The organism is Bartonella sp. ML70XJBT (genome assembly GCF_028618425.1).
Classification (GTDB): Bacteria; Pseudomonadota; Alphaproteobacteria; order Rhizobiales; family Rhizobiaceae; genus Bartonella.
The window spans coordinates 173014-224570 of sequence record NZ_JAQISX010000003.1; the positions used below are offsets into that span (position 1 = coordinate 173014).

40 protein-coding genes (1 of these 40 running past the window's edge) are annotated in these 51557 nt (G+C 37.5%); 33 read left to right on the plus strand and 7 right to left on the minus strand.

All coding sequences use genetic code 11. From position 1 onward, the window contains the following. The 16 genes from PVV65_RS02565 to edd all read left to right on the plus strand — a co-directional run. A protein-coding gene (locus tag PVV65_RS02565; protein WP_273754840.1) for an MFS transporter crosses the window boundary here: on the plus strand, window positions 1-609 show its 3' portion. It extends 528 nt beyond the left edge of the window; 609 of the gene's 1137 nt are visible here — the last part of the coding sequence; its start codon lies beyond the left edge, outside the window; it ends in the stop codon at window positions 607-609. An 802-nt stretch (window positions 610-1411) separates the two neighbouring features. Beyond that, entirely contained in the window at window positions 1412-1759 is a 348-nt protein-coding gene (locus tag PVV65_RS02570; RefSeq protein WP_273789099.1) for a hypothetical protein, read from the plus strand. Further along, a complete protein-coding gene (locus tag PVV65_RS02575) occupies window positions 1747-3090 on the plus strand; it encodes an MATE family efflux transporter (protein WP_273754839.1) in 1344 nt (447 codons plus the stop codon). The genes PVV65_RS02570 and PVV65_RS02575 overlap by 13 nt, the downstream gene beginning before the upstream one ends. Before the next feature lie 639 nt (window positions 3091-3729). Continuing rightward, entirely contained in the window at window positions 3730-5598 is a 1869-nt protein-coding gene (locus PVV65_RS02580) for a site-specific DNA-methyltransferase (RefSeq protein WP_273789100.1), read from the plus strand. Between the two features lie 28 nt (window positions 5599-5626). Further along, window positions 5627-8824 carry a DEAD/DEAH box helicase family protein gene (locus tag PVV65_RS02585; protein ID WP_273789101.1) on the plus strand — a complete coding sequence of 1066 codons (3198 nt, stop codon included), beginning with the start codon at window positions 5627-5629 and terminating at the stop codon, window positions 8822-8824. A gap of 288 nt (window positions 8825-9112) precedes the next feature. Beyond that, window positions 9113-9235 (plus strand): hypothetical protein, encoded by a 123-nt coding sequence (locus PVV65_RS02590; protein WP_273789102.1) that lies wholly within the window; start codon window positions 9113-9115, stop codon window positions 9233-9235. Window positions 9236-9300: 65 nt separating this feature from the next. Further along, the gene (locus PVV65_RS02595) at window positions 9301-10551 is read left to right on the plus strand and encodes an MFS transporter (protein ID WP_273789103.1); all 1251 of its coding nucleotides are present in this window, start codon (window positions 9301-9303) and stop codon (window positions 10549-10551) included. Between the two features lie 523 nt (window positions 10552-11074). Then, the gene (locus PVV65_RS02600; RefSeq protein WP_273721516.1) at window positions 11075-11140 is read left to right on the plus strand and encodes a hypothetical protein; all 66 of its coding nucleotides are present in this window, start codon (window positions 11075-11077) and stop codon (window positions 11138-11140) included. Between the two features lie 115 nt (window positions 11141-11255). Continuing rightward, window positions 11256-11645 (plus strand): class I SAM-dependent methyltransferase, encoded by a 390-nt coding sequence (locus tag PVV65_RS02605; protein WP_273789104.1) that lies wholly within the window; start codon window positions 11256-11258, stop codon window positions 11643-11645. Window positions 11646-11704: 59 nt separating this feature from the next. Further along, entirely contained in the window at window positions 11705-11836 is a 132-nt protein-coding gene (locus PVV65_RS02610; RefSeq protein ID WP_273789105.1) for a hypothetical protein, read from the plus strand. Window positions 11837-12000: 164 nt separating this feature from the next. Beyond that, entirely contained in the window at window positions 12001-13770 is a 1770-nt protein-coding gene (rimL, locus tag PVV65_RS02615; RefSeq protein ID WP_273789106.1) for a 50S ribosomal protein L7/L12-serine acetyltransferase, read from the plus strand. Between the two features lie 650 nt (window positions 13771-14420). Continuing rightward, window positions 14421-15848 carry a glutamine synthetase family protein gene (locus tag PVV65_RS02620; RefSeq protein ID WP_273721504.1) on the plus strand — a complete coding sequence of 476 codons (1428 nt, stop codon included), beginning with the start codon at window positions 14421-14423 and terminating at the stop codon, window positions 15846-15848. An 11-nt stretch (window positions 15849-15859) separates the two neighbouring features. Beyond that, window positions 15860-17143, plus strand: coding sequence for an FAD-binding oxidoreductase (locus tag PVV65_RS02625; RefSeq protein ID WP_273789107.1), 1284 nt, complete (start codon window positions 15860-15862; stop codon window positions 17141-17143). Between the two features lie 136 nt (window positions 17144-17279). Further along, on the plus strand, window positions 17280-18752 hold the full coding sequence (zwf, locus tag PVV65_RS02630) for a glucose-6-phosphate dehydrogenase (protein WP_273789108.1): 1473 nt from the start codon (window positions 17280-17282) through the stop codon (window positions 18750-18752). A 17-nt stretch (window positions 18753-18769) separates the two neighbouring features. Then, window positions 18770-19522: a 6-phosphogluconolactonase gene (gene pgl, locus PVV65_RS02635; RefSeq protein ID WP_273789109.1), complete on the plus strand. Its 753-nt coding sequence runs from the start codon at window positions 18770-18772 to the stop codon at window positions 19520-19522. A gap of 58 nt (window positions 19523-19580) precedes the next feature. Continuing rightward, window positions 19581-21404: a phosphogluconate dehydratase gene (edd, locus tag PVV65_RS02640; protein ID WP_273789110.1), complete on the plus strand. Its 1824-nt coding sequence runs from the start codon at window positions 19581-19583 to the stop codon at window positions 21402-21404. A 64-nt stretch (window positions 21405-21468) separates the two neighbouring features. On the opposite strand, the gene folD is transcribed toward edd, so the two are convergent. Then, window positions 21469-22368: a bifunctional methylenetetrahydrofolate dehydrogenase/methenyltetrahydrofolate cyclohydrolase FolD gene (folD, locus tag PVV65_RS02645; RefSeq protein WP_273754824.1), complete on the minus strand. Its 900-nt coding sequence runs from the start codon at window positions 22366-22368 to the stop codon at window positions 21469-21471. Window positions 22369-22688: 320 nt separating this feature from the next. Between folD and PVV65_RS02650 the strand changes: the two genes are divergently transcribed. Continuing rightward, entirely contained in the window at window positions 22689-24572 is a 1884-nt protein-coding gene (locus tag PVV65_RS02650; RefSeq protein ID WP_273789111.1) for an AsmA family protein, read from the plus strand. A gap of 321 nt (window positions 24573-24893) precedes the next feature. Here the strand turns inward: PVV65_RS02650 and PVV65_RS02655 are convergent, their stop codons facing one another. Next, window positions 24894-25037 carry a hypothetical protein gene (locus PVV65_RS02655; RefSeq protein WP_273754822.1) on the minus strand — a complete coding sequence of 48 codons (144 nt, stop codon included), beginning with the start codon at window positions 25035-25037 and terminating at the stop codon, window positions 24894-24896. Between the two features lie 233 nt (window positions 25038-25270). Between PVV65_RS02655 and PVV65_RS02660 the strand changes: the two genes are divergently transcribed. The 3 genes from PVV65_RS02660 (at window position 25271) to PVV65_RS02670 (ending at window position 30630) form a co-directional block, all read left to right on the plus strand. Next, window positions 25271-26014 carry a 16S rRNA (uracil(1498)-N(3))-methyltransferase gene (locus PVV65_RS02660; RefSeq protein WP_273789112.1) on the plus strand — a complete coding sequence of 248 codons (744 nt, stop codon included), beginning with the start codon at window positions 25271-25273 and terminating at the stop codon, window positions 26012-26014. Window positions 26015-26082: 68 nt separating this feature from the next. Further along, window positions 26083-27456 carry a glutamate--cysteine ligase gene (locus PVV65_RS02665; protein ID WP_273789113.1) on the plus strand — a complete coding sequence of 458 codons (1374 nt, stop codon included), beginning with the start codon at window positions 26083-26085 and terminating at the stop codon, window positions 27454-27456. Window positions 27457-29274: 1818 nt separating this feature from the next. Continuing rightward, complete coding sequence (locus PVV65_RS02670) at window positions 29275-30630, plus strand: L-cystine transporter (protein WP_273754819.1); 1356 nt, start codon at window positions 29275-29277, stop codon at window positions 30628-30630. Window positions 30631-30637: 7 nt separating this feature from the next. Here PVV65_RS02670 and PVV65_RS02675 read toward each other — a convergent pair whose 3' ends face one another. Continuing rightward, a complete protein-coding gene (locus PVV65_RS02675) occupies window positions 30638-31516 on the minus strand; it encodes a methyltransferase domain-containing protein (protein WP_273754818.1) in 879 nt (292 codons plus the stop codon). Between the two features lie 197 nt (window positions 31517-31713). Between PVV65_RS02675 and PVV65_RS02680 the strand changes: the two genes are divergently transcribed. Both PVV65_RS02680 and grxC read left to right on the plus strand, forming a co-directional pair. Further along, window positions 31714-32502 carry a ComF family protein gene (locus tag PVV65_RS02680; RefSeq protein ID WP_273789114.1) on the plus strand — a complete coding sequence of 263 codons (789 nt, stop codon included), beginning with the start codon at window positions 31714-31716 and terminating at the stop codon, window positions 32500-32502. A gap of 45 nt (window positions 32503-32547) precedes the next feature. Further along, entirely contained in the window at window positions 32548-32802 is a 255-nt protein-coding gene (gene grxC / locus PVV65_RS02685; protein ID WP_273754816.1) for a glutaredoxin 3, read from the plus strand. A 38-nt stretch (window positions 32803-32840) separates the two neighbouring features. On the opposite strand, the gene ubiG is transcribed toward grxC, so the two are convergent. Then, the gene (gene ubiG, locus PVV65_RS02690) at window positions 32841-33584 is read right to left on the minus strand and encodes a bifunctional 2-polyprenyl-6-hydroxyphenol methylase/3-demethylubiquinol 3-O-methyltransferase UbiG (RefSeq protein ID WP_273754815.1); all 744 of its coding nucleotides are present in this window, start codon (window positions 33582-33584) and stop codon (window positions 32841-32843) included. Window positions 33585-33773: 189 nt separating this feature from the next. Here ubiG and PVV65_RS02695 point away from each other — a divergent pair, with 189 nt between their 5' ends. Beyond that, the gene (locus tag PVV65_RS02695) at window positions 33774-35030 is read left to right on the plus strand and encodes an aspartate kinase (protein ID WP_273754814.1); all 1257 of its coding nucleotides are present in this window, start codon (window positions 33774-33776) and stop codon (window positions 35028-35030) included. Window positions 35031-35579: 549 nt separating this feature from the next. After that, entirely contained in the window at window positions 35580-36239 is a 660-nt protein-coding gene (tmk, locus tag PVV65_RS02700) for a dTMP kinase (RefSeq protein ID WP_273789115.1), read from the plus strand. 577 nt (window positions 36240-36816) lie between these two features. Here the strand turns inward: tmk and nhaA are convergent. Both nhaA and PVV65_RS02710 read right to left on the minus strand, forming a co-directional pair. Continuing rightward, a complete protein-coding gene (gene nhaA / locus PVV65_RS02705) occupies window positions 36817-38178 on the minus strand; it encodes a Na+/H+ antiporter NhaA (RefSeq protein WP_273754812.1) in 1362 nt (453 codons plus the stop codon). 149 nt (window positions 38179-38327) lie between these two features. Continuing rightward, window positions 38328-40034 (minus strand): hypothetical protein, encoded by a 1707-nt coding sequence (locus PVV65_RS02710; RefSeq protein WP_273754811.1) that lies wholly within the window; start codon window positions 40032-40034, stop codon window positions 38328-38330. Window positions 40035-40390: 356 nt separating this feature from the next. Here PVV65_RS02710 and PVV65_RS02715 point away from each other — a divergent pair, with 356 nt between their 5' ends. The 8 genes from PVV65_RS02715 to PVV65_RS02750 all read left to right on the plus strand — a co-directional run bounded on the left by PVV65_RS02715 (window position 40391) and on the right by PVV65_RS02750 (window position 49208). Beyond that, entirely contained in the window at window positions 40391-42163 is a 1773-nt protein-coding gene (locus PVV65_RS02715) for an SLC13 family permease (RefSeq protein ID WP_273789116.1), read from the plus strand. A 571-nt stretch (window positions 42164-42734) separates the two neighbouring features. Then, complete coding sequence (locus PVV65_RS02720) at window positions 42735-43406, plus strand: tetratricopeptide repeat protein (protein WP_273789117.1); 672 nt, start codon at window positions 42735-42737, stop codon at window positions 43404-43406. 4 nt (window positions 43407-43410) lie between these two features. Beyond that, window positions 43411-44835 (plus strand): ribosome biogenesis GTPase Der, encoded by a 1425-nt coding sequence (gene der / locus PVV65_RS02725; RefSeq protein ID WP_273789118.1) that lies wholly within the window; start codon window positions 43411-43413, stop codon window positions 44833-44835. Window positions 44836-46522: 1687 nt separating this feature from the next. Next, window positions 46523-46957 (plus strand): AtpZ/AtpI family protein, encoded by a 435-nt coding sequence (locus PVV65_RS02730; RefSeq protein ID WP_273789119.1) that lies wholly within the window; start codon window positions 46523-46525, stop codon window positions 46955-46957. Window positions 46958-46964: 7 nt separating this feature from the next. After that, entirely contained in the window at window positions 46965-47723 is a 759-nt protein-coding gene (locus tag PVV65_RS02735) for a F0F1 ATP synthase subunit A (protein WP_273789126.1), read from the plus strand. Window positions 47724-47776: 53 nt separating this feature from the next. Further along, window positions 47777-48007: a F0F1 ATP synthase subunit C gene (locus tag PVV65_RS02740; RefSeq protein ID WP_005773968.1), complete on the plus strand. Its 231-nt coding sequence runs from the start codon at window positions 47777-47779 to the stop codon at window positions 48005-48007. A 128-nt stretch (window positions 48008-48135) separates the two neighbouring features. Further along, window positions 48136-48702, plus strand: coding sequence for a F0F1 ATP synthase subunit B (locus PVV65_RS02745; protein WP_273789120.1), 567 nt, complete (start codon window positions 48136-48138; stop codon window positions 48700-48702). Window positions 48703-48713: 11 nt separating this feature from the next. Continuing rightward, entirely contained in the window at window positions 48714-49208 is a 495-nt protein-coding gene (locus PVV65_RS02750; RefSeq protein ID WP_273789121.1) for a F0F1 ATP synthase subunit B, read from the plus strand. Between the two features lie 158 nt (window positions 49209-49366). Here the strand turns inward: PVV65_RS02750 and PVV65_RS02755 are convergent, their stop codons facing one another. Further along, window positions 49367-50425 (minus strand): tyrosine-type recombinase/integrase, encoded by a 1059-nt coding sequence (locus PVV65_RS02755; RefSeq protein WP_273789122.1) that lies wholly within the window; start codon window positions 50423-50425, stop codon window positions 49367-49369. A gap of 268 nt (window positions 50426-50693) precedes the next feature. On the opposite strand from PVV65_RS02755, the gene PVV65_RS02760 reads away from it, so the two are divergent. Beyond that, on the plus strand, window positions 50694-51557 hold an 864-nt coding region (locus PVV65_RS02760; RefSeq protein WP_273789123.1), incomplete at its 3' end, for an integrase arm-type DNA-binding domain-containing protein.

Sequence of the window (51557 nt, forward strand, 5' to 3'; positions counted from 1 at the left end):
TTGCCACGGCTTGCAATTGCTGCGCCAGCGTCTGTAAAAGAGAGAATACGGGTCTTAGCAGATAAAAGAGTTTTTATTACAGTTTTTATTACTCTTCTAACAGCGGTTGCGAGCTTAGGCGCATATACTTATATGATCCCTATTATTGCAAGATCTGTTCCTAATCTCGACATGGTTGCTGCTTTTTGGGTTTGGGGTGCGGGTGGCGTTATTGGGAGTTTTTCTATCGGTTATTTAATTGATAAAACGAAAGGTACACCTTTGTTATTATTAGCGCTTCTTTCACTCATGGCCATGGCGATTTTTTCGTTGTATTTCGCGCAATATTTGCACAGCATTTTATTTTTCCCGTTGTTTGTTTGGGGGATGACAGGGTGGGCTTCTTTGGCACCGCAACAGCATAGTTTGTTATCCTATCAACCACAACATAGTAATGCTGTATTAGCGCTTAATGGTTCTTGTAATTATCTTGGAAGTGCATTAGGCGCCTTACTGGGGGGGGTGGTTGGATCGTTTTTATCGTACAGCTATATACCTTTATTCGCTACCCTTATTCTTATTGTGGCTTTTTTACTAAAGATTATGTTAACAAGGTGCCTAGAGTTATGAGCCGCGGTGATGCTAAGCGTGTCTCGCTGTTTAGCTGTAATGGCTGACCAATTTAAGCGGCGCTTGGCGGGCCTTCAAAGTTAGCAGTGATCTCAGGGCGGTTTGCAGCACTTTCTGAGAACATTAATATTTCCTGTTGGTTTGCGCGCATTTTACTTCTGAAAAAATGAGAACGTTCGAACCGATGTAACGCATGCAGTACCATTTAGCTTTGTGCAACTATTCTCATTTCTCTTGTTTTTTCCTTAAGGAACCTGTGCTTCTCGGACTTTTTTTGCATATGAATGATAATAGAGCAAAGACCTTTCTTTCGTGATTTTTTGCTCAAAAGAGTCGAATTGTCTCAATGAGCAGAGTTCTTATCTAAAAAGGTCTTTTCTCGATTTATTATTTATTTTCAATGGGATAAAATTGTCCAGTTTTGCGTTACTAAACACATTCTATGGGTAGCATATTATGCTGTCCAATGGCATTTCTGTAGACATTGATTCTAATTTATCATTAAATGACGATGCTTTAGTAACTCATAATGCTCGTCAGCTAAAATCATAAGCTTTATGGAAAAATTTCATGTCCACCGCCACAGATCTCTTTGGGCTATTCGTTGAAGGAGGGGTATATGCTCTCTCCAGTTAAAAGACGGCGTTTGATATTCAGATCATTTCGAACTGCATCTTGATTTTGAAGTGATTGCGTTGTACAAAATCTCCAAACAGGATGACGAGTTTCTCGTTTATTTTTTATGTTTTTCAACAGTTCTTTATTGCCAAGAATTCGTTTTTAGGGGGGAGCATATCAAGTCTTGTACCAAGAAATTTTCCCCCAAATTTTATTGAAAATACTGCAAATGGATGTGCAAGATGAACAAATACTTGCTGAGGATATTTTATCAACGATTGTAGCTGTTTTGGCGCGTAATGTTGTACAAAAAAACGCATGGCATGAAGTCCAAAAAATCAATAAAGGCGCATTGCGTTTCTCCTTTAAGAACTGGGCATCTCCTCTTAGCTTAATGAGTTCTCATTATGCATCCTTTAGGCAAAACTTGCGATGGAAAGACTTTACGAAAAAAATCAATGTGTTTTGTTTAAAATATCTGAGCTTAATATGCCCTTCAATATGGAGGGGTGTTTCACAATGTTTGTTGTGATGAAGAAATTGCTCTCTCTTGGTATGCCAATGGCTATAGGGTTTATCTCTCAAATGATGATTTCTTTCACAGATGCAGCACTTGTGGCGCATTTAGGCGTTCAAGCCTTGAGTGGTACAATGTTGGCTCTGAGTATGTTTAGTTTTGTTATGTTGTTGGGGCTGGGAATTATTACCGCGGTTGCACCAAAACTTGCGGAAAGTTTTCGCAGACAAGATAGATATGCACTGAAGGCATGGTTTGATCAAGGAATATGGCTTTCCCTTTTGATTGGAATGATGAGTGTAATCATTTTATTCAATACGAGGAATATTTTATGTCTTCTTGGCCAAGATGAGGCAATTGCCAATATAGCGCAGGAATATAATAGTGGCGCTGCTATAGGGGTGGTGTTTTTTTATCTTTATGTCAATAGCCGTGGATTACTGTCAGCAATTGGTAATCCCAAGCCCTTAACTTGGATTATGCTTGCAGCTATCCCTATAAATTTTCTCATCTCTTGGCTGCTTATTTTTGGTATAGGTCCTGCAAGCGGATTTGGTGTCTTTGGTGCTGGAATTGCAAGTAGTTTGATCCGTATTTTGATTGTTATGGCAGTAGCAATAATTCTGTCCCGCAATTCTACTTTTAGTTCCTTTCACTTTAATTATTTAAGACCAAAGTTAGAAATTGCACGAATAATACAATTACTGTTCATAGGACTTCCCATTGGTATCCGTATTCTTATTGCGGAAGGCTTTCCTTCTGTCATTGCCTTCATGATTACAGCTTTTGGGGTCGAATCTTTGGCTGCGCATACGATTGGAATGCGTATCGATATGCTGATTTCTGTGGTCGCTTTGGGGATTTCCAGTGCAGCTACGACCATAGCAGCGTGGTATCAAGCTGATCGGAATCATATGGCTCTAAAACAGTTGCGTATGAGTATCACAGTTTTTGCTGTCTCTTATGTTTTGTTTTTATCAGGGTTTGTTTATTTCTCTTATGAATTCATTCTTACAACCATTTTTGATATTTCTTCACTCCACGTTGTTATTCTCTCTTGGGAGTTGCTTCCGTTTGTCTTATTGTCTTTTGCTTTTGGCATTTTAGGGGCTATGCTCAATGGCATACTTGTGGGTTTGCTTGATACGTTTTGGTCAACCATTGTTGTCACAATAAGCTATTGGGGGCTAGGCTTATTTGGGGGCGCGCTCATGGCACATTTTTTTGAATATGGCTTTATGGGTTATTGGTTTGGCATGATTGGCGCAAGCTTAATCGTTTCTGTCTTTAATTATATGCGCGTGGGTTATTTAATAAAACGCAATCCTCTGTTTGGTACGGGGTGAGTGTTATAAAGTGCTGTAAGCACTAGAGGTGAAGGCTAACCACTCACCGTCCATAGAGGCTATTTCCTTCTGTGGAGATAACAAGAGAGGTTATAAAACTTGCTTAATCTTGAAAAGAAGTACCTTTGATTGAGCCTCAATATGATCTGTTGAGTTTTGAAAATAATATGCGTTATGGTGACATCGTCAAATTGGCGATTCAGTGCTTTTATTTGTTAGAAATGTGAAAGGAACCAGAATATAGCCATATTTGGGATGGGCTTGTGCCAATTGATAAGCTTATTGATAATGTTTGTAAGTGCCATAATAACGCACAAGAAGAAAGAGAAAATCGCCGTCTTTAATTATGCGAAACAGCGCGCCAATTTAGAGCGCGAAATTATTGCTCTTGCAAAGCAAGGCAAAAAAAGCAAAATGTCAAAATGTGGTAATGCGAATTGATCTAGCTGATTTGCGTAAGCGAAAAGAGATAAAACAAGCACAAGAAACTTTGAAAGATAAAGAGAACAGCTTATACGATACTTTGCATGAAAGTAAATTTGCAGAGGATACAAAATAAATGAGATAAAAGGAATTGCGACATACAAAAGAAATATTCATAGACATATTTTATACTAAGCGTAACGGAGAAGCGCAAAGATGAGTATAATAGCGGGTGAAGATAAAATAGAGGGCATGAGTCAGAGCCCAGTTAATCCAGATATAGAAAAGTTAAAAGCAGCCTTTCCGCAATGTTTTGCTGAGGGAAAGTTGGATATAGACCTGCTTCTTAATCTATGCGGAGAATATATCGATAATGATTTTGAGAAATTTAAATTTGAATGGAAGGGTAAAGGAGCGAGTTTAAAGCTTGCGCAAAAGCCTTCACTTGGGACATTGCGTCCGAAGCGCGAGGAGAGCGTAAACTTTGATAATACGCATAATCTTTATATTAAGGGCGATAATCTTGAAGTGTTAAAACTTATCCAGCGGTCTTATTTTGGCCAAGTGAAGATGATCTATATAGATCCGCCCTATAATACGGGGAATGATTTTATCTATTGTGATGATTTTAAAGACCCGTTAGCGCGCTATAAGGAAGTGACGAGCCAAACGACAAAATCGAACCCTGAGACAATGGGGCGGTTTCACACTGCGTGGCTCAATATGATCTATCCGCGCTTGCGTTTGGCACAGACTTTATTGCGTGACGATGGGGTGGTTTTTATCTCAATAGATGATCATGAAGTGCATAATTTGCGCAAAGTATGTGATGAAGTGTTTGGCGAAGAGAATTTTGTTGCGCAGCTGGTGTGGAGGAAACGCACTGGTGCTAATGATGCGCAAAACAATGTAAGTACAGACCATGATTACATTTTGTGTTATAGTTGCAGGCACACTGTTTTTAGTGGAGTACAAAAGAGTTTTGCAAATTATACCAACCCCGATAATGACCCGCGCGGGCCTTGGATGGCTGATAATTTGACATGCAATAAAACAGCATCAGAGCGGCCAAATCTTAATTACCCGATTACTGATCCACAAACGGGTGTAGTTTACCAGTGTAATCCCAATCGTGTATGGGCTTATGAAAAAGGACGAATGGCAAACATCATCAAAGAAGGCAAGGTGATCTTCCCAAAAAACGGACAAGGTACGCCTACTTATAAACGTCATAAAACAGAAGTTAAATCTCAAACTAAACCATTTAGTACAATGCTTGAAGCAGATATGAATTTTATAGCGACCAAACAATTACGAGAACTTTTAGGCGGCCAATTTTTTGATCATCCCAAGGGTGTGAGTCTTGTAAAGCAATTGATTGAACAGACGACCAGTGACAACGACATCATTTTCGATTTTTTTGCTGGTTCTAGTACAACGGCGCATGCAGTGATGGCTTTGAATGCCGAAGATGGTGGTAATCGCAAATTCATTATGGTGCAATTGCCTGAATTGTGTGATGAGAAGAGTGAAGCTTACAAGGCAGGTTATAAGAATATATGCGACATAGGAATTGAACGTATTCGTCGCGCTGGTGCACAAATCAAGCAAAAGCATGAAGCAGAACTCATACGTGAGCAGCCTCTAGACACTGGATTTCGTGTGCTAGAGCTCGATAGTTCTAACTTTCCCATATGGGACGATAGTCCGATTGATCCGAATGCACTTGATATTAAAGAACAATTGCAAATACGCTTTGATCATATTCTGCGAGGGGTAAATCCCGAACGCTCTCATCAAGATATTATTTTCGAGATCATGCTTAAATATGGTTGGCCACTGGATTTAAAAATTTATCCTTTAGCAATCAATGGAAAGAGATTTTATTATATAGGCAAGAGCGAAGGCGATGTCTTGGTGATTATAGCCATAGATCCGCCTTTTGAACCTGAAGATGCAGAGGAGATGATAAAGTACTTGCCCGTAAAAATCGTAGCGCTTGATGCGGCTTTTGAAGGTGATGAGGCGCTTATTAATTGCGACTTTATCTTTAAAGACAATGAAGTAAGTTTTGATAAAATTTAAACTATAGAAAGACGATTGGGGCGTCTATATGAAACTTAAATTTAAACAACAAGAATTTCAAAATTATGTGGTTAAAAGCGTCATTGATTTATTTAAAGGACAACCGCAAAGAGCTTCTTCTTTTTCCTTGCGTTTAGAACAAGGACAATTAGCGTTAAATGAATTTGGTTATGGTAATCAATTATTGATTAGTGATGAAAGCATATTAGCAAATTTACGAGAGGTGCAACAGAACAATAAACTCTTGGCGAGTAAGACGCTAGAGCAAAAGCAATTTTCTATTGAGATGGAAACGGGGACAGGCAAAACCTATGTCTATAGCAAGACGATTTTTGAGTTAAATCAACGCTATGGCTTTACCAAATTTATTATTGTCGTACCAAGTGTTGCTATTCGTGAAGGGGTCTATAAATCACTGCAGGTAACGAGGGAGCATTTTCAAGCAGAGTTTGATAATCTGCCCTATCGTTATTTTATTTATAATTCAAAAGATCTTTCGCAAATTCGCCAATTTGCAAACTCGACCAATATTGAAATTATGATTATCAATATTGATGCATTTAAAAAAGCAGAAAATATTATCAATCTTCCGCAGGATAAATTGAATGGCGAAAGTGCTATGCGCTATATCCAAGACACAAATCCGATTGTGATCATAGATGAACCGCAATCGGTGGATAATACAGTAAAAGCGAAGGAGGCTATTGCGAGCCTTAACCCGCTTTGTGTTTTCCGCTATAGTGCCACGCATAAAGAGGAGATTAATCTTTTATATCGTCTAACACCTGTTGATGCTTATAAAAAAGGATTGGTGAAGCAAATTTGTGTCTCTTCTAATCAGATAGAGAAAGATTTTAATCGTCCCTATATTGCCTTGAAAGGCGTATCACACGAACATGGTTTTAAGGCGCGCTTAGAGTTGGATGTTGCGGGAAAGAATGGCACTGTTAGCCGCAAAATGGTTACAGTGAGGCAAGGAGATGATCTGTATCGCGTTACGGGTGGGCGTGAGCTTTATAGGGGTTATATTGTTTCGGGTATCAATTGCATGGCGGGGGATGAAGCCGTTGAGTTTTCTGATACTGAAATTGTTAAATTTGGCCATCCGCTTGGTGATGTGAATACAATAGAGCTTAGACGCGCGCAAATTTATCGCACTATAGAAACACATTTAGATAAGGAATTGCGGCTTGTGCCGTTAGGGATCAAAGTTTTATCGTTGTTTTTTATTGATGAGGTAGCTAAATATCGTAGCAATGATGAAGAGCCAGCGCTTTATGAGTGTATGTTTGAAGAATGTTATGAAGAGCTGTTGGCGAAAGAGAAGTATGCACCATTGCGAACTAAGTTTGCGCAAAATGTTCGAAACGTGCACGGCGGTTATTTCTCGCAAGACAAGAAGGGTGTGTATAAGGATACAAAAGGCGACAGCCAAGTCGATGATGACACTTATAACACGATTATGCGTGATAAGGAGTGGTTATTATCTTTTGCATGTCCCTTACGTTTTATCTTTTCGCATTCGGCATTGAGAGAAGGCTGGGATAATCCGAATGTGTTTCAAGTTTGCATGTTAATTGAGCAAAAATCGAATTTTACCACACGGCAAAAGATTGGTCGCGGTTTGCGCTTGTGCGTAAACCAACAAGGTGAGCAGGTGGAAGATAAAGATATAAATGTGCTGCATGTTATGGTGAATGAAAGCTTTTCTGAGTTTGTGAGTACATTGCAAAAAGAATTAGAGGCGGATATTGGTTATAAACTTGGTACATTGCAGATGGAGCAGTTGGTTGGCTGTATTTATGAAGATGTGAAATATGTGGTCGCTAAAGTGGAAGTGCCTCAAGCACAAAAAATTGTTAAAATGCTTGTTGCAAAAGATTTGATTGATGAGGCGGGTGTCGTTAAAGTAGACCAAGATTTAGTGGCGAATGAATTTGAAGTTATAGGAACGTCGGAAATACCACGCGAGTTACGTCAAGAAATTATGAAAAAAATTGATGCGGGCACACTTATTAATGTTGAGACGCTGCAAGATCTGACTTATACGACAGTGATGACGGAAACAAAGACTCTGTCTTCGCAAGAGGCTGCTGATATATTAGTTGAGTTGCGTGAAAAAGCCTTGCTTACATCAGCAGGGAAAATCACAGATACATTAAAAATGCAATGGGCAGCTGGGACGTTGGATTTAAGTGAACGTTTTAGTAAAGGGCAAAAGCAAGCTGTGCTGCAGGCGCTAGAAGCGAGCCAAGCCATGCCGATTATTCGTAATGCTACGCGCGAGGTGCGGGTTAAGCTTAAAAAACAAACAGTCGCTTCGCCTGAGTTTCTGGCATTATGGGAGAAGATCAATAAAAAGACCACTTATCGTGCAAAGCTTGATTGCACAGAGTTTGTCGTCAAAGCAGTGGATGCAGTGGAAAAAATGCCGCCAGTTGCGCCTGCGCATTTGGTTTATCAGACAGCAGAGATAGAACTGGATAGTACTGGTGTGACCTATGAAGAGAAGTTATTAAAGCAGAGTACACTTGATTATAGTTCGTGTGCACTGCCGAACATTGTAAATTATTTGACCTTAAAGCTGAAATTAACTGCAAAGACGATTATTAGTATTTTGATAAAGAGTGGTCGTGAGCATGAGTTTGTGAAAAATCCACAAGCTTTTTTAGAGCGTATAGAAGAAATACTCAATAAAACCCATGTTAATTTGACAATTGATGGCATTAAATATTTAAAGCTGGTAGGGCAAGAATATAGTGTGCAAGAGTTTTTTACCAGCGAAGAGCTTGTGGCAAATTTAGAGCGCACAGCTGTTGTGAGTGAGAAAAGTGTGTATGATCATGTAGTTTATGAAAGCAGTGTGGAGAAAGAGTTTGCACAAAGTCTTGAAAATGATCCTGAAGTCAGATTGTTTTTTAAATTGCCAAGAAGTTTTAAAATAGCCACTCCCATTGGTTCTTATACGCCTGATTGGGCGGTCTTTTTAGAGCGGGATGGCGAACAGAAGCTTTACTTTGTGCTGGAGACAAAAGGGGCAAACAGCGAGTTTGATTTGCGCCTTAAAGAAATGCTGAAGATTAAATGTGGCAAAGCGCATTTTGATGCACTGCAAACGAGCGTTGTGTTTAATAACCAGCCGGTGACAAATTGGCGTGAATATAAGCGTACTTTTCCCGAAGCGGGGCATGAATTTCCAAGTGCTATGGCGGTTGTTGCAAAGTGATTGGTACATGAAATACTTAAAAAAAGACGCAGGCGAAGAGCAAAGCTTTTTATATCAAAATAATACATTGACAAAAAAAATTAGCTATAAAGTAGCTGTAATGTGTACTTCATGTTATTTAATTGCTTTCATTATGATTGATGCGTGAAATACTTAGCTTAAGCGTGGGGAGGAGAGTAAAACTTTTTACATCAAAATAACAAATTGACAAAAGGTAGCTATAAAGTAGCTACAGTATGTGCTTCATGTTAAATCTCATTATTTTCATTTAATACAGGAGGTAAAGTTATGAAAACTAAAGATATGTATAAACCACTGAAAAAAATTCAAATTAAGCGGGTTGATGTTACTGCGCTCAAATCCCGAGCAAGTGAGCAGAAAATGGCTGCTCGAGGTGCTCTCACGAATTGAGGTGTTAGAAACTATAAAGCTGGCAGCAAAAAAAACTGCCAGCTTTATAGCTTTTGGATATATTAATGACGATAGATTATGAAGTTAAAAAATTGCTGTATGGCTGTGCAGCAATGAGCGGGGTTCGGTTGATTACGGGTTCTTTCCATGCTTTTTTTCTATTGTCTATGGGCATTAGTATAACACAGCTCGCTTTATTGCAAATTGTGTTTAGTGTGGCTATTTGTATTTTTGAAGTGCCTTGTGGGATTTTAGGAGATAAAATCGGCGTTAAACAAAATGTTATCTTTTCATGTTTCTTTTTTTCTCTCTTCTTCTTTTTATGTACTCACGCGCCTAATCTTTCTGTTTTAATTCCGGCAGAAATTATTTATGCTTTAGCCTTTGCTTTATGTTCTGGCGCTGATAGCGCGTGGATTAAAGGTTTAATCGACGGCGGTCTTTACAAGGGTAGTTTGATCTACCACCAAGTAAACGCCTATAAGCGGGAACTGATAGCATTCATGAATATGGTTGCTGGTGCACTAGGTGTTCTTATTGTTTTGTCTATGTATAATTATCAGTCGGCATATTATTTTTGTTCTTTTGGGTTTCTCGTGCTTGTATTCTGGTTTAGTCGGGTGAGGGGAGTAGGTATTGCATCCGTTGGGAGTAGTCAGCTAAGAAACTCAGGTTCTTTGTTGCATGCAACAGAAGCTTTTGTTTATTTAGTTACCTCAAAAATCGGGTTATATTATATATTGATATGTGGTTTTATTGTTGCTGCCTTGCAGCCAATATTTCATTTTTGGCAACCTTTTATTTTGGGACAAACAGGAGCATTAGATAATGCAACAGGGAAGACTAAAATTCTTATTCTTGGCCTGTGCTTTGTGTCTTATAGTTTTGTCAAATACTTATTTAATCGCTTTGTCATTAAATATCTTATGCAAAAATATGCTCCTATGGCGATAACTTTGTGCTCGCTAGTCCTGAGTGCTGTTGTTATGCTTGCTCTGCTTCTTGTTGCGAACAGTTGGGCTCCCATTATTTTATTCACCATATTTCACAGTTTTTTTTCTGTCCCTGTGACACAGTTTGAAGCAGAATTTTTTAAACATATTCAACAAAAGAATGCGAATACAGTTTTATCCATTGTTAGTTTTCTTGCACGTATTTTTGGTATTTTGGCGCTTGTGCTGATTGGTTGGTTGGCCAGTAATATTGGTATAGAAGCAGCTTTTTGTTTCGCTTTGCTTTGTATATGTTTGGTTATCCCGCTTAATTTGGCCTGGCTTTATACTGATAAAAAGTTAATAAAAGGTGAGGAGGTTTGAGAGTGAAGATACAGTTGAATAGGATTTTGCCTATTACTTACATAAAGACATAGAAAAAAAATAGTGTGTGGGTCATCTTATATGGATTTCATCGAAATGAATAGCTGTCCATCGTTTTTAGTAGAGATGCTGACCGATTTGAATGCGCCAAATGATTGTGCTGCTATGAGCCAGAAGTATCGGAGCGAACAGATCAAGAATCTTATAATATTGATGTTTTGCTAAAGAGTGGGTATATATTAGATTTTGCAAAGAAATCACAAGCTTTTTAGAGTGCGCGGAGGAAACTCTTAATAAAGCGCATGTCAATCTTACTATTGATGGTATTAGATATTTAAAACGAACTGACCAAGACTATAGCGTTGCAAGAATGTTTTGCAAGGAGCGATTTTTGGCGAATTTAGAACGGAGCGCTGGGACGAGTGAGAAAAGCGTGTATGATCATGTGGTTTATAAGAGTAATATTGAGAAAGAATTTGCGTAACACCAATGATAATGCTCCGAAGTAAAATTATTTTCTAAATTGCCAAGGAGGTTTAAAATCGTGACGCTCTTAGGCTCTTACACGCCGGATTTGCGGTATTTTTAAAGCGAGAGGGAGAACAAAGGCTTTACTTTGCGCTGGAGAGCTGTTTTAAAGAAATCCTATAAGGAGAAAATTATATGATGGAGCTTAGTGATACATTTGCGAAGTTTGAAGACATTTGTTCGATGAGTATCTTGATTTTGTAGCGCTGATGAAACAGGATAATACGCCGCCCAGTGGTAATTATACTGTTGATTATGAGATCAAGCATGCAGGCATTCATCGCGATTCTGTGTTGTTAGATCTTGCTGGCTCTACCGGTTACAGTTCGCGTTATTGTTTTGAAAAAACTGGATCTTCTGCAGAGGGCATTGATATATCTGAAGTAGCAATCATTATTGCTCGTGAGTTGGCCGCTAAGCTTGCTGCGGATAGTCGTTTACGCTATCAAGCTTCTGACGCCTGCAGCCTTCCTTTTTATGCAGAAACGTTCATGTACTTGGTGGATGTGATTTTGCATTTCTTCAAGCAAGAGAACAACCGCTGTCTGAGGTCAGTCGTGTTTTGAAAGTAGAGGGTGTTCTTTGTACTTCAAATTTTTACTATAGAAGGGCGCTTAGCGATAAAATGATTACTGACGTTTATAGCGCCATAGGGTTCAAACCTGATCCTGCTTCGACGCTGCATTATTGGCATGACTTTTTGGGCAAAGCAGGATTGGAACTGGATCAAGAAAAAGATTATGAATTATCGTCTTGATCCTATGATGAGCTTAAAGACAATCTTCGTAGATATATTAGAATTGAAAATAAGTTCATTTGTTCGCTTGAGGAAAATATACAGGATGCATTTTATGAGCGATATCTTGCTATCCGTGCTCCTCTTAATGCTCAACGAGATTATCAGGGAGTTACCATACAGTTATGGAGCAAAAAATAGTAGCTCAAAATATCATCACAGCAGCTAAACGACTGCGTGAACGCCAGCCTTATGGCGACGAGCCATTTTTTATATTCGATGTTGATTCGGCGCTGGAACGGGTTCTGCATCTGCAAGCGGTCTGTCAGCAATATTTTCTGGACGCAGTTATTGCTGTTTCGGTTAAGTCATGCTCGTTAGGTTTGTTGTTGCGACTAATCGCTGAGCACGGACTCAGTGCAAAAGTATGCTCGGCAGATGAGCTTCAGCTAGCTTTAAAGGCGGGTTTTACTGGCGATAGGATTGTATTGGATGGACCTTATAAATCTCTCAAAGATCTTTCTCAAGGGATTGCTGAAAAGGCACTCATTCATGTCGACAGTCCGCACGAACTCAAGGCCATAATTGATCTGGTTTCTGATACTGACCGCGTAGTGGGTCTGGGCTTAAGATTGGCGCATTTTTACAAAGATAGCCAGCGTTCTCGTTTTGGAGTGACAGTGGAAGAATTTGAGGAAGAAATCGTTCCCTTGCTGCAATCTTGCAAGAATGTTTATCTTAAGGGCTTTCATCTTCATATAGATGCGAATCTAGAAAGTTCGGCACGAATTATTGAGAACTTGCGTGATTGGCTTCCCTTCCTTTTAAAAAATATGCCTAAGGGAGGGTATCTTGATATGGGGGGCGGATTTCCAGCAGACTCCTTTTCAGCAGATGCTGAAGTTACGGCTACAAAACCACAGGAGTTTTTCCAAGAAATTTTTAATGTTTTATCTGAACAAGATCTCACTTTACCTGCTAGATGGAAATTGATTTTTGAGCTTGGTAGGTATATCAGCGAAGATCATGGTTATGCTGTAGGAAGAACTGTAAGTATTAAAAAGCGCGATCAGGTCGATATCATACAGACAAATCTTGGCATTAACTGGATACCTTCTGTGCGTGTTTGGCATCATTTGCTTGTGCCGTTAGAAGAGAAAAAAAACGCTTGTGGTAAACATGGTCAGATATTAGCAGGTTTTAACTGTTTTGAAAATGACTGCCTTTTTCCCAAGGCAGATTATGGTTTGGGCAAAGATCAGTTGTTTATTATTCGCGGTTGCGGTTCTTATGATTTACAAACTGCTAATGAATGGACGCGTCTTAAACCTCCCGTCTACGCTTTATACAAAAAAGAAATCGTAACAGCTAGGCTTGCAGAAAATGCCTTACCAGCTGGGCGAGTAGATTTATTGTATAGAGAGGAAGCTATTAGTGTGGATAAAAATATTCAACTCGCACCCGCGTCCTCGAGATATGCTTCCGAACTTTTTAATATTATAGATCGTAATAGAAAGGAATTCAGTCAATATATGGCTTGGCCACGTTATGTTACGAATGAATATGATGAAGCTATTTTTCTTGACGTTTGCTTTTTGCAACATCAGAAGAATGATGGAAAAACATATGCTATTTTGTTTGATGAAGTTCCAGTGGGATTACTTTCTTTCAATAGGATTGACAGTGGTAATAAGACCGCTTATATCGGCTATTGGCTTGATTTAAAACTTCAAGGAAAAGGGATTATCACTAAGTCTGTGGAGGCCTTGATACAGTTTTATTTGAAATCTGGCGAAATAAAAAGATTTGTCATAACATGCTCAGTAGACAACAAAAAAAGCAACGCAGTAGCACAGCGCTGCGGCTTTGAGCTTGAGGGAAGATTGAAAAAAGCTGAATTGTTAAACGGAGTTTTTCATGATCAGAATATTTATAGCTTTATAATGTATGATTAGCTAAAAAAGTATTTCTTGATATACTGTGTCAGTTTGTACCGATGAGGTAAATTGTCAATGCTGAATAAGATTCAGCTGGGCAAATAAGAAGTCATATGTACAGCGTTTGGAGAGGGGCAGGAAAATCATTGAGGAGGGTGGTGTTTTCAATCAAGCTAGATTTGTTAGCAGAATAGGAAATTTGCCTTTCGTTCAGCTGTCCACGAATGCTGAGCGCTTCTCGTTGTCTCAAGCGTTTATCGCAGTTGCGGTAAGGCGCAGTTAATGAGAAGCTATGATTGGGTATTTTGTTGTATAGATTTAGGAAGCAGAAGTGGTGATGCGTATCGCTTCTTTGTGGACATTAAAAGTAGAGCTATCATAATTACGTTGAGCTTCCACTATAAGATTTTATACGGTTATTGCTTGCCAGAATAGCTTTAGGACTTTTGTTTTTTATAAACAGAATGTTAGCACAGATGTATCGCACGCAGTGTTATTTTTCACTATGTTTAATATGATAAGAAGCTTATAATAATAACAAGGACTCTTTTGCCTTGATGGGAGTTGCATATTCTCTAAAAATTAAGTTGATAAGGATTTTTAGTAACGCTTAAACATGAAATGATACCATAATAGCGGGCTTTGATTGTTTTTAAAATTGGTGTGTTATGGTTGTGAAAAATGGTAAACAAATGAAAAAAAAGGGCTCTAAGCCTGTTTCTGGTTTTCTTAAAAAATTACGAGGTGTAAGCAATTGGCAGCAAGTTTCGCATTGGCTAGCTTTCCGTAATGTAGAAGATATTGAATGTATTACCCCTGATCAAGCGGGGGTACCCCGTGGCAAGATGATGCTTTCTAAAAAATTTACCTCGGAAACATCATTGGCATTACCTTCAGCGGTTTTTGTCGCAACAATCTCAGGAGATTATCCTGAAGATGGTCATGGTTTTGAATATCCCAAAACTGATGGTGATCTACGCCTTGAGCCTGATTTGTCTACATTAAGCATTGTACCATGGGAAGATGCTCCCACAGCACAAGTGATTTGTGATCTTGTCTATCAAAATGGACATGTTGTCGATTACACACCACGAAATGTTTTACGAAAAGTCGTTGATTTTTATACACAAATGGATCTAATGCCGGTTGTTTCACCAGAAATTGAGTTTTATTTAGTACAGAAAAATCCTGATCCTGATTATCCTTTAGTTCCTCCAGTTGGGCGTTCTGGACGTTCAATTGGTGGGGGACAAGGGTATTCGATTGCCGGTGTGAATGAATTTGATGAGTTCATTGATGATATTTATCATTTTTCGGAAGCGCAAGGGTTGGAGATTGATACTCTCATTCATGAGGAAGGGGCAGGGCAGTTTGAAATCAATTTACGCCATGGTGATCCCATCGAATTAGCCGATCAAGTTTTTATGTTTAAACGAACAATTCGTGAAGCAGCACTAAAGCATAATATGTATGCTACTTTTATGGCCAAGCCTATTCAAGGGCAGCCAGGTTCTGCGATGCATATTCATCAATCCGTTGTTGATAAGAAGACAGGTATGAACATTTTTACACAAAAGGATGGTGAAGAAAGTGTCTGTTTTCGTCATTTTATTGGTGGATTACAAAGACATATGGCAGGAGCACTTGTAATGCTTGCTCCTTATGTAAATTCTTATCGACGTCTTATGCCTGATATTTCAGCACCGGTTAATTTACGATGGGGATATGATAACCGTACTACAGCATTTCGTGTACCTCGTTCTGCTCCTCAAGCACGGCGTGTTGAAAATAGGCTTCCCTCGTCAGATGCTAATCCTTATTTAGCGCTTGCGGCTTCTTTGGCTTGCGGTCTCATTGGGCTACAGCAAAAGCTTGAACCCGATGAGCCAACAACAAGTAATGTGAATGCTGATAGCATTGAATTACCGCGTGGTCTCATTGAAGCAGTCAATTTATTTGAACAAGATAGAGCGATACGTGCTATTTTAGGAGATGTGTTTGTCAGTACTTATGCTGCAATCAAACGACAGGAATTTGAAACTTTTATGGAAGTGATTAGCCCGTGGGAGCGCGAATATCTCTTGCTTAATGTTTGAGGTTTATCACGATGATTGATTATAATCCGATTTCTCCAGGAATTTCTTGGTATGAGGACACTTTAGAAGAACGCCCCTCTTATCCGTTTTTAAATGAAAATATACAGTGTGATGTGATTATTATTGGAGGTGGATTTACCGGACTTTCGGCTGCTTACCATTTAGCGAAGTCTGGAGTGCATGTTGTTTTGTGTGAAGCTTCACGTTTTGGTGATGGTGCTTCAGGGCGCAATGGTGGGCAATTAGGAACGGGGCAACGGCAATGGGTAGAAACACTAGAGAAAAAATATGGTTTTGAGCGAAGCAAGGCTCTGTTTGATTTAGCTGAAGAAGCCAAAAGAGATATCTTATCTTGGTGTGCAATGCCCAATTGTCAATGCGATTTTATGCGAGGACAGCTTTCTGTTACCCATAAAAAACGTGAACGAGCATCTTATCAACGGCATATAGAAACGATGCAGCGTTATGGTTATTACGGTCTTACTTTTATGGATAGGGATGAAACAGTAAAACGGCTTGGTTCCTCTTTTTATCATGGTGGTATTTATGATGCCGATACGGGTCATATTAATCCCTTAAAGCTTATTGTTGGGTTAGCAAAAAATGCGAAAAATGCTGGTGCTAAGCTTTATGAGAAAACCCAAGCAACTGGGTTAGAGCGCAATGGTAACCATTGGAGGGTGATAACAAAACGGGGGAATATAAGAGCGGAGCATGTATTACTTGCGACCAATGCGTATAAGCTTGGACTTCAAGGATTTGTTGAGAAAAAGATTTTTTCTCTTCGCTCTTATATTGGAGCAACAAAACCGTTAGAGAAAGACAGCCCGATTCTTCAAGGGGGCGAATCGGTCGATGATTCTCGTTTTATGGTTCGCTATTTTCGCAAAAGCATGGATAATCGCTTATTATTTGGTGGAGTAGAAAGCTACGATAATCAATATCCTGCAAATTTAGAAAAACGTATAAAACGCCAGATTACTGAAATTTATCCTCAGCTACACTCTGTTAATCTAACCCATCATTGGGGTGCAACGGTCGCCATCACGGTTGAACGAATGCCTTATGTTCGACAACTTTTCTCTAAGATGACTTATTGTGGTGGTTATTCAGGTCATGGTGTTATACTTGCTCCTTTTATAGGAAAATTATATGCAGAATGGTTAACTGGGAATCATGAACGTTTTGCCTCTTTTCAAGACTTAAAGATTTCGTCTTTTCCAGGTGGGAAAATTTTGCGTTATCCGCTTATATTTTTAGCAATGCGTTGGTTTTCTTTAATGGATCATTTTTAACAGAAACATTGATTGAAATTTAGAAAATTAATGGCTTGTTTAGGTTCTGCCTGCTTTAATGATGGAAGCTGTTATAAGTAATATAGGTTATAAGTAATATAGGATTGAATAATCGAATAGAAAAATAAATAAGTTCATGGTAAGTAAAATTATTCCAGTTTCTCCCTTTGATTGTATTGTTTTTGGTGGTAATGGTGATTTAGCAGCGCGCAAACTTATGCCTGCTCTCTATCATTGTCAGTGTGTTGGGCAATTTAATGAGCCCACGCGTATTATTGGGGTTGCTCGTTCTGCATGGAGTAATGAAGAATATCAAAATTTTGTTCGGGCTTCTTTAGAAGCACATATTCATCCAAAAGATCTCAATTCAACTGAACTTCATCGCTTTCTTGCACGTTTGACTTACGTTTCTGTTGATGTTACCTCAAACCAAGGATGGCAAGATCTTGCGCTGGTATTGTCACAAGATTCAACAGATATTCGAGCTTTTTATTTGGCTGTTGGTTCGTCACTTTTTTCTGATATTGCGATGAGGTTGGGGACAAGCAATTTGGTGACGCCACAAACACGAATTATCATTGAAAAACCTATTGGTCGTGATGTAAAAACAGCCGTTTCGCTTAACGATGCATTTGCAAGTGTTTGTAATGAAGATCAAATCTTTCGCATTGATCATTATCTTGGCAAGGAAACTGTTCAAAATCTGATGGCATTGCGATTTGTGAATACACTTTATGAACCGTTATGGAATTCTAATTATATTGATCATGTTCAGATCACGGTTGCTGAATCTTTAGGGTTAGAGGGGCGTGCGGAATATTATGAAAGTGCAGGTGCATTACGTGACATGGTGCAAAACCATATGCTGCAATTGCTCTGTTTGGTGGCGATGGAAATACCATTTACGAATAGAGCAAATGCTGTACGTGATGAAAAACTGAAAGTTTTACATTCTTTAACACCTCTTGATGTTCATAATGTAGAGCACCATACTGTACGTGGGCAGTATCTTTCTGGTGTCTTGAAGGGTGATCCTGTGGGATCTTATCTTGAAGACTTGGGAAGAGAAAGTAAGAGCGAAACATTTGTAGCGTTGAAGGTTAAGGTTAATAATTGGCGTTGGGCAGATACACCTTTTTATTTACGAACTGGTAAGCGTATGCCTACGCGAATGTCTGAAATTGTGGTTGTTTTCAAATCCATTCCACATAATATTTTTAATGTGGATTCGAATGAAATTTTTTCTAATCGGCTTGTTATTCGTCTCCAGCCTGATGAAGGCGTCAAACAATGGTTGATGATTAAGGATCCAGGTTCTGGTGGTATGCGATTTCGTCATATCCCCCTGGATATGAGTTTTGCTTCTGCATTTTCTCAACGTAATCCTGATGCTTATGAACGCTTATTGATGGATGTTATTCGCGGAGATCAAACACTCTTTATGCGTCGTGACGAAGTTGAAGCGGCTTGGCATTGGATTGATCCTATTATTGAGGGATGGCAAGCAATAAAACAGCCTGTTCATGGTTATAGCGCTGGTTCATGGGGGCCACCTGCTTCGATAATTTTAATGGAACGTGATGGACGTATGTGGAACAATTTAGTTTAGAGCAATAAACAATAAGTATGCATGGAATGAATATTGACCGTTTAAATTTTGAAACACCCACGACTCTTGCTTTAGCGTTGGCTGACCGTGTTGCAGCAGAGCTTAGTATAGCTGTGCTTGAGCGAAAACGTGCAATTTTAGCGGTTTCTGGTGGAAGAACACCAGAATTGTTTTTTCATTATTTATCAAAGGCTGACATTGACTGGCAAAATATTATCATTACTTTGGTTGATGAGCGCTTTGTACCTGTTCACCATGAGCGTTCCAATGAACATATGGTACAGCGTTATTTGTTACAAAATTTTGCTGTAAAAGCGCGTTTTATAGGACTTTATCATAAGGCACGCACCGTTGAGCTTGCGGCTTTTTCAGCAGCAAGTCGTGTTAATACTTTACCTAAACCCTTTGATGTTGTTGTTTTAGGAATGGGGATTGATGGACATACGGCTTCCTTTTTTCCAGATGCTGATCGTTTAAAGCAAGCACTTGATCTTCGAACACAAGCACTTGTTTTACCACTTCATGCCAAGAGTGCTTTTGAGCCAAGACTCTCACTAACTTTGCCAGTTATTATGCAATCTCGTTGTATTATTCTCCATTTTGAAGGTTTTCAGAAACGCGATTGCTTTGAAGAAGCTTGTCAAGATGGATCTGAAATAGAAATGCCGATTCGGGCAATTTTGCGTAATTCCCCTCATCTTGTGCAGGTTTATTGGTCACCTGCAGAAAATGAAATAAGTGAATCAGAATGTGAGAGACAAGGGGAATAGAAATGCAATCTCTCTTTAATGAATAAGGGAGAGAAACAATGAAAGGGGGGAAGTAAATATGACACTTTCCAAGATAATTGCCACAGTTACACGAAGGATTTATGAACGCTCTCTACCAACGCGAGAAATTTATTTAGAGCGCATCGCGAACGCACAAAACCACCGTCCCAAGCGAAGTTTTTTAGGCTGCGCCAATCAGGCTCATGGTTTTGCTGCTTGTGGAGCAATAGACAAAGAGCATTTGAAGGGAAATATCGTTGGAAATATTGGCATTATCACTGCCTATAATGATATACTTTCAGCACATCAACCTTTTGAGTCTTTTCCTCGCTTAATTAAAGAGGCTGCCCGCAGAGTGGGTGGTGTCGCACAAGTCGCAGGTGGTGTTCCCGCGATGTGTGATGGTGTTACGCAGGGGAATGCGGGGATGGAGCTTTCCCTTTTTTCGCGTGAAGTGATTGCAATGGCTACCGCTATAGGCTTATCACACAATATGTTTGATGCTGCACTGTATCTTGGGGTTTGTGATAAAATTATACCTGGTTTAATGATTGGTGCACTAACATTTGGTCATCTACCAGGAATTTTTGTGTCTGCTGGTCCCATGACAAGTGGTCAAGGCAATAATGAAAAAGCGAGAATACGCCAGCTTTACGCAGAAAATAAGGTGGATCGTCAAACATTATTGGAATCAGAAGCACGTTCTTACCATGGACCAGGAACCTGTACATTTTACGGGACTGCTAATTCAAATCAGATGATATTGGAGATGATGGGGCTACAGATGCCAGGTAGCGCTTTCATTAATGCGAATACACCATTGCGTGATGCTTTAACAAAGGAAGCAACAAAGCGTGTACTTGAAATGACAGCCCTTAGCAATGATTATAGTCCACTTGGTATGATAGTAGATGAGCGTTCTTTCGTGAATGCTATTGTAGGTTTAAATGCGACGGGAGGATCTACCAATCATGCGATTCATTTAATTGCCATGGCTGCTGCTTGCGGTATTCAATTGACATGGCATGATATTGCAGAAATTTCGTCAGTTGTTCCTCTTTTGGCACGGATTTACCCCAATGGTTTAGCTGATATCAATCATTTTCACGCAGCTGGTGGTATGGGATTTGTCATTCGCGAGCTTATAGAGGCCGGTTTAGTGCATGAAGATGTTTCTACAGTTTGTGGTAAAGATCTCAATGCTTATGCCATTGAAGCAAAGCTTTCTGCTGATGGTTGTGTGGTGCGTGAACCCGCTGTGAATGAAAGTGCTCATCATAAAATATTAGCAGGGTGGAAAAAACCATTTCAGCCTGACGGTGGTCTTCGTGTTTTATCGGGAGATTTGGGAACAGCTATTATAAAAGTTTCATCCGTTAAACCAGAATATTGGCAGATTAAAGCACCAGCCCTTGTCTTTAATGATCAAGAGGAGCTCCAAAAATCTTTTCAATCTGGAGCACTGCATGATAAAGATTTCATCGCTGTTATTCGCTACCAAGGACCAAAAGCCAATGGGATGCCAGAGCTTCATAAATTAACCACTATTTTAGGCGTTTTACAAGATCGTGGTCAAAGGATAGCATTGATAACGGATGGCCGTATGTCCGGAGCATCAGGAAAAGTTCCCGCTGCCATACATGTGACACCAGAAGCTTTGGATAATGGCCCCATTGCGCGGTTGCAAGATGGTGACATTGTTTTCCTCGATGTTCATAGGGGTAAATTAACTCTTTTAGAGGATTTAGCAAAATTTAATGCGCGAACAATCATACCTCCTGATCTTTCAAAAAATGAACAAGGTGTTGGACGCGAACTCTTTCGTGTGTTCCGTCAATCGGTTAATCGTGCAGATCAAGGAGCATCTGTTTTTATGACGTGAGAAATGCAAAAAAAACAAGGTGAACCATATGCAATGAAATCATGTACAATGATTGTTAAAATTTTTAGAATTTTGGTATAGGAAGATTGTGTAATCGGGCAGCAGCTTTAAGTGTATTAACCATAAGCATAGCAATTGTCATTGGTCCAACACCTCCTGGAACAGGGGTAATTGCGGCGGCTTTTTCTTTTACATTTTCAAAATCGACATCCCCAACAAGACGCGTTTTTCCTACACCTTTTTCTGGTGTGGCAATGCGGTTAATACCAACATCAATAACAATTGCACCATTTTTCACCCAGTCTTTTTTAATCATTTGAGGACGGCCTATAGCCGCTACGAGAATATCGGCGCTCCGACATACATCATCAAGGTCACGGGTACGACTATGGGCAATTGTCACAGTAGCATTAGCTGCTGTTAAAAGGGCAGCCATAGGTTTTCCAACAATATTAGAACGTCCAACAACAACAGCATCCAGTCCAGATAAATCTCGCCCACAGTGTTGTTCAATCATCATCATAGCACCAGCTGGTGTGCAGGGAATAATAGCATCGTCAAGTGCATTTGCTGCGAGTTTTCCTACATTGACATAATGGAAACCATCAACATCTTTTTGGAAAGCAACGGCTTGTGTTATGTGGTTTGTATTGACATGGGCAGGCAGAGGCAGCTGTACCAAAATACCATGAATTTTTGGATCAGAATTTAACGTTGCAATAAGTTGAAGGAGCTCTTTTTCTTGGGTTTCTTTAGAAATGGCATGTTTGATTGAAAGAAATCCACATTCTTCAGCTTTTTTATTTTTTGAGGAGACATAAACTTGACTTGCAGGATCGTCTCCAACGATAATGACAGCGATGCTAGGTTGTATATTATAGTTATTACGGAGTTTTGTTGTTTCAGCCTTAACTTTCTCAATAATCTCTTCAGCAAGTTTTTTTCCGTCAATAATATTATTCATGAGAAAGATCCTTTCGGTAAGGCTGTTTGTTTTTTTGTAAAGCATTTTCTAATAATACGATAGAGTTTTATAGCAATATTCGATAGGGAAATAGTAAGAATGGTTTAATAACGTTGTGGATTTGTATTTTTAGAAGACTTTTAGATAATTGCTTTATAAAGAAGTAGCAATATTGCTGTTTGAATAAACTTTGGATAAAGAACAAAAATAATGAAAATACAAAGCAGATATGGTGAATTACAGGGTTATAAAAAGTCTTTTAACGATTATTTGAGTTTGTGTTTAATCTGTTATTAGGAGAATACGTATAGAGGGATATTGTGCGCATCAGAATAATAAAATTTTTGAGCGGAATTTTTATTATAATTATCTTTTTATTTGGGGTGGGGATTCTCGTTTTACCTTATCTTGTCTCTACAGATGCGATTCGTGTTCGTTTAGCGCAAGAGTTGAGTACATGGACAGGTTATAATGTGCAATTGCGTGATCCACCGCGTTTAAATCTTTTTCCTTACCCTAAAGCGTTGCTTTCGGGTGTTACTTTAACAGCAAAAATGGATCATGTTGTACCGTTGATGGAAGCTGAATCCATAGAAGTTGATCTTTCTTTAATAGATTTGCTGCGGGGGCATATTTCTTTTTCGGAGACGCGAATTGTTCGTCCTCAATTTGTTATGGAAAAGCCCGTTAAAACAATAGCAGATTTTTTTGATCGATTTTCACGCTCACAAGGAGCCTTAGGATTAGCCATACGCAAGGCGCGTGAAATATTAAAACAAAAACCTGATCATCCAGAAGAGATAGAACACCTTTTAAAACAACCTTTTGGGCGGGTTGTCATTGAAAATGGTGCTCTTGTGTATCAAGATAGTCTTTCAGAAGTAGCGGAAAAAATCACAGGATTAAATGCGACTTTAGATTGGTCAGAATCGACTCAAGAAATACGGTTGCGTGCAGATGCTCGTTGGCGCGGAGAATTTACAAAATTATCAATTGATGCTGCTCAAGCATTGTCGCTTCTGGCAGGAGGAAAAAGCCAGATTAAAGCAAGTCTCAATTCTGTACGTGGGGGAATAACTTTTACAGGACAGGCGCAGTTATCTGAATATTATATTTTTGACGGAAAAGTGTCGATGCGTTCTCCTGGATGGAATCAGACTGTGTCTTGGTTTGGAAGGAATCAAATTTGGGGACATAAATTAAAAATACCCATTGTGTGGGAATCTCATTTTTTAGCACAGCCAAAGAACATCCAAATGAATAATGTTACATTTAGCATAGGAACAGCAAATGCGCGTGGAGCTTTAGAAGTTGAGTTTCAGGACTATGTACCAATTATAATGGGATCTTTAGCATTTGATAACCTCGATTTTAACCTCTTGGGATCAGTATTTTCGCCTGTTAACAAGAACAATCTACTTCTTAATAGGGAAATTTTTGATCGTATAGGAGTGGATATACGACTTTCTGCGTCTCAAGCCAAAATAGAAAATATTTTACTCACAGATTTAGCTGCTGCGATACAAATAAAAAATGGGTATGGGATTTTTGATCTTGGACATGCAAATATTTGGGGTGGATCCGTTCAAAGTAATATTGAAGTTACGCCAGCTGGAGAGAAAATACGTATTGGAGGAAATATTTCAGGATCTTCTATTGATACACGGGAGGCTTTAGAAGCTTTAGGACTTATGCCATTTGTACAGAGCAAAACAAATTTTACCGCAACGATACAAACACTTGCGGGTTCTTGGATGGAAGTTTTTACAAAAATGCAGGGTGGATTAGCACTAAAGATGTATTCTGGTCGGCTCTTAGGGTATGATTTGAATGAATTACAAACAAAACTTTCAAGCAAACAACAATTTCTTTTAAAAAATAATGATTCTATCTCCACAAGTTTTGATTACTGGGATATTCAGACAAGCTTTTTAGAGGGCATGATGAAGGTGACAGAGTCATTGATGTGTACAGCAGACTTTAGTTTATCCATACAGGGGGCTGTTACGATTGCTCTTGCTCAAGGACAGCAGAATGAATTGATACTACAGGCACAATTACGTAAAAATCATAGATCAGAAACTTTATGTAAAGATGTCCAATGTCTCGCTAAAAGCCTTGCATGGCCTTTTACATTTTCTCTGAGATCTAAAGGACAAGATCATGGTAATTTTTGGGTTACAAAAGACATTGATACAGATTGAGCATTGTTTTTCATCTGTATAACACTCTACTCTATAATAATAATTCGTCCATCTGTAATTTAGAGTCGTTTTTAAATTTAAATAAGAGATTTCACGATCATAAGATTCTCTCATTTTAATCTATTCGTGATAAACCAAAAACCTTTCTCTTTGTCACATAAATGCAGGTGTTATGTAAATAAACAATTTAAGAGAGGAATAAAAACGCCTCTCTCTGGAATTTTTCAAATATAGGAGGGGCACAATACGAGTGCAAATCTTAGAAAATTGCTAAAAAATATTTTGTTGTCTTAAAACGTTAAGGGCATATCTAGTCAGCACTTATTGAATCTGAGAAGAAATACCGTAACCATCTTTGATAACTGTATGCTTTCCATCTGCTCCAACAGAACCAATACCCACTGTAATCAAAATAAAGGCTAAGAGGGTTGTAATGGTAATAATGGTAGCTTTTTTAGCAGACATATCTTTCCTCCACTGATCCATCAATGATTGAGTGCAAAGATGAATGGTGTATTATTTAAACTTATATGAAAGCAGAATCACTTAACGATCTATTAGTTCCTATCATTATCTCATAAAGTTAAAAAAACTCTATAATTCTTTAATATATTATAGCTCTGTAGATATAATTTTTTCTTTTTGTTATATATTTTTCTTCATTTCTTGATGACGATAGTGAGCATTGGCAAGATTTTATGCGCATAAACTATAAACTTAAAAGATTATTTATCCGACAGACATTGGCTTTGAATGAAGAAATAAAGATAGAAGGAGCACAAGCTTTTTATCTTGTGCATGTTTTGCGGATGAAAGAAGGAGCAGAAATTCTACTTTTTAATGGACAGGATGGTGAGTGGCTTGCTAAACTTACTATTATTAAGAAAAAATTTGTTTTGGTTCAGCTTATTCATCAAGAAAGATTACAAACGACGCATTCCAGTCTTATTTACTGCTTTGCTCCACTCAAAAACGCGCGGTTGGATTATATGGTGCAGAAAGCTGTTGAAATGGGGGTATCAATTTTGCAGCCTGTTATAACGCATCATACACAGGTTACACGTATCAATATGGCGCGTATGGAAGCCAATGTCATTGAAGCTTCTGAACAATGTGGTATTTTGTCTCTCCCTAAATGTGTATCAGCTCTATCATTAGCAGAGCTTTTAGCACGTTGGGATGAGACACAGCCTTTATTCTTTTGTGATGAAGAGTATCAATCGTATAATCCATTATCTTCTTTTAAAAAGTGTGACGTTACAGCACCTGGTATTCTCATTGGACCAGAAGGTGGATTTAGTCGAGAAGAGCGGAGCTTTTTAAAAAAGCATCCTTTTGTGGTTTCAATATCATTAGGTCCACGCATTTTACGCGCTGATACTGCCGCTGTTGCGGCTTTGGCTCTTCTGAATGCTACCGTGGGGGATTGGTCAATGGATTGAGATGTCTGTAAAATCATTCTAAACAATTCATTTAAGATGATAATACCAATGATAGGATACGATAAGTTATGGCGCTTGATGTAATGGATGAAAGTGAAGTTTATAACTTAGATTCCTTGGTTAGCTATTTCCAAGGGGGGTATAAAGAAGAAGAAGATTGGCGTATTGGCACAGAACATGAAAAGTTTCCGTTTTATAGAGATGGTTTTCGTCCTGTTCCTTATGACGGAGAGAGGGGGATTCGAGCGCTGTTAGAGGGGATGCAAAGCGCTTTAGGATGGAAACCTATTTTAGATGAAGGGAATATTATTGGGCTTGTAGGATCAGTTGATCAGGGGGCTATTTCTTTGGAACCTGGAGGACAGTTTGAATTATCTGGGGCACCACTAAAAACAATAGGTCAGACGTATCATGAGTTGATGGAACATTTAACTCTTCTCAAAAAAATTGCAAAACCATTGGGTATTGGCTTTTTGGGGATGGGAGCGAGCCCAAAGTGGACGTTAGCTGAAACGCCGAAAATGCCTAAATCACGTTATCAGATTATGTCTGATTATATGCCGAAAGTTGGGCATAATGGTCTTAATATGATGTATCGTACATCAACGGTTCAGGTGAATCTTGATTTTTCATCTGAAAGTGATATGCGGCGAAAAATGCAAGTATCCATAAAATTACAGTCCATTGCGACAGCATTATTTGCCAATTCACCTTTTACAGAAGGACGCCCAAATGGCTTGTTGTCATGGCGTTCTGAAATTTGGCGTGATACGGATAATCACAGGACAGGTGTTCTTCCCTTTATATTTTCTGAGCATTTTGGTTTTGCTGATTACGTTGAATGGGCTCTTGATGTTCCTATGTATTTTGTTGTACGTGATGGCCGTTATTATGATTGTACACATATAACGTTTCGTCAGTTTATGAATGGGGCATTAAGAGGACAGGTTGCAAATTCAATTCCGAACATGGGTGATTGGATTAATCACTTATCAACGTTATTTCCTGAAGTTCGCTTAAAAAGATTTTTAGAAATGAGAGGCGCTGATTGCGGTTCTTGGAAGCGCATTTGTGCATTGTCGGCTTTTTGGGTTGGGCTTCTTTATGATAGAGAAGCGCTTAACGAGGCAGAGGCTTTGACCAAAGATTGGTGTTTTGAAGAAGTTTTGGAGATGCGCCAACGCGTTCCCAAAGAAGGGTTTAAAACCCCTTTTCGTCAAACTATTCTTTTAGAATTAGCCCGTCAAGCTATTGCGATTGCACGCAAGGGCTTAAAAAATCGTAAACAGTATGATGCAAATGGTTTTGATGAAACAAATTTTCTTAATCCTTTAGAAGAGGTTGTAGCAACAGGACAAACAGATGCTGAAAAACTTTTGTTTCATTACTCTTCTATTTGGAATGAGTCTGTCGAACCTATATTTTTAGAATGTGCCTATTAAATTGAAGGCAAAGAAACTTTGTACTTTTTTAAAACTGTATATTATCATAGTAGTTCATTTATTCATTTGTTTTAGAGAGAATATCCCTCTTTCTTTCAACCTTGCTCATAAGGGATACAATACAAAGATCTCGAGCATACTGAAGATTACTATGCTTATGATATTTCCGTAACCTCTATGTTATATCGTTGTGTTAGTGATGATTTGTTCTATTTAACTCTTTATCAAACATTTTTGATTTACTTGTCTCGTTCCTCTTATGAAGGAGAGTAAAAAATAATTTTATTACTTTTAAATAAGGAATAAAAAATATTATTTGTATTCAATAGGTTCAACGTTATACTTAAAAAAATACAAAGTGTTTATTTTGTAGAGTAAAAATACAAAACCTTAGTTTTTTTATGTTGTTAAGCCACAAACACTTCTTTTACTATTTAAAAACGTATGGTACGCTTCTAACTGCCTATTGCTTCTGCTTTTTAATAGCAAGATTGCATGGGGATTTGTATGCCTTTAGTGACATTATACGATATTGTTATACAGCCATTATAAATGCAATAGCTGGATTTTTAAATGGGTAGGAAAATTACAGGGAACCATTTTCTCTATAGGGATAATTTATTTTTTTGTTAATGCCCGTTGGAGAATCTAGAAATTTTTTACGTATTCAAACATCGGATTACTAAACGTCTACTTCAAGTTTTGCGAGAAAAACGTCTTTTTTCAATAAATAAAAAGCATCCTATTTTATTATTTAGCACACCTTCATATTGGAATCCCTTACCTAAAATAGTAAAGCATCCACAAAAAAAGAGCATCTTTGGGTAATATTTTTAAAATAATCCCTTATTTATTCTGTAGATGTGACGGGTTCTACCTTATTCTTAAATATTTTTATATATTCTTTTGCTATTTCTTCTTTTTCGCGATATCCCGAGCTTTTACACTTTTTATTGAGATATGACTGATAAAGTTCATCGTACAGATTCAGATTGTTCACTTTCGTATATCCAAGTGATATTAATACAGCGAACAAAAGTATCAATAGAGAAGATAAAACAATAAATGTTACGGTACGTTTCATGAGTGATTTAACTCCTTATCTTTGATAAATAAACCGATATTGAATACGGCTATTATAACGGTTGATATCACTTAGTTTAGTTATATCGATAAGATATAGGGTATTTTTGTTGGTATTATGTTTTAGGTTGTATTAAATAGTAATATGCATTAATAATTGCATTACCTTTTCAATAGGCATTATGATTTTTAAATCCTTCATATTTGCGATTTTTCGTTATTAAGAGGGCATATTTTTATGCCTATAAGAGAATTTCGAAAAACAAAAAAGTTTCTTCTCTAAAAGCTTTTGGGAGAGCAGTCCATAAAGTTGGTAAGAGGAGCTTGATGGTTTATTGTTCAGAAAACTCATGAATGTCTGTTTGTTAATGAATCATTTTTAAAGAAAGCTTTCCTTAATTCAAAAGGCAAAAGAGAGTGATAAGGACTTTGATAGAATAAGAACGGTTGGGATTATTCAGTATAAAAATGCAATGAAGGGTGTTTATATTTCTCTTTTTAAACTATTTTATAAGCTCTTTAATTTTAGAGTAGAGAAATAAATTTATTTATTTTCTTTAAACAGTTATTCATAGATAAAAAATTCTCTTTTAATCTATAAATTAAAAAAATAATGACTTTTTAAAAACCTTGTAAGCTTTATACATTAATTTTAAATATTATGCATTGATTTTGAATTATGCATATTATTCACCATAAATTATAACAATAGTGGATAGAGACTGGGCATAGACAATGACGTTTAATTTTTTCATCAATTTATTTCTATTTATTATTTTTTTATTGTGGATTGCCCAAAGTAAGAGAATGCAATGGAGCCTTTCACGCCGTGTCATGCTGGGGCTTATCCTTGGCTTGATTTTTGGTGGTGTTTTGCAGGTTATTTATGGAGAAGGTGAAGTCATTTTGCTGAAATCCGTTGAATGGTTTAACATTGTTGGGAGTGGTTATATCTTATTGCTCCAAATGATTGTTATGCCATTGGTTTTTATCTCTATCGTCTCAGCGGTTGCTCATTTGCATTCTGTTTATGCTGTTGGAAAAATGAGTATAATGACCATTTCAATATTGCTCTTTACAACGGCTCTTTCAGCGTTGGTTGGCGTTTTAGTCGTGAATGCCTTTGGTTTAACCGCAAATGGTTTGGTACATGAAGGGCAAAATGTTTCTACTGTTCTTGGGGATCGTATTTCTCAACTTGGAGATATGAATATTCCAAAGATGATTTTATCCTTGATTCCTAAAAATCCCTTTGCTGAGTTAAGTGGTTCCAAGCGTACATCAATTATCGGTGTTGTTATTTTTGCGTCATTTTTAGGGGCTGCAGTTCTTCTCTTAAAGAAAGATGAGCCAGAAAAAGGGGAAAAAGCACTTTTATTTATTCAAGTGGCACAAGCTTGGATTATGCGGTTAGTTCGTCTTGTGATTGCTTTGACGCCTTATGGTATTTTTGCACTTATGACGAAAGTAGGAGCATCTTCTCATGTTTCAGATATTTTAAATTTACTCGTTTTTATCATTGCTTCTTATGTTGGTATTATTTTAATTTTTGGCTTTCACGGTGTGTTGCTCGGCATTTTTGGTATTAATCCCTTCCGTTTTTTTAAAAAGGTTTTGCCGGTTTTGACATTTGCTTTTAGTAGTCGTTCAAGTGCTGCAAGTATTCCTTTGAATATTGAAGCGCAAACACAGTGGATAGGTGTACCACAATCCATTGCGAGTTTTGCAGCTTCTTTTGGGGCAACAATTGGACAAAATGGGTGTGCAGGTCTTTATCCAGCAATGCTCGCGACCATGATTGCACCGACCGCGGGGATTAATCCTCTTGATCCTACTTGGATTGCGACGCTTGTTGGGATTGTAACATTGAGTTCCATTGGTGTTGCTGGTGTGGGGGGAGGGGCTATTTTTGCAGCATTGATTGTGTTACCAATCATGGGGCTTCCTGTTACTTTGGTCGCTGTCCTTATCTCTATTGAGCCGCTGATCGATATGGGACGTACCGCTCTAAACGTGAGTGATTCAATGATAGCAGGAACGATCACCAGTCAAATATTACGAACAACGGATAAAAGTATTTTTGAAAAATGATTTTGGGTTATATTTTTTTGGGTTTTAAAACATCTGTAAGAGATATTTGCCCAGAACCAGGGTGTAGAGGTTTTTGTTGATTGGGATGAGGAGCCCAACCAGAGAGCCAGATGAAAGAAAAATGGGCACGAATACGTCCATCAGGATCGCTAAATTTTTGTGCATAGATTTCAGCAGCGCGGAGAAAAAAGCGTTTAGAGACAGGGCGCCGTGAGCGATTGATGAGGGCATTTTGCATTCCCATCGCTTTAAGATCGTGCATAAGGTCAAACATTGTATTATAACGTATTGTAATCTCTTCAACATCGGTTACAGGGAGAGCAAAACCAACACGCTGTAAAAGAGCGCCTGCATCACGAATGTCGACAAAAGGGTAGATTCTAGGGCTTGCTCCACCGTAAATTTCAATTTCAGCCTGTAAGAGACATTCACGTAATTCTTTGAGAGTACCAGCTCCTGTCATAACAGCCAGCAATAAGCCATCTGGTTTAAGAGTGTTTTTTATCTGGCTTAGAACACCAGGGGTATCATTCGTCAATTGTAATGAAAGAAGTGAAACAATAAGATCGCAGTAATTTTGAGGTAAATCAAGAAACTCTCGATGACGTAAATGAAATTTTTTATCATAGCTTTTATAAAGCGTATCGGTTTCAATACGTTCTATAGAACAAACCTTTCCAGATTTTATGAGAGCTTGCGCGGCAAGATCTGTATGGCTGTGTAAATCAAGCGCTAATGTAAAGAGGCGATCAACAGTGCTAAGACGTTGATAGAGATCTTCTGCCATGAGAGAGAGTAAAAAGTCATATCCTTTTTTTGCTTTTTGGAAGGCGCGTTTGCGGAATTGTTCAATAAGATTATGATCAAAAATTAAAGGATGGGACATATCGTGGAACACTTTTGATTTATGAAAGAATATATTTTGAAAAGGTTCATGTTTGTGCACGCTCTGTCAAGTTTATAATGTGAAATAAAAATAAGTTTATAGGAGCTTAAGAGTTTTTAAAGAAATTAAATTTATAAATTGAGGAAATACAAAGGAACTTTTGTTCTACGGGGAACTTGTAAAAGCCTAAATTTATAATGTTTTACTTTCGAGAAGCGGCTTTAAATAGCGGGGATATACTCAGTCAATTCATTGAGCGTTTTAAAACGATGCTTTATCCACCAATTTGTCCTGGATGTAAGCAAAATGTTTCTACTTACGGCACGATTTGCTCTAAATGTTGGAAAGACCTCCAATTTATTACGAAACCTTATTGTCCTGTTATGGGGACGCCTTTTGTTTGTGATATGGGGGATGGTTTTCTTAGTGGTGAAGCACTCCGTAATTCTTACCCTTTTTCACGTGTTCGCTCAGTCATTGTTCATAAAGGACTTGCACGCACTTTGGTAACGCGCTTAAAATACGGTGATCATATAGAATTGGCACCATTTATGGCCAATTGGATGATGTCTGCTGGACGTGAGGTTATTGATGAATGTGATGTTATTATTCCCATTCCATTGCATTTTCGTCGTTTTTGGAAGAGGCGTTATAATCAATCTGCTGAGCTTGCCCGTTATATTGCAGCATCACAAAAAAAGCTTTTAAAACCCGGTTGGCTTGTTCGTTCTCGACATACGCGCCCGCAGGTTAGTCTTTCTTCAAGAGAAAGAAAACGTAACGTAAAAAATGCTTTTAAGGTTTCGCATAAAGTAAAAAAATACCTCAAAGGATGTTCTATTTTACTGGTTGATGATGTATTTACAACGGGTGCAACAGTTACAGCAGCAGCTGCTGCACTAAAATATGCAGGTGCACGACGGGTTGACGTGCTAACATTTTCACGTGTTCTTAAAGAAGATTCTATTTTTCCTTCTTTTCAATAGGAACTTAAAGTGGATATTATAAAAAACACTAGGAGATTAATACTTATGAAAGAGATAATCATTTATACACGTCCTAATTGTCCTTATTGCACAAAAGCACGTGATTTGCTTGATAAAAAAGGCATAAAATATACAGATATTGATGCCTCCACATCCCTTCGTCAAGAAATGGTACAGCGCGCAAATGGACGTAATACATTTCCACAAATTTTTATAGGTGATTATCACGTTGGTGGTTGTGATGACCTTTATGCTTTAGAAGCTGAGGGAAAACTCAATTCTTTATTGCAAGATGTATAATCACTATAAATAACATACCTTTAAGACGATTACATTCTTTAAGACCGTTTTGCGAGAAGGAGATAGTTAACATCCATGTCTTTTGAGCGATTCCAGCTGTCGTTTAATGGATTATAAGTGATACCTATCTCATCAATGACAGACAGAGCGTTTTTTGATAAAAAATTTTTAAGCTCTCGAGGTTTTAGGAATTTTTTATAATCATGGGTTCCTTTAGGGAGCCAACGGAGGATATATTCAGCGCCTACAATAGCAAGCCCCCATGCTTTCCACGTGCGGTTGAGTGTTGCAACAAACATCAAGCCTTGTGGTTTTAGCATTTTTGCTGTCGCTTTTATGAAGAGATTAACATCAGCGACATGTTCAACAACTTCCATATTAAGGATAATGTCAAATTTCTCTCCTTCATTGGCGAGTGCTTCTGCTGTTGTCGTACGATAATCAATTGAAAGGTTATTTTGTGCTGCATGGATTTTTGCAACTTCAATATTCGTTTGTGCGGCGTCAACGCCTAAAACGATAGCGCCAAGACGTGCCATGGGTTCACATAACAATCCTCCTCCACAGCCAATATCAAGAATTTTCAAATTATCAAAAGGCGTCAGTGAAACAGGGTCACGATTAAACTCTAAACAGATTTTTTCTCTGATGTAAGCAAGACGTGTTGGATTAAATTGATGAAGAGGTCGAAATTTTCCTTGTGGATTCCACCATTCTTTAGCAATCCGTGAGAAGTGATCAATTTCACTTTGATCAACAGTTGTTTGTCTTTCCTCTATCATAGAGCCTTCCTTTTATTTTTAATGATCAAGTCCAGAAGATTTTATAAAAAGTCAAGAAAAATTAATATAATCATAATGAAACTTGCACAAATGATAGATATTCGTTATGTCGAGAAAATGGTTAGTTGATACAGTGTCTTATTCTCATTATCGCTTGAGATAAAAGATGTAAAGGTAAGAGTGTTATTAATGGCGCGCATTGTCATGAAATTTGGTGGAACGTCTGTTGCAAACATTGAACGTATTCATAATGTTGCACGGCATGTTAAAAGAGAGGTTGATGCAGGCAATGAGGTTGCTGTTGTAGTCTCTGCGATGGCGGGTAAAACCAATGAGCTTGTGCAGTGGACGTGTGATGCTGCGCCCGTCCATAGAGATGCTCGTGAATATGATGTTGTGGTTGCTTCTGGAGAACAGGTCACTTCAGGCTTGCTGGCTTTAACACTTCAAGCGATGGGGATCAATGCACGGTCCTGGCTTGGTTGGCAGATCCCTATTCATACAGACAATGCACATGGTCGTGCGCGTATTACTGATATTGATGGCTCTTTTTTAATAGAACGTTTTCAAGAGGGGCAGGTTGCTGTTATTGCTGGTTTTCAGGGGATGGCGCCGGATAATCGAATTTCTACCTTAGGGCGTGGGGGATCAGATACAAGTGCTGTTGCTATAGCAGCAGCTGTACAAGCTGATCGCTGTGATATTTATACAGATGTGGATGGTGTTTATACAACAGATCCACGTATAGAACCAAAGGCGCGCTGTTTACCAAAAGTAGCTTTTGAAGAAATGCTGGAAATGGCTTCTCTTGGGGCAAAAGTTTTACAGGTTCGTTCTGTTGAATTGGCCATGGTTCATAAGGTTCGTACTTTTGTACGTTCAAGTTTTGAGGATCCTGATGCATTAGGCATGGGGGATCCAATGAGTTCTTCTGGAACACTTATTTGCGATGAGGATGAAATCGTGGAACAACAAAATGTTACTGGTATTGCTTTTGCTAAAGATGAAGCACAAATTTCGCTGCGTCGGCTTGCCGATCGTCCAGGGATTTCGGCAGCAATTTTTGGTCCCTTGGCTGAAGAGTGCATTAATGTTGATATGATTGTGCAAAATACTTCTGAAGATGGCTCAAAAACCGATATGACTTTTACGGTCCCATCAGCTGATGTAGAAAAAGCTGTTGCACTTCTTGAGAAAAATCAGAAAGAAATTGGATTTGATGTTCTACAATTTGAAAGTGATCTTGCCAAAATATCTGTGATTGGTATTGGAATGCGCAGCCATGCAGGTGTTGCGGCGACAGCTTTCAAGGCTTTAGCTGAAAAGGGCATTAATATTCAAGCAATCACGACTTCTGAGATTAAGATTTCTGTTTTGATTGATAGCGCTTATACTGAACTTGCGGTGAGAACATTACATGCTGTTTATGGACTGGATAAGAGTTAAGTATTTTTAAACGCTCAGTTTCAAGAACATAAAGTTTTCATATGTATTAATGATTTGCTTTATAAGCATAATTTATATTTTTAATTTAATAAGAATAATGAATACAGTGAAATTCTTTCATTGAGAACTTTCTTATGATGAAGAAAAAACTGTTTTTGTGCATATTATAAACAAGATTAACATAGGAATAAAAATAATTTAAGAGACACCATAAAATACTTCTTATAAATTATCTAGATATAAGATAAAGGAAAAAGGAGAACTGTTTACAAGTAAGTGTTTTGAAGAGAAGAAGAATGCACCTGTGTGTTATGAAAGGAGATTTTATTTCATAATTAATAGTATAGAACTTACAGAATTTTCTTTTTAGTTGGTTCAAAATTAAAAATATTATCCTAGAAGTCAATAATTTATAAAAATTTCAAGCTCTTCCATTGAAGGGGAGGATGCTCTTAATATTATACTGCTGATATTAAGAGATAAAATCCTTATTTCTAAATAAAAAGATTTTGGATGTAAAATGATGTAAATTATATGGATGGAGAGAAAATGTATCTTAATAAAGATATTTATAATTCCATGTGGTCTCTAAAAAAATATTCTGGCTCTTTTATTGCTTTATGTGGATTCGATGGGAGTGGAAAGACAACTCAAACAAAAGAAATTTCTCATCATTACTCACAAGAAAAACATATCATACAAACTTTTCAGCCTAGTAATTGGTATAGAAATAAACCAGAGGTTAGAGGTTATTTAGAGAGTGGAAAACAGATTGATCCATTGCTTTTAGCTCTTTTAGCCGCAACAGATAGACGCAAACATACGCTTGAAATTATCGAGCCCTCTTTAACTTCATCACAAAATTTATTAATCAGTGATCGATATGTTTATTCTAGCCTTGTTTATTTCTACGCTCGAGGCCTTTCTCTTGAAAGTGTGATTCAATTAAATCAAGCTATTCCAAGACCTCAGATCACATTTTACTTTCATTTGCCTCCTGCTGTTCTTATCGAACGATTGCAAAAAAGAGATGGTTTAGCTTTAAAATACGAAGAAAAACGCTCATTTATTGAAAAAGTTTATGAAGGATATCAACTTTTATCAAAAATAGACGAACGATTTATCGTCATTGATGGCACTGCCTCTATTTCTTTAATCCATAATCAAATACGACATCATATAGACAAGACTTGTTTTGACAATAAATAAAATATACCCATTTATGAATATCATTTTAAAAATTTATCTGTGATCTATTCTCCTTTATGATCTAGTTTCTATGTGGGATCTAGAGTTTTAAAGGGTTTCTCACGATAATTTAAGAGTACTGAAAAAAATATTATATATCTTAATATTTTAATTGAGACGATTGGTAATCATTAAATTGTAACCCACTTTTTTTAAAAGTTTGAAAGAGGAAAGCTCTTCCCAAAAGATTATTAATCTCTGTTGTGATCATGATATTTTTATTCTCTTAGAGACGAATATAGCGATATAAGAACAACCTGTAGAGATATATTCCAAGCATGTTTGAGGGCAGCGAATAAGCTAAGGGCAGAGGAATAATAACAGCAACTTTTTTAGACTTTAATATTCTTATCTCTTATAAATGAAACAACAAAAAGCAATTTTAACGTTTTTATGGAGTTTTTAAAATTGCTTATTTAACCAGCAAGAACGTAAGATAAAAGTATCTTAGCAAGAAGATACATCCATTTTAAGGACTGTAGGAAAAATCTTGGTTATGCTAAAAAATCATTTCAACAAAGCAGATGATTTTTTGGTTTTATTCGAAACTATGAGAGATGTCTTTATTGCGCTTAATATAAATAAAGCCATATCCCAGACCAATAAGAGCAGATAAACCAGAGCCACAAAGGACACCAATTTTTGCAGCATCAAGCAGGATAATATCTTTAAAGGCAAGCATTGAAACAAAGATAGACATTGTAAAGCCAATTCCTGCTAAAAAACCAATAAGTAAAATACCAGACCATGTCATTTGAGGAGGAAGACGACATAATCCTGATTTTACGGCTAGATAACTAGCCGTGATAATACCAAGGGGCTTCCCAACGAAAAGACCAATGACAATACCAAGAACAATTAAGAATGATTTGTCAGAAGAAAGGTCAAAGTTTGCAAAACTTACGCCTGCATTTGCAAAGGCGAAAATTGGCATGATACCGTATGCAACCCATGGATGCAGTGCTTTTTGAACACGTGTTACTGGGGCAATCATGGCCCGTTGTCCTTTGCGCATTTTTTTCAATGCAGTTGAAATATGATGGAAATCTGTTTTTACGTTTTTTTCTTGGAGAATTTGCATAGCGTTGCTGAGCATGGTGTGTGGTGCTACAAGAGTACGGGTAGGAAAAACGGGAGTCATCATACCCAAGATTACACCAGCAAGTGATGGATGAACGCCTGTTACCAATAAACCCCACCAGATAATTGCACCAGGTAAAATGTACAGCCATGCTGATGCAAGCCCGATCCATTGAAAAAAGAGTACCAGAGCAATACCTGCTCCTGCAATTATTAAACCGCTCGGATCAATATTTGTTGAGTAGAAAAAAGCAATAATAAGAACAGCGATAATATCATCAATAATCGCTAATGATAGAAGAATGATATGAAGATTAGAAGGAATTTTTTTTCCAAGAAGAGCCAGAATACCTAAAGCAAAAGCGATATCTGTTGCTGTTGGCACAGCCCAACCGTAGATATGTCCACCGTTAGAGTTGAAGATGAAATAAATGATTGCAGGGACACAAACGCCGCCTATTGCAGCAACAATTGGTAAAATCGCTTGTTTAAAATCGGCAAGGGCACCTTCATGAATTTCGCGTCGAATTTCCATTCCTGCTACAAGAAAAAAAATAGTCATAAGGGCATCATTAACCCAGAAATGTAAATCCCATGAAAGAGTGAAATGCCCTAAATTAAAGCCAAGAGGTGTATGCCAAAAAGATTCATAGAAAGCAGCATATTGAGAATTAGCAAAAATCAGTGCAGAAGCAGCAGCGAGTAAAAGAACAATACCACTAAGAGCTTCAATATGAAGAAAACGCTCGATAGCAGAAAGCGCTTGATTGGTTACACGAGAAGCGCGATTAGGCAAACGATTTGAAGATAAATCAGACATGAACAGCTCCAAACTATCGACAATTTTATATTTCTATATTCTCTATGTATAGTGAATCTATAATGATGCTTTCTGTATCATATAAAAGCAAAAAGAGGAATAAAGTTCTCGATTTATAAACAAGCCCCTTATCTCTAAAGCCGATATGTTTAAGGCGATGCTTCATTTTTAATAGTGAGATCTACTTTGCTTAAAACCTTGGATAGATCATTTTGTAGAGCGGATTCGAGATCAACCATTGTGAGTCCTTTATTATCTTTTGCTTTTATCTTAACGATCAATGTTTGTGGATTTTTAGCAAATTCACCTAAGGATTTTGAAATTTTTTCTGCTTCGTTTTGATTTTTTAGCAACATTTTTGGGGTTTGCGTCATCATTAAATAGAAGTCGTCATAGAGTTCATTTTTAAGATCATGTTGGCCATCATCAAGGTTTTTTGCAAGATAAGAAAAAAGCTTATCAATGAAACCAGCATCCCGATATTGTATATCAATTTCATTGATACCAAGGTTTTGAGAGGTAGCAATCATGACATTTTGTTGACCAGAAAAAAGCTTTTCATCAACATCAATAATCTTAGCCGATATGTTCCCAGATCCAACGTTTTTCATATTGAAAGACATTGTATCAAGAAAGAGTATATGTTTTTTTTCATCGTAAGAAATATCAAGTTTTCCTGAAAAATCAATTTGTTCAAATCCCATCTTTTTCAAAAGTTCTAAATCTTTTTCATTCATTTTTTTAGGTAAAACGGAAAAGTTATTGAGAGAAAGAAAAAGCTTTTTGGGGATAGGATGTTTCCACAAGCTTGGTTTAAGTTGAAATGATTCAAGCGTTGCTTTCAATGGTGGGATATCAACGGTGACATTATAAACTTTGGCATCTGCTGAGGTAATGGCGAGCAGTATGTTTAGAAGGAGACCATTTTGTGCTCTTTTTTCTGCAACTTTATCATTCTTTTTTCTTGCATTAAAATAAGCTTTGATCAGTTTTTCAGGCGTTTGTTCAAGCGATTTCATCTTTAGACCAGATGTTTTAAATTGGCCGAGGAAGAAAGAGCTATTTTTTTCTGCTTCTCCAAAAATATCGACACTTATATTGTTCAGAGAAATAGGGCCAGTAACGGTTTTTCCTTGATTGAGAGCGTTATTTTTTCCGAAAATTATAGAATAGGCGTAATTGATGTCGATATCATCAGCCTTTATTGTATCACTTTTAGCCATCAGTTGCATCTGTTTATCGCCATTGACTGCGACCGTTTTAAGATCCATATTTTTAATACTAACGGAACGGATATGGCCGTTTTTAAAGTCAGAAAGCTGGAAATTCTTAACTTCAACTATTTCTGTGCGTTTATTTTCATTTTCTATAGAAAGCTGTATATTCGGGGCACTTATGGAGGCAAGATCAATACGCATCATTGATTGTAAAAGATGTGATGTGATTGTTCTGTCTTTATCTTTTAAGGAGACATTTTTAAGAGAAATTTGGGGTATTTTTACATGAATATTATTATGCTTTAAATCAACATTATAAAATGTAAAAGTTCCAGGAATAAAGGAAAGAGGAGGGCGGGCAGAAATGGCACCAATTTTCAGTGATGTACCGGCTGGAACGGGAAGTGTAACATTTTTCAAATTAACTTTACCTAGAATGCTGACTTCAGATGTTTCTGCTTTTATGGAACGACGGGCTATCTCTTGTTTTACAAAACTATCAAGATAGGGTTTTGCGATATAAAATCCACCAACAACTATAATTACCAAGATAGCAACAAATCCAATAATGCAAGTGAGCCAATATCTCAGGTTACTTTGGTACCCACTATTAAGCTTGACCATTCTTTTTTCTTTCATTTTTATCACTCTTTAGAATTGAGAGTGAAGATAAACTCTTTTAAGCAATGACAAAGGTTAAAATATAGCGTGTACCAGTTTCAACAGTCATCTACCCTCTATATTAGAGTTATTCTCATCTTTTTTGCAATATCGCTTTATCAATTTTTATCGATTTTCTTTGGATTGAGTACGTTATAGAAAAGCACGCATAATGCAAGGAGAGGTAAGTTTATGCGCATCATATTTTTAATCACTTTAAATTATCATAAAATATTCCTATGTCTGTTTTTATTTTACGGCTGTTTATAGGAATATTTAAAACATATAATGTTATGTTTTTGTTCATTATAATTTAATGGGGAGAGGTGAGTGTTATGACAGAAAATCAAATAATGGTCTTTTCAATTATTGGTTTGATGATGGTTGTTTTTATTTGGGATCGATTTCGTTATGATCTTGTCGCTATTTGTACATTATTAATAGCGTGTGCTCTTGGTCTTGTCAGTCCAAAGGAAGCTTTTAGCGGTTTTAGTAATGATATTGTTATTATTGTGGGAAGTGTGTTTGTTGTCAGTACGGCTGTATCACGATCTGGTATAATGGAATTTATTATTCAACGGATATGGCCAGATGTGAAATCGGTGCGCTTTCAATTAGCTTTTTTGGTTTTTTCTGTTGTCGTTTTATCAATGTTTGTAAAAAACATTGGTGCTTTAGCTATCATGCTTCCGATCGCTTTTCAGTTTGCTCGTCGTTCTCAAGTTTCTCCTTCTGTCTTTTTGATGCCCATGGCATTTGGTTCTTTATTGGGGGGGCTTATGACACAGATAGGAACATCTCCCAATGTTGTTATTTCAGCGATGCAAGAACGTTTAACAGGAACACCTTTTACGATGTTTGATTTTACACCAGTTGGTGCGGTTATTGCGACGGTTGGTGTCTTATACTTGGTCTGTTTTTATTGGCTTTTGCCAGTGCGTGTGCGTTCAGGTGGATCGTTTGATGATGCCATTGATATTCGTAATTATGTTGTAGAAGTGCATATTCCAATAAATTCACCCATTGTGGGAAAAAGTATTGTCGATTTGGTTAAGCCATCAAGTGGTGATGTTATGGTGATTCAAATCATCAGAAATAAAATATCTATTTCACCACTACCAGATTTTGTTTTGTCTGAAAACGATATTGTTTTGTTGGAAGGATCGCATACAGGAATAGATAGTGTGATGAACTCTGCACGTTTAGAGTTTTCTAAGGAGCGAACTCTTTCTACAGGAGATAAGGATAGTGACATTGATATTATTGAAGCGGTCATCACGCATAACTCGCCTCTTATTGGCATTAGTGCGAAAGAGTTTTCACTCTTTGATCACTATAATGTCAATTTGCTTGCTTTAAGTCGTCAACATGAAAGGGTGCGGGCAAGACTTGATGATATTATCTTTCATCTTGGAGATGTGATTGTTTTACAAGGACAAGATGCGGTTATTCCAAATTTATTAAGGGGATTGAAATGCTTGCCCTTAGCAAAACGAAATATTGTGTTTGGAAATTTACGGCATGGTTTTATATCTTTAGCCATTTTATTTATAGCCATTATTTTTACAGCTTTTCATATTGTTCCAGTTGCTTTTTCGTTTTTTTCTGCTGCTGCTGCAATGATTATTTTTCGCATTTTACCCGCGCGTGATCTCTATCAGGCATTAGATGGTCCAATATTAGTCCTATTAGCGGCTCTTATTCCAGTGAGTGAAGCGTTAGAGAGAACGGGATGTACAGATCTCATTGGTCAATGGTTGAGTCAACTGGCAATATTTTTTCCGCCATCTGGAGCTTTAGCACTGATGTTGGTGACAGCCATGTTGGTCACGCCATTTTTGAATAATGCCGCAACGGTTATGATGGTTGCACCCATCGCGTCAAGTTTTGCTCATTCTCTTCATTATAAACCTGAAGCTTTTTTGATGGCTGTTGCCATTGGTGCGGGGTGTGAATTTCTTACTCCTATTGGACATCAAAGCAATATGCTCGTTATGGCGCCAGGAGGATATCGTTTTAGTGATTATCCACGTTTGGGGGCTCCCTTAGCGGTGTTGATCATTATTGTTGCCGTTCCCATGCTTATGTGGGTTTGGCCATTACAATAGGATATTTTTTGAAAGCTTTAAGGATCGATTCCAAAGGATTATTAATCGTATGAAGATAAGTTGAAGGGATATATTTTGTATAAAAATTTTTACTTGAAGCTTGGGGAGCGTACTTTATAATAATGCTCCAGTATTTTTTCTCCTGAGTCAAAATTTGTTTACTTGATTTAGAGAGGGAGATTTAGCTGTAGTTTTTTGTAAAGAGTTTGCATGTTTAATGCCATTCTATAACCGAAGACAAGGAATTGGTTGTTTTAAAGAACTTTAAAAGATTGTATTTGGTATACATTGAATTAAAAAAGAATGGTTAACATTATCGACAAGCATGCATGACATTACGGTTATGATCTTTTTTATAAATTCAAGTTATATAAAAATTGTCATATGAAACAAAAGGATATTTACAACATTTTTAATTGATACAGTTGAAAAAAGCTAATTGATTGGAATACATATTGCTTTGAAATGAATAAACGGGGCAATTTAAAGGTTTTTCGTGAATGAGGGCTACCATCTTTGTTTATTTATGCGTAAAAGTGTAGAAAGTAAATTGTTTTACAAGGTATGTTATATGTCGTATGATAGTTTTATTGCTGAAGTTAATGCAGAGTTTCGTCAGGAAAAGGCGCTTGCTTTTTGGAGACGGTATGGTTTTTTAATTATTGGGGCCGCTCTTCTTTTCATCCTCATGATAATTGTTTATCAAATTTATCATCATGCGCAAATAAAGAAAGCCAGCCATATTGGTGATGCATTTGTAAGAAGCCTTAATTTTGCGGATACACGTCATTTTGATAAGGCGATAAAGCAATTGAAGGATATTAAAGACTCTAATTTTGGAGGGTATCCTTTTCTTGCCCGTTTGCGGGAGGCTTCTTTACGCATGGAGCAAGGTGATCTTATCAAGTCGGTGGAGATTTTTGATTCTGTTGCAGCGGATGAGAAAGCACCGCAGATTTTACGGAAAGTTGCAAAAATTCGAGCGGCCTATGTTTTAGTTGATACAGGGACCTTGGAGGATGTCGAAAAGCGCGTTAAAGATATGACAAGTGATATTGATCCTATGCGTATGTCCGCACGAGAGGCTTTAGGCTTAGCTGCTTATAAAGCAGGGAAGATTGATGAGGCCGTTGACTATTTTCAGAAAATTTCTGCGGAAGGTATGCTGAGATCAAAAATAACAGATCGGGCTCGAATGATGCTTGAGCTTATGCAAGCTGAGGGCAAGGCAAATAAGGAATAAATCGATGAGCCTTACCATTGCTATCGTTGGTCGCCCCAATGTTGGGAAATCAACACTTTTTAATCGTTTGGTTGGGCAAAAGTTGGCTTTGGTTGATGATAAGCCGGGTGTAACACGTGATCGGCGTATTCATACGGCAAAACTTCAAGATCTACGTTTTGATGTAATTGATACGGCTGGGCTGGAAGAAGCAGGGGATCATACCCTTGAGGGGCGTATGCGTTCTCACACAAAAGCTGCGATTGATGAAGCAAATCTTATTTTATTCGTATTTGATGCAAAGAGCGGAATAACACCGAGTGATTTGAATTTTGCTTCACTGGTTCGCAAGTCAGGAAAACCGATTGTGCTCGTTGCCAATAAGTCTGAGTCAAAAGCGGCAACAGGAGGAGAGTATGAGGCGTGGTCATTAGGTTTGGGAGAGCCGTGTCTCATATCGGCTGAACATGGTTTGGGACTTAGCGATCTTCGTGATGCCATTATAGAGGCTGTTGGGCCAGAGTGCGCTTTTGGCAACAACACAGAAGAAAATATGACGATACAGCCAGCCTCTCTTGGTAATGATGTAAATAATTCGGAAGAAGAGGGGCTTATTTACGATGAAAGCAAGCCTATTCGGATTGCTATTGCGGGGCGTCCCAATACAGGAAAATCTACGCTTATCAATAGTATGTTGAAGCAAGATCGGTTGTTAACAGGACCAGAAGCAGGGTTGACCCGCGATTCTATTTCTGTCGATTGGGAATGGGGTGGTCGTCATATTAAACTTTTTGATACTGCAGGTTTACGTCGAAAATCAAAAATTCAAGAAAAATTAGAAAAACTATCGGTCGCTGATACTTTACGCGCTATTCGTTTTGCAGAAGTGGTGGTCATTGTTTTTGATGCAACGATACCTTTTGAGAAGCAGGATTTACAAATTGCTGATCTTGTGATTCGTGAAGGGCGTGTTCCAGTTATTGCTTTCAATAAGTGGGACCTTATTGAAAATAATCAGACCACATTGATTGATTTGCATGAAAAATGTGCGCGATTTCTTCCTCAAGTTCGCGGTTTGAGAGCTGTTCCTTTATCAGGACAATATAGTCAAGGAATTGATAAACTCATGGAAAATGTCATGATGATGCACCGGGTATGGAATCGTCGCATTTCTACAGCTAAATTGAATCAATGGCTTGAAACTGTCGTAGCACATCATCCACCACCGGCGGTTTCAGGACGTCGGCTTAAGATTAAATATATCACACAGGTGAAAACACGTCCTCCCGGATTTATGATTTCTTGCTCACGGCCCCAAGTCATGCCCCAGTCGTATTTGCGTTATCTTGTCAATGGATTACGTGAAGCATTTGATATGCCTGGTATACCAATGCGCCTATCATTAAGAGCTTCTGATAATCCTTTTGCGACACGTTCTAAAAAGAAATGATAGCTCTTTATTTTAAAGTGAATGAAGTCTATACAACCTTAAAAATAAGCCTTTTCATAATTTATAGTGTTCTAAACATCGAAAGTGAAATGATAATTTCAACAGACAATCATCTTCTTTTCATAAAAGAAAGAAAAAAATCTTTATTTTAATCTATTGATAAATCAATAGTCATTTATCATTGCGTGCTATAGAGCTTTCTCGTTTTAATTATCTCTTGATAAAGACTCTAGTATATTTATGTAAAAATAGAGGTAATCAGAAAGAAATAATAGTAGTTATGCTTATTTGTAAAGAAGCATTAAGTTATCTTTTTATAAAACTAAAGGGTATTCACGAGCGCTTTTTCTAGAGATTTTTTTTAATAAAAAGTAAAAATATCTGCTAAATCTAACAATATTCACTTCTAAAGTGTGGAATTCAAAAAGTGGATTAAAATTGTATAAAACGGTATAGCAATCGTATTCAAGTTTTATTGTATCCTATTTAAATTTGTAATTCATTATATCGCGGATTTAAAGAAAAATCTCTTTATGCTTCTAGTCCCATTTCATAAGAGTGCCTGTAAATAGGTATAACATAAAACATCTATAGAATAGGGTCATACACAATCCGTTGAGCATTTTTATTTAAACAAAAATGCAAGTTTACTTGAAAAAAAGCATAAGTGAATGCTTTCATATTATTTTCAGCTTTCAATGGTATATCAATTTTACTTTTACCAACTGTCGCTTTGAAAGAGAGCATAAAAGGTAATTTTTTAAGTACACATCAATCCTTCTTGTGATATACAAAAACAGTTTTGATTACTTCAACATGAATACGTGAAGTATCTTATCAGGGTTCTTATTCAAGTCAAAAATTATAAACGTTTCTTATAAATCAATATGTTTTGCTTAAAAGATGCAAGAGTTCCATTAGCATCGATTTTCCTTAACATATGATGGGTAAGGCCTATGCAATTGATTCACATTCAATAAAAATAAATATGTATTTAGTCTGTTATTTTACCACGAATAAGACATCAGTTATGTTTTTGCTATTATTTACAGGATATGAGGAAAAAATATGATTTTGGCAGAAAACAAGACAGCATTTCATTTGTTTGCAAGCTAGAATGATGATACACTAATGTGTTAACGTTTAGTGTTATAAATTTTATAATCTGTTGATTTATCATAATAATTCATCACTTTTTATATTTACTTAAGAACGGCAAAAATTATAAGATTCTTTAAATTTCAAACATGTTCATATTGAATTAATTAAAATAATGTTCTTACCATCATAAGTAGGTTTGATGTGTGAGTAAAAATGATTTTAAAAAACAAATGTCTTTTATGCTTTTTAAAAGATTTGGGCTATTGCAACATTGGAGTTAACAAAGTGTATAATGATGCTGTGTTGTCGCTTCAGTATAAAGATAGTGGACTTATGAGTTTTATTATATTATTCACAGAAGCTTTTATGTATTCTTAGGAGATATTATGAAATTGGTTTGGGGATTTTAAGAAATGTCTTAAAAAAAGCATGTGAATTGAAAAATATGTTATTTAGGCGGTAAAATTTATACGATAATTGGTGATAGATTTCTTTTAGTGTCTTGACGAATAAATTCGGGAACAATATGATGCACACGGTTTTATGAGATGCATTTTTACTTTGCTTTTTGATGAAGGAGCCAATGATGGCGATGGGCGAGAAACCCGTTATAAGTCGCAAGGAGGCTGAAGAGAAAAAGCAAAGAGAGTGTTTTCATTCAGAGGACTTGGAATGTCGTAGTAAGAACTTAGGCGTAGCTTTAGTGCGCAAGCAAGCATTAAGGACGCGTGAGCATAAGGATAGACGGGACAAATCACAAGGACGGATGGCGGATGCAATTAAGCTTTCCAGTGAATTTCTGGCAAGTGTTATTGTCGGTATTGTTTTGGGGGTAGGGTTTGATAAGTTAGCAGGTTCATGGCCGTGGGGATTGGTGTTTTTTCTCTTTCTTGGATTTGCTGCTGGTGTATTGAGTATTCTTCGTTCTGTGGGGTATGTTTCCTCCAGTCGATTGGAACAAAAAGGCGTATTGCGCCAAGATGAACACAATAAAGAGGCCAGTGAGAGGTCCGATAAATGAGGTTGAAGTGACAGCACACGCTCCAGATCCTATTCATCAGTTTGAGATTTCACGACTGATTAAGATTTCCATAGGAAATATGGATTTATCATTTACAAATGTATCATTGTTTACAGTCATTACGGTTGTTATAACCTCTGTTTTTCTCTTTATTTCATCATCAAGCCGTGGATTGGTTCCAACGCGGATGCAATCTCTTTCAGAAATGGCCTATGAGTTTGTAGCGTCGACTCTGCGAGAATCATCTGGTGTGCAGGGAATGCAATTTTTCCCTTTAGTTTTTTCTCTGTTTACTTTTATTTTGGTTGCTAACTTTATTGGTCTTTTCCCCTATTTTTATACGGTGACTTCACAGATCATGATCACGTTTTCGTTGGCAATGGTGGTTATTTTGACGGTGATTGGTTATGGTTTTTATAAGCATGGAGTTAGTTTTTTGAAACTATTTGTTCCCAGTGGGGTTCCTATCGTCGTTTTGCCGCTCGTGACAATGATTGAGATTATTTCTTTTCTCTCCCGCCCCATCAGCCTTTCGCTTCGTCTTTTTGCGAATATGCTTGCTGGTCATATTACGCTCAAAGTGTTTTCAGGGTTTGTTGTTTCAATGATTGGGGTAGGAGTTGTAGGTGTTGGTGGTTCAGTTTTGCCCCTTATTATGACTGTAGCGATTACGGCTCTTGAGTTTTTGGTTGCATTTCTTCAAGCTTACGTCTTTACAGTTTTAACATGTATGTATCTTAATGATGCAATTCATCCAGGACATTAATAAATTGGCGGTTTTCCGTCGAATAGTGCAATTTCGCTTTAAAGGAGAATAATATGGAAATGGTGCTTGCAGCAAAATATATTGGCGCTGGTCTTGCTTGCTTTGGTATGGCTGGAACAGCTTTAGGGCTTGGTAATATTTTTGGAAGCTATCTTTCTGGTGCATTACGTAATCCATCAGCCGCGGATAGTCAGTTTGGACGTCTCGTCTTTGGTTTTGCTGTGACAGAAGCTTTGGGTATTTTTTCATTGCTCATTGCTTTATTACTTCTTTTTGGGGTTTAATCATTATCAAAAGGGTATATTTGTTCTCACTATGAGAAAAGATTTACCCTTTTAGCTCTCAATCAGAGAATTTTTTGTCAATTATCATTGGTTGGAGAGGGTTTAAGCTGTTTAGAGGATGAAAGAAGATGTTTGTTTCCAGCGCTTATGCACAGAATACTGAAACGTCGATAGAACATATCAAGAAAGTGGCAGAGCATGCAAATCGCGTGTTTCCGCCTTTTGATTTTGTTCATTTTAGTTCGCATTTTTTCTGGTTGGCAATTTCTTTCGGACTTTTTTATCTGTTTATCTCTCGTGTGATTGCACCGCGTATTGGGGGTGTTATTGAAACACGTCGAGATCGAATTGCATCTGATTTAGATCAGGCAATGCGCATGAAGCAGGAAGCAGATACTGTTGTTGAAACTTATGAGCGTGAATTAGCAGAAGCGCGTTTGAAAGCTCATACCATAGCACAAGCTGCTGGTGAAGAATTAAAACAAAAGGCGGAGCTTGAACGGAAAGAAGTTGAAGAGCGTTTAGAGAAAAAGCTTGCAGATGCTGAAAAACAGATAGCGAAAATTCGTGATAAAGCTATGCAAAATGTTGGTTCTATCGCTGAAGAAGTCGCCCTTGAAATTGTAAAAAAATTGATTGATGCTGATATCAGCAAAGAGGCTGTTCGTTCAGTTGTTAAAACTGCGGATTATTGAGGAAGACAAAGATGAGTGATACTTTTTGGGCTTTTGTTGGGTTAGTTCTTTTTTTAGCTCTTTTAGTCTATTTCGAGATTCCACAGAAAGTTTTACATCATCTCGATGCACGCGCGAAGCGTATCAAAGATGAGCTGGATGAGGCTCTGCGTCTTCGTGAAGAGGCACAGGAAATATTAGCTGAATATCAACGCAAGCACGCGGAAGCAGAAAAAGATGCGCAGGAAATTATTGCAGCAGCAAAGCATGAAGTTGAATCCGTTATTGCTGAGGCTCGTACAAAAGCGGAAGAATATGTAAAAAACCGCAATAAATTAGCTGAGCAAAAAATTGCTCAGGCAGAAGCGGACGCAATCCGCATGGTTTCTTCATCGGCTATCGATTTGGCAATTTCTACAGCACGTATTCTTATTGCAAAGGAATTAGATTCTAATAGGGCAAATGAACTCCTTAAAGAAGCTCTTTCTAAGGAATCATTGAACAAAATGAAGACATATCTTAATTAATGGCAATTTTAGAGATAAAAAACTGCTTTTTTAGGTGCATGATTTTTTCTATATCCAATTCTTTATCTATTATGTGGTTATGCTAATCTTACTGAATAAAAAACATAAGAATCAATGAGTTATTATATAAATAAAGGAATAGTTGTGTCTTGATTTTATTATGTTTTTTTGCCTCTATCTCTAATTTTTGGGAGCTTTTTTATCGCTTCAAGAGCTAGCCTTTTGCGATCTGCGCTCTTTGTATAAAGAGATGCCATTTGGTCTTCTGTCCAGCCAAAAATTGCTTTCAATTGTGATACTGTTGCACCGGAATTAGCGGCGCGTGTTGCTGCTAATTTTCGCAAACCGTGTGCTGATTTGTTAATACCAGCTTGTGTACATGCTTTATAAAATACACCTCCAAAACTAGTTTTAGCTATTTTTCTTCTATGTTTACCACAAATAAATGTTTCTTCTCCAATAGGACCAGCTTCAAGTGTTTTGGCTAATTCTGGTAAAATAGGCAGAAAAACATCTGTTTGGAATTTACTTTTCTCTGTTTTGAGATGGATAATATTATTTTTTACATCTTTCCAGCCAATGCGAACGGCATCACCACGACGCAAACCCGTATATAAGAGGACATCAATCCAGACACGTTCATGGGTACCATGATGCCATTTTTGATAATATTTCTCAACATCTTCTTTTGTCCAAGCAGCAAATCCATCTTTATTGCTAAGAGCTGGTCTTTTGACGCCTAAAGTTGGATTAGTTTCCAAAAGACCTTGTTCAATTGCCCAATTAAAGAGCCCATTAAGTATTTTCAGAAATTCTCTAGCCATTGCTGGCGTTTCTTTACGCCGTTCAACACCAGCTATAATATGTTTTTTTTCAATTACTTGGTATGGAATGTTTCCTATGGAGTCGCATACCTTCATAAGGATGCGTTCTCTATTTTTTTGGGTAACTTTAGCAAGGCTATGCCAATTAGAGCTGTTTAGATACTGTTTAAGCAGCCATGCGAATGAACCTTCAACAAGTTTACCGGTTTTGGATTTAGGAAGTATAAGCCCTTGTAATTCGGCAAGCGCATTTTTGTAATTGTCAGCAAACTCTTGCGTTCCATAAGTTCCGCGTATTCTAATACGTTTTCCATGACCAATACGGACATACCATACAATTTTACCATGTTGTGTAATTTGTTTAACAAGATGAGGGGGGCGTGGTTTTGGCATGGTATTTTACATCTTAAGATAACACATGATTTATAATGATAATCTAGCGTTATTCATATTGAATGAGAGTCTCGAATAACGTAAGATTCTCTCATTTCAAATCTGTTTATGTTGCATCAATTAAAATCACTCATTTGCACGTCACAAGCGGGATGAATGTATGGATAAAATTTGTATAAGAAAGGATTAAAAAATGGCTCTTATGAACCGTCTTAATGCAAGGTCTGTCGCAACATTGGGGGCTGGCAAATAGTGTGATGGTGCCGGCTTGCTTCTTCATAAGCGTAAAGATGGCGGTGCTCAATGGCTTTATCGTTATACCATTTACGGGCGCCGCAGTGAAATGGGCTTGGGTGCTTTAAGAGATGTCTCTTTAAAACAAGCCCGTGAATTGGCAACGGGGTGGCGCTCTGTTCTTCGTGAAGGGCGTGACCCCATTAAAGAACGCGATAAACAAAAGCGTGAAGCAATAAGCAATCTCCATTATTTAAAAGATATTGCTCTAGATGCTTTTGAAAGTCGTAAAGCTGAATTAAAAGGAGAGGGTAAAAATGGGGATTGGTTTTCACCTTTACAACTTCATATTCTCCCTAAATTAGGTTGCCTCCCCGTTTCAGAGATTACACAAACAGAGATACGCAACACGCTTGCCCCTATTTGGCATACAAAAGCTGCAACAGCAAAAAAAACACTGAATCGTCTTAATATATGTCTTAAACATGCGGCTGCCTTAGGTTTGGATGTTGATTTACAAGCAGTAACAAAAGCACGCGCTCTCTTAGGTAAACAACGTCATAAGGTCACTAATAGACCAGCCATGGATTGGAAAGAAGTGCCGGCTTTTTATCAGTCACTCTGTAAAACACAAAACATAACACGACTAGCTTTGCGTTTGCTTATCCTTACAGGCGTTCGTACCAATTCCTTGTGTCATATGCATAAAGATCAAGTTGAGGGGGATATATGGACAATTCCTGCTGAGAATATGAAAGGAAAGCGTGATACAACAAAAGAATTTCGCGTTCCTTTATCATCAGAGGCATTAGAAATCTTAAAACAAGCGCGTCCGCTTTCTCGTAATGACTTCTTTTTTTCTGCAACCGGTCGGGGTCCCCTTAGTGATAAATGTATG

Bases quoted from the DNA above. Each gene is read 5' to 3' on its own strand.
- PVV65_RS02575 (WP_273754839.1), top strand. From the start codon at position 1,747: ATGTTTGTTGTGATGAAGAAATTGCTCTCTCTTGGTATGCCAATGGCT.
- PVV65_RS02580 (WP_273789100.1), top strand. From the start codon at position 3,730: ATGAGTATAATAGCGGGTGAAGATAAAATAGAGGGCATGAGTCAGAGC.
- PVV65_RS02585 (WP_273789101.1), top strand. From the start codon at position 5,627: ATGAAACTTAAATTTAAACAACAAGAATTTCAAAATTATGTGGTTAAA.
- PVV65_RS02590 (WP_273789102.1), top strand. From the start codon at position 9,113: ATGAAAACTAAAGATATGTATAAACCACTGAAAAAAATTCAAATTAAG.
- PVV65_RS02595 (WP_273789103.1), top strand. From the start codon at position 9,301: ATGACGATAGATTATGAAGTTAAAAAATTGCTGTATGGCTGTGCAGCA.
- PVV65_RS02610 (WP_273789105.1), top strand. From the start codon at position 11,705: ATGATTACTGACGTTTATAGCGCCATAGGGTTCAAACCTGATCCTGCT.
- rimL (WP_273789106.1), top strand. From the start codon at position 12,001: ATGGAGCAAAAAATAGTAGCTCAAAATATCATCACAGCAGCTAAACGA.
- PVV65_RS02620 (WP_273721504.1), top strand. From the start codon at position 14,421: ATGGTTGTGAAAAATGGTAAACAAATGAAAAAAAAGGGCTCTAAGCCT.
- PVV65_RS02625 (WP_273789107.1), top strand. From the start codon at position 15,860: ATGATTGATTATAATCCGATTTCTCCAGGAATTTCTTGGTATGAGGAC.
- zwf (WP_273789108.1), top strand. From the start codon at position 17,280: ATGGTAAGTAAAATTATTCCAGTTTCTCCCTTTGATTGTATTGTTTTT.
- pgl (WP_273789109.1), top strand. From the start codon at position 18,770: ATGCATGGAATGAATATTGACCGTTTAAATTTTGAAACACCCACGACT.
- edd (WP_273789110.1), top strand. From the start codon at position 19,581: ATGACACTTTCCAAGATAATTGCCACAGTTACACGAAGGATTTATGAA.
- folD (WP_273754824.1), bottom strand. From the start codon at position 22,368: ATGAATAATATTATTGACGGAAAAAAACTTGCTGAAGAGATTATTGAG.
- PVV65_RS02655 (WP_273754822.1), bottom strand. From the start codon at position 25,037: ATGTCTGCTAAAAAAGCTACCATTATTACCATTACAACCCTCTTAGCC.
- PVV65_RS02660 (WP_273789112.1), top strand. From the start codon at position 25,271: ATGCGCATAAACTATAAACTTAAAAGATTATTTATCCGACAGACATTG.
- PVV65_RS02665 (WP_273789113.1), top strand. From the start codon at position 26,083: ATGGCGCTTGATGTAATGGATGAAAGTGAAGTTTATAACTTAGATTCC.
- PVV65_RS02670 (WP_273754819.1), top strand. From the start codon at position 29,275: ATGACGTTTAATTTTTTCATCAATTTATTTCTATTTATTATTTTTTTA.
- PVV65_RS02675 (WP_273754818.1), bottom strand. From the start codon at position 31,516: ATGTCCCATCCTTTAATTTTTGATCATAATCTTATTGAACAATTCCGC.
- PVV65_RS02680 (WP_273789114.1), top strand. From the start codon at position 31,714: ATGTTTTACTTTCGAGAAGCGGCTTTAAATAGCGGGGATATACTCAGT.
- grxC (WP_273754816.1), top strand. From the start codon at position 32,548: ATGAAAGAGATAATCATTTATACACGTCCTAATTGTCCTTATTGCACA.
- ubiG (WP_273754815.1), bottom strand. From the start codon at position 33,584: ATGATAGAGGAAAGACAAACAACTGTTGATCAAAGTGAAATTGATCAC.
- PVV65_RS02695 (WP_273754814.1), top strand. From the start codon at position 33,774: ATGGCGCGCATTGTCATGAAATTTGGTGGAACGTCTGTTGCAAACATT.
- tmk (WP_273789115.1), top strand. From the start codon at position 35,580: ATGTATCTTAATAAAGATATTTATAATTCCATGTGGTCTCTAAAAAAA.
- nhaA (WP_273754812.1), bottom strand. From the start codon at position 38,178: ATGTCTGATTTATCTTCAAATCGTTTGCCTAATCGCGCTTCTCGTGTA.
- PVV65_RS02710 (WP_273754811.1), bottom strand. From the start codon at position 40,034: ATGAAAGAAAAAAGAATGGTCAAGCTTAATAGTGGGTACCAAAGTAAC.
- PVV65_RS02715 (WP_273789116.1), top strand. From the start codon at position 40,391: ATGACAGAAAATCAAATAATGGTCTTTTCAATTATTGGTTTGATGATG.
- PVV65_RS02720 (WP_273789117.1), top strand. From the start codon at position 42,735: ATGTCGTATGATAGTTTTATTGCTGAAGTTAATGCAGAGTTTCGTCAG.
- der (WP_273789118.1), top strand. From the start codon at position 43,411: ATGAGCCTTACCATTGCTATCGTTGGTCGCCCCAATGTTGGGAAATCA.
- PVV65_RS02730 (WP_273789119.1), top strand. From the start codon at position 46,523: ATGGCGATGGGCGAGAAACCCGTTATAAGTCGCAAGGAGGCTGAAGAG.
- PVV65_RS02740 (WP_005773968.1), top strand. From the start codon at position 47,777: ATGGAAATGGTGCTTGCAGCAAAATATATTGGCGCTGGTCTTGCTTGC.
- PVV65_RS02745 (WP_273789120.1), top strand. From the start codon at position 48,136: ATGTTTGTTTCCAGCGCTTATGCACAGAATACTGAAACGTCGATAGAA.
- PVV65_RS02750 (WP_273789121.1), top strand. From the start codon at position 48,714: ATGAGTGATACTTTTTGGGCTTTTGTTGGGTTAGTTCTTTTTTTAGCT.
- PVV65_RS02755 (WP_273789122.1), bottom strand. From the start codon at position 50,425: ATGCCAAAACCACGCCCCCCTCATCTTGTTAAACAAATTACACAACAT.